55 protein-coding genes (2 of these 55 only partly in view) are annotated in these 57,671 nt (G+C 41.6%); 31 read left to right on the forward strand and 24 right to left on the reverse strand.

The genetic code is table 11. The annotated features are described in order from the left end of the window. On the forward strand, positions 1–460 hold the final stretch of the coding sequence (locus OCU87_RS21635) for a lipid A deacylase LpxR family protein (protein ID WP_261858459.1). 581 nt of this gene lie to the left of the window's left edge; only the last 460 of its 1,041 coding nucleotides appear in the window; its start codon lies off the left edge, out of view; the stop codon is at positions 458–460. Between the two features lie 111 nt (positions 461–571). Here the strand turns inward: OCU87_RS21635 and OCU87_RS21640 are convergent, their stop codons facing one another. Continuing rightward, positions 572–1,396, reverse strand: a complete 825-nt coding sequence (locus tag OCU87_RS21640; protein WP_261858460.1) for a DUF5718 family protein — start codon at positions 1,394–1,396, stop codon at positions 572–574. Between the two features lie 246 nt (positions 1,397–1,642). Here OCU87_RS21640 and OCU87_RS21645 point away from each other — a divergent pair, with 246 nt between their 5' ends. Then, a complete protein-coding gene (locus OCU87_RS21645; protein WP_261858461.1) occupies positions 1,643–2,782 on the forward strand; it encodes a S1 family peptidase in 1,140 nt (379 codons plus the stop codon). Positions 2,783–2,850: 68 nt separating this feature from the next. On the opposite strand, the gene OCU87_RS21650 is transcribed toward OCU87_RS21645, so the two are convergent. The 6 genes from OCU87_RS21650 to OCU87_RS21675 all read right to left on the reverse strand — a co-directional run bounded on the left by OCU87_RS21650 (position 2,851) and on the right by OCU87_RS21675 (position 7,846). Beyond that, complete coding sequence (locus tag OCU87_RS21650; RefSeq protein ID WP_062687671.1) at positions 2,851–4,203, reverse strand: sigma-54-dependent transcriptional regulator; 1,353 nt, start codon at positions 4,201–4,203, stop codon at positions 2,851–2,853. A 291-nt stretch (positions 4,204–4,494) separates the two neighbouring features. After that, positions 4,495–5,019 (reverse strand): hypothetical protein, encoded by a 525-nt coding sequence (locus OCU87_RS21655; RefSeq protein ID WP_261858462.1) that lies wholly within the window; start codon positions 5,017–5,019, stop codon positions 4,495–4,497. Positions 5,020–5,027: 8 nt separating this feature from the next. Then, entirely contained in the window at positions 5,028–5,702 is a 675-nt protein-coding gene (locus OCU87_RS21660) for a C39 family peptidase (RefSeq protein ID WP_062687670.1), read from the reverse strand. An 86-nt stretch (positions 5,703–5,788) separates the two neighbouring features. Next, positions 5,789–6,463 (reverse strand): hypothetical protein, encoded by a 675-nt coding sequence (locus tag OCU87_RS21665; protein WP_062687669.1) that lies wholly within the window; start codon positions 6,461–6,463, stop codon positions 5,789–5,791. A 198-nt stretch (positions 6,464–6,661) separates the two neighbouring features. Beyond that, on the reverse strand, positions 6,662–6,994 hold the full coding sequence (locus OCU87_RS21670) for a carbon storage regulator (RefSeq protein WP_261858463.1): 333 nt from the start codon (positions 6,992–6,994) through the stop codon (positions 6,662–6,664). A 75-nt stretch (positions 6,995–7,069) separates the two neighbouring features. Next, on the reverse strand, positions 7,070–7,846 hold the full coding sequence (locus OCU87_RS21675; protein ID WP_062687667.1) for a hypothetical protein: 777 nt from the start codon (positions 7,844–7,846) through the stop codon (positions 7,070–7,072). Between the two features lie 372 nt (positions 7,847–8,218). On the opposite strand from OCU87_RS21675, the gene OCU87_RS21680 reads away from it, so the two are divergent. After that, positions 8,219–9,238: a transporter gene (locus OCU87_RS21680; protein WP_261858464.1), complete on the forward strand. Its 1,020-nt coding sequence runs from the start codon at positions 8,219–8,221 to the stop codon at positions 9,236–9,238. Between the two features lie 156 nt (positions 9,239–9,394). After that, a complete protein-coding gene (locus OCU87_RS21685) occupies positions 9,395–9,787 on the forward strand; it encodes a DUF2750 domain-containing protein (RefSeq protein WP_062687666.1) in 393 nt (130 codons plus the stop codon). 50 nt (positions 9,788–9,837) lie between these two features. Here the strand turns inward: OCU87_RS21685 and OCU87_RS21690 are convergent, their stop codons facing one another. Continuing rightward, positions 9,838–10,170 (reverse strand): hypothetical protein, encoded by a 333-nt coding sequence (locus tag OCU87_RS21690; RefSeq protein ID WP_062687665.1) that lies wholly within the window; start codon positions 10,168–10,170, stop codon positions 9,838–9,840. A gap of 563 nt (positions 10,171–10,733) precedes the next feature. Between OCU87_RS21690 and OCU87_RS21695 the strand changes: the two genes are divergently transcribed. Beyond that, positions 10,734–11,516: a nucleotidyltransferase family protein gene (locus tag OCU87_RS21695; RefSeq protein WP_261858465.1), complete on the forward strand. Its 783-nt coding sequence runs from the start codon at positions 10,734–10,736 to the stop codon at positions 11,514–11,516. 257 nt (positions 11,517–11,773) lie between these two features. Further along, the gene (locus tag OCU87_RS21700) at positions 11,774–12,034 is read left to right on the forward strand and encodes a Rho-binding antiterminator (protein WP_048897676.1); all 261 of its coding nucleotides are present in this window, start codon (positions 11,774–11,776) and stop codon (positions 12,032–12,034) included. Between the two features lie 399 nt (positions 12,035–12,433). Here OCU87_RS21700 and OCU87_RS21705 read toward each other — a convergent pair whose 3' ends face one another. Next, positions 12,434–13,261 carry a LysR family transcriptional regulator gene (locus OCU87_RS21705; RefSeq protein ID WP_062687663.1) on the reverse strand — a complete coding sequence of 276 codons (828 nt, stop codon included), beginning with the start codon at positions 13,259–13,261 and terminating at the stop codon, positions 12,434–12,436. A 230-nt stretch (positions 13,262–13,491) separates the two neighbouring features. On the opposite strand from OCU87_RS21705, the gene OCU87_RS21710 reads away from it, so the two are divergent. Next, complete coding sequence (locus tag OCU87_RS21710) at positions 13,492–14,214, forward strand: SDR family oxidoreductase (RefSeq protein WP_094958391.1); 723 nt, start codon at positions 13,492–13,494, stop codon at positions 14,212–14,214. A 244-nt stretch (positions 14,215–14,458) separates the two neighbouring features. Further along, entirely contained in the window at positions 14,459–15,304 is an 846-nt protein-coding gene (locus OCU87_RS21715; protein WP_261858466.1) for an enoyl-CoA hydratase/isomerase family protein, read from the forward strand. A 27-nt stretch (positions 15,305–15,331) separates the two neighbouring features. On the opposite strand, the gene OCU87_RS21720 is transcribed toward OCU87_RS21715, so the two are convergent. Continuing rightward, the gene (locus OCU87_RS21720; RefSeq protein WP_261858467.1) at positions 15,332–16,804 is read right to left on the reverse strand and encodes an META domain-containing protein; all 1,473 of its coding nucleotides are present in this window, start codon (positions 16,802–16,804) and stop codon (positions 15,332–15,334) included. Between the two features lie 286 nt (positions 16,805–17,090). Here OCU87_RS21720 and OCU87_RS21725 point away from each other — a divergent pair, with 286 nt between their 5' ends. Beyond that, on the forward strand, positions 17,091–17,402 hold the full coding sequence (locus OCU87_RS21725; RefSeq protein WP_062687659.1) for a hypothetical protein: 312 nt from the start codon (positions 17,091–17,093) through the stop codon (positions 17,400–17,402). Between the two features lie 677 nt (positions 17,403–18,079). Next, complete coding sequence (locus tag OCU87_RS21730; RefSeq protein WP_164488538.1) at positions 18,080–18,241, forward strand: hypothetical protein; 162 nt, start codon at positions 18,080–18,082, stop codon at positions 18,239–18,241. 188 nt (positions 18,242–18,429) lie between these two features. Here the strand turns inward: OCU87_RS21730 and gcvT are convergent, their stop codons facing one another. Together gcvT and OCU87_RS21740 are read right to left on the reverse strand one after the other, a co-directional pair. After that, entirely contained in the window at positions 18,430–19,548 is a 1,119-nt protein-coding gene (gene gcvT / locus OCU87_RS21735; RefSeq protein WP_062687657.1) for a glycine cleavage system aminomethyltransferase GcvT, read from the reverse strand. Between the two features lie 559 nt (positions 19,549–20,107). Beyond that, entirely contained in the window at positions 20,108–20,734 is a 627-nt protein-coding gene (locus tag OCU87_RS21740) for a helix-turn-helix domain-containing protein (protein ID WP_094958616.1), read from the reverse strand. Between the two features lie 535 nt (positions 20,735–21,269). Between OCU87_RS21740 and gcvH the strand changes: the two genes are divergently transcribed. The 5 genes from gcvH to pflB all read left to right on the forward strand — a co-directional run bounded on the left by gcvH (position 21,270) and on the right by pflB (position 31,095). Beyond that, positions 21,270–21,647, forward strand: a complete 378-nt coding sequence (gcvH, locus tag OCU87_RS21745; protein ID WP_062687656.1) for a glycine cleavage system protein GcvH — start codon at positions 21,270–21,272, stop codon at positions 21,645–21,647. 169 nt (positions 21,648–21,816) lie between these two features. Further along, positions 21,817–24,696, forward strand: coding sequence for an aminomethyl-transferring glycine dehydrogenase (gene gcvP / locus OCU87_RS21750; protein WP_261858468.1), 2,880 nt, complete (start codon positions 21,817–21,819; stop codon positions 24,694–24,696). Positions 24,697–25,014: 318 nt separating this feature from the next. Further along, a complete protein-coding gene (locus OCU87_RS21755) occupies positions 25,015–25,920 on the forward strand; it encodes a hypothetical protein (protein WP_261858469.1) in 906 nt (301 codons plus the stop codon). 149 nt (positions 25,921–26,069) lie between these two features. Next, positions 26,070–28,361, forward strand: a complete 2,292-nt coding sequence (locus tag OCU87_RS21760; protein WP_261858470.1) for a bifunctional diguanylate cyclase/phosphodiesterase — start codon at positions 26,070–26,072, stop codon at positions 28,359–28,361. Between the two features lie 436 nt (positions 28,362–28,797). Further along, positions 28,798–31,095 (forward strand): formate C-acetyltransferase, encoded by a 2,298-nt coding sequence (gene pflB / locus OCU87_RS21765; RefSeq protein ID WP_261858471.1) that lies wholly within the window; start codon positions 28,798–28,800, stop codon positions 31,093–31,095. A gap of 220 nt (positions 31,096–31,315) precedes the next feature. Here pflB and OCU87_RS21770 read toward each other — a convergent pair whose 3' ends face one another. Continuing rightward, positions 31,316–32,026 carry an SDR family oxidoreductase gene (locus tag OCU87_RS21770; RefSeq protein WP_261858472.1) on the reverse strand — a complete coding sequence of 237 codons (711 nt, stop codon included), beginning with the start codon at positions 32,024–32,026 and terminating at the stop codon, positions 31,316–31,318. Between the two features lie 234 nt (positions 32,027–32,260). Here OCU87_RS21770 and OCU87_RS21775 point away from each other — a divergent pair, with 234 nt between their 5' ends. From OCU87_RS21775 to OCU87_RS21785, 3 genes are read left to right on the forward strand one after another with little or no spacing between them, the layout of a single operon-like run. Next, complete coding sequence (locus OCU87_RS21775) at positions 32,261–33,376, forward strand: HlyD family secretion protein (RefSeq protein WP_261858473.1); 1,116 nt, start codon at positions 32,261–32,263, stop codon at positions 33,374–33,376. 17 nt (positions 33,377–33,393) lie between these two features. Continuing rightward, complete coding sequence (locus OCU87_RS21780; protein WP_261858474.1) at positions 33,394–34,416, forward strand: DUF2955 domain-containing protein; 1,023 nt, start codon at positions 33,394–33,396, stop codon at positions 34,414–34,416. Beyond that, a complete protein-coding gene (locus OCU87_RS21785) occupies positions 34,388–34,849 on the forward strand; it encodes a MarR family winged helix-turn-helix transcriptional regulator (protein ID WP_261858475.1) in 462 nt (153 codons plus the stop codon). The genes OCU87_RS21780 and OCU87_RS21785 overlap by 29 nt, the downstream gene beginning before the upstream one ends. Before the next feature lie 189 nt (positions 34,850–35,038). Here OCU87_RS21785 and OCU87_RS21790 read toward each other — a convergent pair whose 3' ends face one another. Next, positions 35,039–35,350 carry a DUF3861 domain-containing protein gene (locus tag OCU87_RS21790; RefSeq protein ID WP_261858476.1) on the reverse strand — a complete coding sequence of 104 codons (312 nt, stop codon included), beginning with the start codon at positions 35,348–35,350 and terminating at the stop codon, positions 35,039–35,041. A gap of 38 nt (positions 35,351–35,388) precedes the next feature. Then, on the reverse strand, positions 35,389–35,883 hold the full coding sequence (locus tag OCU87_RS21795) for a DUF2798 domain-containing protein (protein WP_261858477.1): 495 nt from the start codon (positions 35,881–35,883) through the stop codon (positions 35,389–35,391). A 100-nt stretch (positions 35,884–35,983) separates the two neighbouring features. Between OCU87_RS21795 and OCU87_RS21800 the strand changes: the two genes are divergently transcribed. Further along, positions 35,984–36,409: a MarR family winged helix-turn-helix transcriptional regulator gene (locus OCU87_RS21800; RefSeq protein WP_261858478.1), complete on the forward strand. Its 426-nt coding sequence runs from the start codon at positions 35,984–35,986 to the stop codon at positions 36,407–36,409. 113 nt (positions 36,410–36,522) lie between these two features. On the opposite strand, the gene OCU87_RS21805 is transcribed toward OCU87_RS21800, so the two are convergent. The 5 genes from OCU87_RS21805 to OCU87_RS21825 all read right to left on the reverse strand — a co-directional run bounded on the left by OCU87_RS21805 (position 36,523) and on the right by OCU87_RS21825 (position 40,068). After that, the gene (locus tag OCU87_RS21805; protein ID WP_062687642.1) at positions 36,523–37,626 is read right to left on the reverse strand and encodes a GGDEF domain-containing protein; all 1,104 of its coding nucleotides are present in this window, start codon (positions 37,624–37,626) and stop codon (positions 36,523–36,525) included. Between the two features lie 7 nt (positions 37,627–37,633). Beyond that, positions 37,634–38,035, reverse strand: coding sequence for a hypothetical protein (locus tag OCU87_RS21810; protein ID WP_157072499.1), 402 nt, complete (start codon positions 38,033–38,035; stop codon positions 37,634–37,636). Between the two features lie 178 nt (positions 38,036–38,213). Next, a complete protein-coding gene (locus OCU87_RS21815) occupies positions 38,214–38,558 on the reverse strand; it encodes a DUF1840 domain-containing protein (protein ID WP_261858479.1) in 345 nt (114 codons plus the stop codon). A gap of 1 nt (position 38,559) precedes the next feature. Further along, positions 38,560–39,135, reverse strand: coding sequence for a rhomboid family intramembrane serine protease (locus tag OCU87_RS21820; protein WP_062687639.1), 576 nt, complete (start codon positions 39,133–39,135; stop codon positions 38,560–38,562). Positions 39,136–39,243: 108 nt separating this feature from the next. Then, positions 39,244–40,068 carry a crotonase/enoyl-CoA hydratase family protein gene (locus OCU87_RS21825; protein ID WP_062687638.1) on the reverse strand — a complete coding sequence of 275 codons (825 nt, stop codon included), beginning with the start codon at positions 40,066–40,068 and terminating at the stop codon, positions 39,244–39,246. Between the two features lie 261 nt (positions 40,069–40,329). On the opposite strand from OCU87_RS21825, the gene OCU87_RS21830 reads away from it, so the two are divergent. The 3 genes from OCU87_RS21830 to OCU87_RS21840 all read left to right on the forward strand — a co-directional run bounded on the left by OCU87_RS21830 (position 40,330) and on the right by OCU87_RS21840 (position 42,678). Beyond that, a complete protein-coding gene (locus OCU87_RS21830; protein ID WP_157072498.1) occupies positions 40,330–41,763 on the forward strand; it encodes a hypothetical protein in 1,434 nt (477 codons plus the stop codon). A 103-nt stretch (positions 41,764–41,866) separates the two neighbouring features. Continuing rightward, positions 41,867–42,064 carry a hypothetical protein gene (locus OCU87_RS21835; protein ID WP_062687636.1) on the forward strand — a complete coding sequence of 66 codons (198 nt, stop codon included), beginning with the start codon at positions 41,867–41,869 and terminating at the stop codon, positions 42,062–42,064. Positions 42,065–42,147: 83 nt separating this feature from the next. Then, a complete protein-coding gene (locus OCU87_RS21840; protein ID WP_062687635.1) occupies positions 42,148–42,678 on the forward strand; it encodes a DUF4136 domain-containing protein in 531 nt (176 codons plus the stop codon). A gap of 109 nt (positions 42,679–42,787) precedes the next feature. Here OCU87_RS21840 and aroG read toward each other — a convergent pair whose 3' ends face one another. Beyond that, positions 42,788–43,840 (reverse strand): 3-deoxy-7-phosphoheptulonate synthase AroG, encoded by a 1,053-nt coding sequence (aroG, locus tag OCU87_RS21845; protein ID WP_062687789.1) that lies wholly within the window; start codon positions 43,838–43,840, stop codon positions 42,788–42,790. A gap of 287 nt (positions 43,841–44,127) precedes the next feature. Here aroG and OCU87_RS21850 point away from each other — a divergent pair, with 287 nt between their 5' ends. The 7 genes from OCU87_RS21850 to OCU87_RS21880 all read left to right on the forward strand — a co-directional run bounded on the left by OCU87_RS21850 (position 44,128) and on the right by OCU87_RS21880 (position 51,629). Next, positions 44,128–44,865: an amino acid ABC transporter ATP-binding protein gene (locus OCU87_RS21850; protein ID WP_062687634.1), complete on the forward strand. Its 738-nt coding sequence runs from the start codon at positions 44,128–44,130 to the stop codon at positions 44,863–44,865. A gap of 7 nt (positions 44,866–44,872) precedes the next feature. Further along, positions 44,873–45,682, forward strand: a complete 810-nt coding sequence (locus OCU87_RS21855) for an amino acid ABC transporter permease (RefSeq protein ID WP_261858480.1) — start codon at positions 44,873–44,875, stop codon at positions 45,680–45,682. 114 nt (positions 45,683–45,796) lie between these two features. Further along, entirely contained in the window at positions 45,797–46,606 is an 810-nt protein-coding gene (locus OCU87_RS21860) for a transporter substrate-binding domain-containing protein (protein WP_062687632.1), read from the forward strand. A gap of 11 nt (positions 46,607–46,617) precedes the next feature. Next, a complete protein-coding gene (locus OCU87_RS21865; protein WP_261859350.1) occupies positions 46,618–47,523 on the forward strand; it encodes an amino acid ABC transporter permease in 906 nt (301 codons plus the stop codon). 213 nt (positions 47,524–47,736) lie between these two features. Beyond that, entirely contained in the window at positions 47,737–48,609 is an 873-nt protein-coding gene (locus OCU87_RS21870) for a patatin-like phospholipase family protein (protein WP_062687630.1), read from the forward strand. Between the two features lie 144 nt (positions 48,610–48,753). After that, a complete protein-coding gene (locus tag OCU87_RS21875; RefSeq protein WP_261858481.1) occupies positions 48,754–50,208 on the forward strand; it encodes a catalase in 1,455 nt (484 codons plus the stop codon). Positions 50,209–50,537: 329 nt separating this feature from the next. Further along, positions 50,538–51,629: an ElyC/SanA/YdcF family protein gene (locus OCU87_RS21880; RefSeq protein ID WP_062687629.1), complete on the forward strand. Its 1,092-nt coding sequence runs from the start codon at positions 50,538–50,540 to the stop codon at positions 51,627–51,629. A 101-nt stretch (positions 51,630–51,730) separates the two neighbouring features. On the opposite strand, the gene OCU87_RS21885 is transcribed toward OCU87_RS21880, so the two are convergent. From OCU87_RS21885 to cobU, 3 genes are all read right to left on the reverse strand, one after another. Next, positions 51,731–53,227, reverse strand: a complete 1,497-nt coding sequence (locus tag OCU87_RS21885; RefSeq protein ID WP_261858482.1) for a cobyric acid synthase — start codon at positions 53,225–53,227, stop codon at positions 51,731–51,733. A 116-nt stretch (positions 53,228–53,343) separates the two neighbouring features. Then, complete coding sequence (locus OCU87_RS21890; protein WP_261858483.1) at positions 53,344–53,988, reverse strand: histidine phosphatase family protein; 645 nt, start codon at positions 53,986–53,988, stop codon at positions 53,344–53,346. Positions 53,989–54,010: 22 nt separating this feature from the next. Further along, positions 54,011–54,559 carry a bifunctional adenosylcobinamide kinase/adenosylcobinamide-phosphate guanylyltransferase gene (gene cobU / locus OCU87_RS21895; RefSeq protein WP_062687627.1) on the reverse strand — a complete coding sequence of 183 codons (549 nt, stop codon included), beginning with the start codon at positions 54,557–54,559 and terminating at the stop codon, positions 54,011–54,013. 210 nt (positions 54,560–54,769) lie between these two features. Here cobU and OCU87_RS21900 point away from each other — a divergent pair, with 210 nt between their 5' ends. Beyond that, positions 54,770–55,159: a YgiW/YdeI family stress tolerance OB fold protein gene (locus OCU87_RS21900; RefSeq protein ID WP_261858484.1), complete on the forward strand. Its 390-nt coding sequence runs from the start codon at positions 54,770–54,772 to the stop codon at positions 55,157–55,159. 815 nt (positions 55,160–55,974) lie between these two features. After that, positions 55,975–57,671, forward strand: the 5' portion of a protein-coding gene (gene prsK, locus OCU87_RS21905; RefSeq protein ID WP_261858485.1) for an XrtA/PEP-CTERM system histidine kinase PrsK. The gene runs 376 nt beyond the window's last position; the window shows 1,697 of its 2,073 coding nt (coding positions 1–1,697); its start codon is at positions 55,975–55,977; its stop codon lies off the right edge, out of view.

The following is a 57,671-nucleotide window of genomic DNA, read 5'->3' on the forward strand; positions in this document are numbered from 1 at the left end:
AGGCCATCGCTTACTTAGCCGTAACCCATCAATAAACGATAAAGCTTGGGAATGGAGTGCTATTGGTCGGATCGATGCTGGTAACTATCGCAGTGAAGCGGCAATTGGCAGTATATTGCGCTGGGGAAACCAACTTTCCGAGTCTTTTGGTTCAGCAGGATTCACACCCAATCAAATTACAGATATTAGCTTGTTGTCTGCTAGCCGTTCAGGCTATTTCTTGTATACCGGTATCGAGGGACGTTACCGCTTTAACGACATTACGATTGAAGGTGATAAACCAGCAGAGGTGTACGATGTTAGCTTACAGCCTTGGCAAGCAACGGCTGTTGCAGGGGCTGTATTATACCGTTCTAATTGGGGGTTCACTTTAAGTATGGCCGCTAAAACGAAAAACTATAAAGAAGATACTCTCGACGTTAATGCGTATGGTGCCTTTAAAGTCTTTTACCGTTATTGATTGTCCCCCAAGCCCCGTACACTTCTTGTGGTCCTATTCATAAATCAAAGCTCTGTCTATTTACAATAGGTAACTATCCTCATTAGACAGAGCTTCGCTTTACACCAAGAACTACGCTACGTTCTGAACGAGTGCTGATATACCTTCGCTGGCAAAGTTATTATCTTTCGCCATATCTGCAATCTCGTCTTCATGATATTTTTTACCATCATATACTACGACAATACTGGTATCACCCGACTGTAAGAAGTGTGTTTCACCATATTCGGTATAACGAGTAGCACCAATACTGATCAATGCTTGTGTTGGGTATTCAGCATACGCTAGCAATTGTGCAATATTTTCTGTAGGACCAACATCTTGCTGATTATTCATGCGGTCAACAATCCAATCAAGCAGGCGTTGATGGAAATAGCTGTAACCAATGACAGGGCTGTCTTCTCCATAGCGGGCAGTTATACCGTCACGCTGATGAAAACTCGCAATACGGTAATCATCTAGCACACCGCCCTCGGTTAAATGGTCAAGATCAAATAACTCAGTAGCGATACCTTTGGTGTCCGCGCCCCAGTTTTTCTTTTCACTGATCTTCTTGGCGTTAGGCTTACGAATAGAGCAGTCGTTATATGCAGCGAACTTTACTGGCTTCAAACCAGTAACTTGTGCTCCGTTATATTCAATATCACACAAAAGAACGACTTCAGGTTCAATTTGTAAATTATCCGCATCATTCGGTGGCACTATCGTATCTGACGACAAAGGATACGCAGCAAGAAAGCCCGCCTTCGCTGAAGGTACATAAAAGGGAAAAATAGCTTTAGGTTGAATAGCTTCTTGTACTTCAACAGCCAAAAAATCCTTCGCTTCACCTGCTTGCTCTAAATGCCCAGCAAAGTTACCTGCTACACCAAACCCAATTACATTTCTAAATGCCATAACTTCAAACCTAACTTCATAATAAGAAATACCTCCCTATAGTAACGAGCAACACAGCCAGATTCGATAGCTAGTCATCGCTAATTTGTTTTCGATCAGTTAACAGCCGCAAGCAACTTATATTCTAATTGGTAATCATTACTATTGGTGATAATCGTCACATTTACTTAACGCCCCATATCTACAGCACAAAAATGCCTGTATATTGCACCCATAGTATAAAAACACCGTACATTAAGGTGACAAATGAAAAAGACAAAAACCATTATCGCAACACTATGTTTGCTGGGTTCCACAGCTACTTTTGCCGGCCAACAAACAGCAGTAAACATTGAACCAGACTCGTCATTACCATCAGTACAACCGCGAGTTATGAATGGCGAAGCAGCCGCTCATGATCTACTACCGTGGCAAGTTATGGTATTTGGCCAAACAACCGGCACCATGTGTGGCGGTTCAATCATCTCAGAGCATTGGATTGTCACAGCAGCACACTGCACATTTAAAATGGATGCTGGTAATAAAGTTATTATGCTGCAAAAAGGTGATTATATCTTTGCAGGCACCACTAACCCGCATCTTTTCGGTGGCTACCTTGATAAAAATAAAGGTACATTGATTGAAGAAGTCATCACTCACCAAGGTTACAACCCCGAAATTCAAGCAACACGGTTTGATAACGACATTGCATTAATTCGTGTAAATGAATCGCTATACGCACGTGGTGGTAAATCAATTCGAATTGCTACCTACAATCAGCCCAATCTTGCAACAGCAGAGCAAACACAAGCCGATCAGCAATTTGCCAATACATACGTCAATGGTCAAGATTCGCAAGCAACGCTTATTGCATCAGGTTGGGGTCACTTAGGTACACAAAACAAAACATCGGATACCCTTCAAGTTGTAAAACTTGCTGGTATTCCTGATAGCCAATGTAATAGCCCTCAATTTAAAACCGATTATTTTGTATGTGCCGATTCTAACCGAGCTTCTGTAAAAAAAGATGTGTGCCGTGGTGATTCAGGTGGCCCTTTGATTTGGCAGAACCCAGCCAATGTCAATGACCCCGATAAAGGTTTACGCCTCGTTGGTGCAACAAGTAATGGTCCATTATGTAGTGCCAAAAATAGTGGGCTAACAGATGGTGATGGCTTATATACTCAAGTGTCTTACTACCGCCAGTGGATTGAAGGAAAAACCGGCCTAGATTTAGACGCGATTCCTATGGCTAACTATAAGTATGACCCTTTCAAGGTGGTGAAAGATGTACCACCGAAGCAACCTAAACAGCCGGATTCAGACTCTAGCGGTGGTGGTGGTTCTGTACCGCTATTGGGCCTAGTTGCCTTAGGCTTATTCGGTTGGTTACGCCGAAATAAATAGCACCTAGCATCGAAAAAAATCCAGCCACTAGGCTGGATTTTTACTTATTCAACTAATTAACAGCAAATTTACTCACGCATAAAACTGCTATTGTAGTGCCTTACATCTGGAACTATGTTGTGTTTGTTGAGCAAGCGATACATAGTCGCACGTGATACGCCTAAGTCCTTCGCTGCTGATGCCACTTGACCACGGTGCGTTTCCAGTACAGCCACCAAAACATCTTTTTCAGCTTCGTCTTTAATATTGCGTAAACTCTGCTTTAGGTTTGCTTTACTCGGTAGATCAAAGTGCTCTGCTCTTACTTCATTACCTTCTGCCAGTAATGCTGCTCGTTTCACTTGATTTATCAGCTCACGCACATTGCCCGGCCAGCTATAACGTAGTAATAGCTGTTTTGAGTCTTCTGAAAAAGTTGATGCCATGGTGCTATATTCTGTAGCAAACTTGGCTAAGAACTTTTCTGCCAACATAAAAATATCCGAACCACGCTCACGCAACGTTGGTACTTTTATATGGAATACATTAAGGCGATAAAACAACTCCTTACTAAACTCACCATTTAACACCGCATTTTCAAGATCAGAACTTGATGAAGCAACAATGCGAATATCGCAGTGGGAATCATCCTCAAGGGTATCGTTCGCGGGTGCTTGTAGGTAGTTCAACAGTTCGTCTTGAAGTTCTTTCGATAACTCTTCAACGTTATCAAGCAAAATGGTACCCGTCGCCCTCAGCTCACCATCATCTTGTAGCTCGGATGTTGAGCTTCTTAAAAATGCCACTTTCTCATCATCCTTTGATAAAGAACCGCAGTTAACGGTAACAAAAGAAGCATTTTTACGTTTAGATAGATCATGAATAGATTTAGCAATCAGCTCTTTACCCGTTCCATTTTCACCTGTTAAAAAGACATTTACATCAGTTGAAGCAACTCTGCGTACCATATCTCTTAACTGTTTAATGGATTTAGATTCACCAAATAAGCCCATATCATGTTGCGATGTAATTTCCACCCAAGAGCTGGCTTCTATCTCCAGCATCCCAAGTTGATGTCCTACTGTTTCAAGTAAGTGGTTACTCGGAATTGGCACTGAAAAATAGTCGACGCAAAAGTTATTAATAAATTGGCATATAGCGTCTGTTTGCAGCTGCTCTTTTTTAATAACAGCGATCCATTTTACATGCTTGGTTTTATTTGCCCTCAAAGCAATGCTATTCAAGCTAAAATCATTATTGCTTAAATCAACAATACAAATACATGGGCTGTACTCATCCAAGATTGAGTCAGCCGTGCGTAGGTCGTAACAACAGTGTGTTTTCCAGCCTGATTGTTCTAAAAGCGCAATCCAAGGTTCATAGTTACATCCAATTGCAACTAAGCGACCATTAAAAGATTTATTTTGACATTGAGCCACCATCGAAGTCACCTTCTATTTCAATGTGCATTTTTTATAATGTATTAAAAATATAGGTGAGAAATGATAAGTTTGCAGGGTATCAGATATAAGAAAGGTCTCAAAGAGTTCAAAAATAACAGATACATAAAATCATTTAAGATAAGTTCATTTCTTTTTCAAGAACTTAATAACATTTATATTATTTAAACAAAGTTCAAAAAGTAATCACAACCAACACCAAATGACAAAAAAACACAACAAAAAAGGTATAGTACCGAGTACTATACCTTCATTTACGATTGAAAGGATTATCTAATAACTATGACTTAATATCGCGTTTTCTAAACGATTTATATTCCCTTGCTCACGTAAGAACCCTTCTACATCTGCTTCAATATTAAGCTCGGTTTGAATGCGAATATTCGCACCATCTACCGTGTTTTGAATAATGTTAGCAATACTTCCATCTTGTAGACTTAACGCTGGACTAACCGTATTTTCACCGGACCCAGAGTTATCATTTTGTACCACTTTTATAGGGTCGGTAATTTGGTCGACGCCAACTGTGGTTAGCACCCCATTATCAATGGTTAAATTTGCAATTTGGGAAGTATAAACCTTGCTGCCATTTAATGCCGTAGAGATGGTTAACCCTATGTTTATCAATGTATTGTTGATTGATATAAAGCCACCTCTGACCGTTGCCATCTCTTGTTCACTCATGCTAACAAGATTATGCTTTTTCTCATCTAAGGATAGGAATCCGATGGAGGCATGGGCCACAAAAGCCACACCACCAATCGCAGATATTATGGATAATCGGGATAACTTTTTCATACTAGCCTCTAATAATCGTTTGCTCCTGGCAACGTAATGCTGAAGGTTGCAAGCGAATCGCGCGATACCGCCTCTGCTGTTGGCGATGCCGCATAAACACTATAATTTTCTTTTTTTATAAAACCATTTCTAGCTACATCAATATGACTCTTAACCAGTAAAACTAACCCTTTGTAATATTCTTCAAACTCTGCAATATCCATAACTACAGTACCTCTTGATGGGTCACCAAGAATAACTTGTTTAGTATTAATGCCTTTTATTACCACAAAGTGCATATATCCATCAAAGTTTATTATTGTAATTGCGGGAATACCGAGTTTCTTTATTTTTTCCAGAGGTAGCTTATAACCGTTAGCTTCTAAGCCTATTGAATTGATATACTTTTTCATGTCTAGCAAAGAAAAACCTTGTTTCTCTATTTTTGCTTTATCGCCATGTTTGAACATAAAATCAAACACTTCACTTTCATTAATTTCAATGTCGTAATGAAATGTCATTAATGAAGCAACTGCAGCTGAACCACAGCTAAAATCATATTGCTGGCGGTGTACATCACCAAACAACTGCTCTTGGTAGCTTTTCACTTTAACGTTATATCCACCTCTACTAGGAAAGTAGTCTAACGCTAAAACAGAAAAACTGGTGGTTATGCCTAATAATATCGCTATCGATTTATTCATAACAACAACACCCAAGATTTACAATACACCGATTGTGCCAATTAAATAATGAAAAGAAGGGCCTATTCCTAGGCCCTTTCTCGATCTTATTGTGAGCCAACCAACGCTGCATTGGTACTTGTTGTTTGTTGTACTAATGAATTATTACCAACGTTTTGACCAGCGATGTTAATACCTGATGCGCCGCCGAACGAATCATTCATTGAGTTCATTTGCTCAACTTTTACGACTGAATCACTACCTTCGCTACTACCACCACGACCACGGTAACCTTTATCACCATGTTCACTACAGCAGGCACCGCCATAAGTTACAGATGCGCCCATCACGTCACCTTCTAACTTACTTTCAGCTAAGTAATGATCAATATCTATATCAATATCAACTGCTTTTGATGCATCCCACTGACTATTGTCATAGTACATATGAGAATTATCACTGTTGTCAGTTTTTACCACGCTCTCATCGTTACCAATATCTGACATATAAAGCAGGTCATTATCTTGGTTTCCACTGTAATTAATTTCTTTTGATTTGCTATATTCTGATGTGTAGGATTTATCTACATCTACATTGCCTGAACCATCAATATCTGCATATTCTGATTTAGATTTGTCGAAATCATAGGTCGCATCTTTATTAAAAGAATCTTGAACTAATACATCAACATTATTTGCATTTTGGGTATTATCTTCATCTGCCAAAGCAAATGGAGATGCCATTACTACTGCTACTACTAGTGCGATATTAGTTTTACGCATGATATTACTCCAAATATGTTGTGTGCATTGTTTTTATTATTTACATCACATCTAAGCGCTGAGTTATTTCAGCTTATTATCTGTAGTCATTAATAAATGACGAAGTAATGTTGTTAGTCCCTGCGAAAGGCGCAACTCAATAAGTGTTGAGAAACGGGCTGGCATAGTCACATACCAGCACATAGATAAACTAACAGGTTACTTCAATGTCAGGTTTACTACGGTAGCATTTTGAATCAATACATTATTGCCCGTATTTTGCACTACACTAAAAATCCCTGACGAATCGGCAAATGAGCCAGAATCAATAACATTATCGCCAGTGGTATTATGGTATGCACTATTACCTGCAACATCGCCGTCCATCTCTGAGTGAGCCTGCATATTGTCAATTTGAATCTCGTAATTAGTTCCGCGAGATTGACCCATTAAGTCATCAGAAATCATGTCAGAGCTTGTTAGAATATCCAACTCATCTGCAACTGCCCCACTTGATAATAAAACAGCAGCAATCAGCGTTAAATATTTCATAACATCCTCCTGAGAGTTACTCTTGTTTACCAGCAACTCTCAGCTTGTTTGTTACCGGCCGAAGTTAAAAATTAACTAGTATAAAATGGCATTTGTACTAGCACTTTGTTGAACCAACGAGTTATTACCCGCATTTTGACCCGCCATGTTAATACCCGATGCGCCAGCAAATGAGTTGTTCATTTCATTTGATTGCGTCACCATAACTTCACTCATACCGCCACCGCCACTACCACCACTGCCATAACGACCACCGCGCTCACCGTAACCACTGTCACAACAACCACCGCCGTACTTCACAGAACTTTGCGCGACAGAACCATCAAGCTCTGCTTTAGAAACAAAGTGATTGGTATCCATATCGATATGCCAATCTTGGCTGTAATCATGGGTACTATTATCTTCCCAGTGCTTACTATTATCGCTGTTATCGGTATAACGATGACTACGATCGTTATCAATGTTGTGCATTAATAGCGCATCGTTGTCTTGGTTATAGCTGTCTTTTACTGTGTAAGAATGATCGACAGTATGTTTCGCATCATAATGTGCGTCATAATTAAATGAATCTTGCACCGACAGATCTTTATCATGTGAAGATGTGTACGTTACTGTTTTATCGTAGTTACCACTGTTATCGACAGTGTAAATTTCATTACCTACATCATTTTTATTTGTGACATCACCAGCTGCTACTGGGCCGCCACCATAACCATCATCATAATCACCACCGCCGCCTTGGTAACCACCATCACTACCACTGTCGTCATATCCACCTTGGTGACCATCCGCTAGAGCTAACGGCGAACTAACAAGTACTGCTACTAATAGTGCGAGATTTGTTTTACGCATGGTATTACTCCAAATATGTTGTCTTGTTATTTTTCTAGTAACTCGCAATGTTTTCTGCGAGATACATTAAATCTAGTCATCACCAAGTTTTGAACTGTATTAATTTTAATAAGTTTATTTTCCTTTAAATAAACAGAAGGTTAACTTCAACTTTATTTTAATAAATTTATTTGAGTTCCACTTTAGTAAATTAATATTAATAGCGAAGCAAATTATTAATTATGAGAGGGTCTTATAAGCATCTCAGGATTAAGACATTAAATGAGACGTCTCAATAGACGTTATGTTTCGTTCTACTACTCTTTTTTTATGGTCAAAGACGTATAACTCTCCGACCTTTTTGGGATTAATTTGCGTTAAAGTGAGGAAGTTTTGAATACATTCAAATATAAAAGCTTAGTAGCGCTACTAACTATTTGTTCTAGTGCTGTTTTTGCCGAGGAACCCTCTGCAGATCAAACCGACGATAAAAAGGAAAAGCCAAAAAGAGTCCAAACCGTTGCAGATATTTTTGAGCAACCAGGTGTACTAACACCACGAGGTTCTTTTGTCTTAGACACATCATTTTCCTACACGCAGAATTCTTCAAATTCTGTCTCTGTTGTAGGTTACACCGTTTTACCTTCATTGATTGTGGGATTAATCGAAGCCAGCGATGTTGATAGAACAACATTGACTGTCGGGTTTACTGGACGATATGGGATAACAAATCGCTTCGAGGTAGAAACGCGTATACCTCTTGTTTATCGAGCAGATTCTATTTCAAAGCGTAAAGCCCAAACTGGTGCAAATAATAACGAGCTTATTGATTTAGATGGTAGTGGTTTAGGCGACATTGAAGCTGCATTTAAGTATCAATTTAATATGAATACTGCACCTTATTGGATCGGTAGCTTACGTTTTAAAAGTACGACAGGTAAATCACCGTACGATGTCAGTATCGATCCAAAAACCAATGAATTTGAGAGCTTACCAACAGGTTCTGGATTTGCCAGTATAGAGCCCGGGATCACGATGATCTTACCGATCGACCCCGCCGTAATATATGCAAGCACCAGTTATATCTGGAATATTGAAGATGATGTTGAAACTGAGTCAGGTAACCAGACCATAGATTTAGGTGACACTATTTCGTTCAGTGCTGGGATGGGGTTTGCGGTTAATCCGAAATTTTCATTTAGCATGGGGCTTAGCCACAAAACCATTTTAAAATCTAAAATCAATGGCGTAACACCAGACAATGCAAAATTACTTCAACTCGACTCACTGTCTTTTGGTGCGAATTATGCCATCAGTCGTGATACGACAATCAACATTGGCGCCACTGCAGGATTAACAGCTGATGCCCCCGATTTTCAATTGTCGGTACGTGTTCCAATTACTCTAAAATAGCTCCAAAGTATGCCTGTAGCTGTTGCAGGCATGCTATATTTCCCCCATTACGCTATCTGTATGATCCAATGCCTCTTCTTACGCTGAGTTTCACTTAACTCTGTTACAAAATTGCACTATCCTATAGCGAATTTACTGTTCGTATCAGGAATACCCATGGCAACCCCATTAGATCAAACTCAAATCGACAACATCAACCAATATGATGCAGAGAAGCGCTACCAGTATCTAATCAAAGAAGTCGTTGCAAACCGTGAAATTTGGATCCTAACCGATGAACACGGTTGTGTGATGCTAAATAGCGAAGATGAAGATTGTGTACCTGTATGGCCAAATAAAGAATTTGCAGAGTCATGGGCAACAGGCGATTGGGATCACTGTAAAGCAGAAGCGATCTCTTTAAACAAGTGGCACAGCCGCTGGAGCCATGGCCTTGAAGATGATGAACTTGCTGTTGCTATCTTCCCTAACCAAAATGAAGAAGGCTTGGTGATCTTCCCTGATGAATTTGATTTTGAGCTAAAGCAGCAAGCTCGTAAATCGAAGTAATCAAAGCAAGGGGCTATCAAGCCCCTTTTTCTCGCCACTTATTTCTGAATTTATTTCAGCGGCTTCTTACAGTGACTACATGCAGTAGGCGGCTTCATGAAAAATGGGGAGCGGCTGGCATTACCACATGCATCACAGAACTTAGTCGAACGAATAGTCAGTAGCGTTAATGGCACCATAAAAATCAGTAAGCCAATCATCATAGCCAAAGGCGGCTGCATATACACAATAAAGCTAGCCAATACCGCATTACTAAAAATTGTGTACTTCGGCCACAATTTACGCTTACGCTCTGCATCTTTACCTCGTTGAAATAGCAGCATGCTACCTACCGACAAGCCTAACCAAATCACGACCAAAATAATCAATAACTCTTGCTGCAAAATACTCTACCTTATGACGTAAGCGCTTGATAAGCAGTGTAACTGATTTTAAACCAATTTTATGAAGTAATTGAACTGATAATCACTGCGAGTAAAACCCTCTGGTCAATACATAAATAGCATTAAAGAGCGGTTCACCTTGCAAAGCGGATAGCAAAAGGTACGTGCTCTTAGTCAAAGGTAATGGGTAAATACACTTATACCAGCATTAGCTATTGTCTTAGTTTGGCTGTAATCGGACGCCCTTATGGCGACTTTGTAGAGCAGGTCACACTTTCTGCTTAATTATTAAATAAATGGCCTCAATCCCCCTTGTAAAGGCCCAAATACACCATATATATGCTGTATAGGCGGCAAATATTCATTTTGAGTTCAGCTAACCTTGGTAAGATAGCAACCGTAAACAAAAGATACGAAGAAGAAGAAAAACAACCGAACAACATACGACACTTTTTGTCCCTCATCGTTATTAAGATGATGTAGGTAACACCGTTTTATGTAAGTTGTAGATTGTTTACGTGACAGTTAGCTGCTGTCACCTAAGCTATCACTGGAGTTGTTGAATGGATCTTAAATCTGTTATTCGTGCTTGTTGTGTTCTTTTATGTGTTGTTGGCCGTGGCTCTGTTGCTGCACCACTGCCTCAATTTACAGACACAGACTTCGAGCCTTCTTCCAAAGAAACGGTTCAGAGTAAAAAATCGTTTCAGCGCAGCCTGAGTGGTCTTTACAGCATTGAAAGTTGGCAAGAGCCAGCAATCACTCAACCTTATTCTGAGTTTGGCATGCTTTACACTGCTGCTACCCATGCTCAAACTGAACTAGACGCTCTGATTAAAGAAATCAGTTTAGTCACTCACACTCAGGCGATTATTCCTGGTGTTAAATCAAAAGCGCGTGCACAGCAGAAAGTTGCAACAGAGCTTCAAGGTGACGCTAGCCGTATTACCGACCTAGCCCGTGGCTCTATTGTTGCTGACGATATTCCAAGCTTAGTTCAAGCCTTTGAATTAATGAATAAAGAAGTAACAGTTGTTGCGGTAAAAAACAGGTTTAAGAAACCAACGGCATCTGGCTACCGTGATTTAAAAATGCTAGTACAGTTACCAGAGACAAACATCATTGCTGAAGTACAACTTCACCTAAAAGGTATTTCAGATATTAAAAATGGTGCAGAGCATGAAATATACGAGAAAATTCAGAAGATTGAACGTACAGGTCTAGAACAAGATCGTGAATTATCAGAATTTGAAATAGCACGTATCAGCCAGCTTCGCTCTGAGTCACAAGAACTCTACCAAGATGCATGGCAGCTGTACTTACAGCCTGAAACGATTGCTATCTAACTAACAGTAGCCTCTATGCCAACCACTAAAGGCCGTATCAACGGCCTTTGAATTATCTCACTCCCCCAGCCTATCGAATTCATCCCATTTTTGAGACAACCTTCAATCTATTGACTATCCTATTAATACCATAGTTTCTAGTTATACCAACTCGGGTAAGTAAGTGTTCAGGTGAATTTAATCAGCAAGAACGACCACTTACTTAGTTAGATTGGTATCAGATCATCTAGAAATAGGAAACAGCGTTAGGAAATAATATGTCGCATACTTATAAACCTATCGACTGTGCATTACATGATTGTTTTGAAATTGCTTGTTTATATCACTATCAAGTGACACTTAAGCTGCGCGATCAAAGCATTATCGAAGGTGAATGCATAACAACAGAAACGCATCCTGATAAATCAGAATGGCTAGTATGTAAAACACAGTATCAATACTTAAAAATTAGGTTAGATCAGATACGTAAGATGTACTCGAAGTCTGCCAATGCTATATTTGGTGAAGTAAACCTCTAATTTAGTTACCAAAAGCACGTATTTGCGTGCTTTTGTTTATCGTTCACAAAAGTGTACAATATAAAACCAAATTGATGAGCGAACAGATTTCTATGTCTTCAATTATTACAGTCGGCAGTAACGTCATAATGGCTATTGTGATGTTCTCTTCACAATTCTATCAATACTTTACACCGCATAAGGTTATCGGTTTCCCCTTGAATTACGTTTCTTATTTTGGGAAGACTGACACTTACCAATTTTTCCCAGCACGCCTCATTACCACGGGTGTGTTTTGGCTATTCATTTTTATCCTCTTAAACATATTCATCCTACTGGCTAAAAAAACCATAAAATCAAAATGATAAACCCAAAAAGCAATAATGGTTACTCGCGATTCTCTAAATATTTATAGACCTTTTATCGTAACGCTCTTATCACCGCATTTAATGCTTGGCTGTTGGCCTTACTTGCCGCGTAGGTTAAGCCTAACCGACGGAACATTCTGGGGCCAACCAAAGGCACAGTTACCAATTGGTTCGATTGCTCCAACACGCCAGTGGGTAAAAAAGAAATACCGATCCCAGCCTGAACCAAGTGCATTACCTGCATCTTATGTTCAGCCCTCGCCAGCAAGTTCAATGACAACCCATCGCACGCTAATAGGCTAATTGTTTGTTGGTGTGCTTCACACGGTGGGCATTCAATAAAATCATATTGATGCAAGTCACTCGGTTTTACTTCATCAAGCTGCGCCAATGGGTGCTCAGGCAACATACATAACACATAGTCTTCTTCCCATAATGGTAAGAAGATTTCATCTTCCGCTTTAAGAATATCGAGCGTGATAGCGCAATCTGCGTGCGGATCGTTGGCATCTACCAATTCTAAACGCAGTTCAGGACAGTTTTCACTTAGCCTAGCCATCACCCGAGCCAATTCGGTCTGGCTCAAATCTGGAAAGTTCGCAATTTTGATTGGAGAGGTCTGTCGGCGCTGAGTAAATAAGTCTGGCAAGGCATGAATTTCATTCATCAACTGCACAGCTTTTGGGTACAAGTGATGTGATTCTTCTGTCAGCGTAACCCCTTTCTTATGGCGCTCAAATAAGGTTACCCCTAGCTCTTCTTCCAGCTGCTTTACGGCATTTGAAATGGAAGGTTGCGAAACGTAGCATCGGTTTGCCGCTGCGGTAATGTTCTGCTCCTCATACACAGCAATAAAAAAGCGTAATAACCGTAAATCCATACCAAGTTCCTAATTTTCATTCATCGTTAAAGTTAACAACTATGATAAATAACACTTATGGTTACGGGCTTCAAATTATCTATCCATAGTTTTTACTTATCATAACCCTTAGTAATTGATATTTTTCAATTTCATCCCCTAGGCTTATATTAGTCACCAGAACGCAGCAAGCTATTCCATTTATGTTGCGTAACCTCATGTTATAAAATAATTTTTAGAGAGAGTATCTTATGTCTAAGCCACTAGTTGTTATCACAGGTGCAAGTTCAGGTATTGGTGAAGCAACAGCACGTCACCTTTCAGAGCAAGGATACGCTCTTTTATTATTAGCGCGCCGCGTTGAGCGCTTAGAAGCCTTAAACCTTCCAAACACGCTATGTCGCAAAGTAGACGTTACAGATGTGACTAGCTTTAAAGCAGCGATTGAAGAAGCTGAAGCACAATACGGTAAAGTAGACTGCTTAATCAACAACGCAGGTGTGATGCTACTTGGCCTTGTACATGAGCAAAGCCCGTTAGAATGGCAAAACATGGTTAACGTAAACATTCTAGGCTTAATGAACGGTATTCACTGTGTACTTGCAGATATGAAAGCACGTAAAGGCGGTACTATCATCAACATCAGTTCTGTTGCTGGCCGTAAAACGTTCCCAAGCCACGCTGCATACTGTGGTACTAAATTTGCGGTTCATGCAATGAGTGAGAACATTCGTGAAGAAGTCGCAAGCGAAGATGTACGTGTTATTACGATTGCACCGGGTGCCGTTGAAACTGAGCTTCTGAGCCATACAACAAGCGAAGAAATCAAGGCGGGCTATGAAGATTGGAAACAAGACATGGGCGGCATTCTTGCACCACAAGATATTGCTAACGCGATTAGCTACGCATACAACCAACCACAAAACGTATGTATTCGTGAAATCGTACTAGCAGCGACACGTCAACAGCCTTAAGTTTTTTACTTATTACTTAACTTCTGATTAAGTAATAAACCAAGCCACCTTACGAACACTGAGGTGGCTTTTTCCGTTTAGGATGCTGATGATTGAATCATCAATGAAATAGATATGAATCACACTTCCAACCAAGTAAAAGCATTTTATGTGATCCTCTCTTCGATATAATCATGATTATTAGTGATTATTTAAACCCTGTCGTAATCTTATTTAGTGTGATTTTTCAACAGGAAGTATCATAGTGACTACCCTAACGCTCTCAGATATCGCTACTAATCACCTTCTCACCAGTATAAAAAACGATGTGCTCACCATCACGATGAACCGCCCTCATAAACTAAACGGGTGGACAATGGATATGATGGAATCACTTAAAGAAGCTTTCTCGATTGCCAATACAAACGATAATGTAAAAGCTATTATTCTTACGGGGATAGGTAAATATTACTCTGCGGGTGTAAATTTAGCTGGCACGTTGAAAGTCATGCCGCCTAAAGCACTACATGAATTAATCGTTAAGAATAACCAACGGCTTTTTGAGGTTTTTTTAAACTGCAATAAACCCTTACTCATCGCTATTAATGGTCCAGCCATCGGGGCCAGCGTGACTTCTGCTACTCTAGCAAACCGTATTGTTGCCGCTGACAACGCAACATTTTCAACGCCTTTTTCTGCATTGGGCATTACCCCAGAGGGGTGCTCCAGTTACCATTTTCCTCGCTTATTAGGTGAGGCAAATTGTCAACGTATGCTAGGTAAAGAGGGCTGGAAGCCCAATGCAGAAGAAGCACTAACCGCAGGGTTAGTACAAAGCGTTGTACCGCAACCTCAGTTAATGGAAGAAGCTCATCGTATTGCCCAAAACTGGGTTGTAAATAAAGAAGATCGCCAGTTCTTAGCAGGAAGCTCCCTAAAAGAACTACAAGCAGCCAATGCCAAAGAATCCGTTCAGCTGGCTGATGCTTTTTTTAGTACTGCTTTTTTAAAAAACCAAGCGCATTTTTTCTTCAACAAGAAGAAATACGCACCCTCAATCACTTTCTTCATGCTGTGGGCGTTAAGGCCGTTATGGGCTCGCTTCATGTAAGGAGCCACTAGCTGAGTAGTCCTATATTTAATCTGTGGGCTTAAAAACCATGACTTTTGATTCTGCAGATTCCTCCAAGTACAAATAGAGCTGACCGGCGTAAAAACCATAGCGCTCCACCTTTGCTAACGCTTTTAGGAACTGTTTTTCTTGCTGTCGACTTTCGTCACTTCGGCATGCCTTACGCGTGGTAGCAATGGTGGATAGTTTTATATCGGTTTTACCTTCCGAACTTTGCACCTTGCTAGAGTAACGGTTACAGCCTGTTGAACCGACAAACTGACCCGCATCAAACATCAAAGTGCTCCCTGTTGGAGTCGTTTTAGACGCAGGTAATGGCCCTTTCTCCATCAAATGCCATGTTTTACCCGCTAATACATCGAGACTAATGCGGCTACGTTGCAGCTTACTGTCATCCTGTACTAACTTTCCACCCTGGTATTGCCAAAATTGCGTAACAAGATCACCACCGCAGCACATAGGATCTTGTTTACCCGCCTGAATGGATTTCACAACAATAAATGGTGACTCTACATAGAGGTCGATCACTTGAATACGATCGCCAATAAGTGCTGTTGCGATATTGCTCGCTTCACCATACCCAAAAGAATCTAATTGCTCATCAAATAGCGACAAATATGAAAACCGCCCAGAGCCGCTAGTTTGAAAATCAGTGATCACTGCAGCTTGGGTTTGCTTGTTGTTCATGACATTACCATAAGCGGCAAGATTCCCAGCAAACGTGAGTGAAACCTTGTAATAACCCTCGGTGCCATTAGATGTACTTGTACTCTGCCAATTTTCGCCCCACAGCCCACGCCATAGGCGTTTTGGCTCATTGTCTTCACCTATGCCTAATATTTCTGCCTGCTGTAGACGCGTGACACCAAGTGCAGAAATCATAGGGCTAGGCTTTTCAGCAACCAAATTACAGCTCAAAGAATCTCGCCCGACTTGTACACTTGCAGTTTGTTTATGTGACCAAAAGCTAGCAGTATCACTCGTGTATTTAGCACCACTCGCACTCACTGCCGCATCTAATAACTCACTGTCTGTGCCATATTGAAGTATGGCTTTAGATTGATCGTTAAATTGATAGAAGCGCACCGCAACCGCAGGATGCACTCCTCCACTGCATCGGTAATAGGTCGATTTATCATTAACGAAAAGTCGCCCTATCTGCGCCAAACTTTCAGTCTGTAATGCATAGCTATTTTTAGTGCACTGATAAACATCAACCGATTTCCAACAATCATTGCGTCCTTTGATCCAGCCTCGCTGAGAAGCTTTAAAATTCGCCAGAGCCGATTCAGGCATAGTTGATAATACTTTTTTGTATAGGCCTTCCATTTGAAGGTCGAGCTTTACTAGCGTCTGATCGTGGCAAATTAAGTTCTCAACTTCTCCAGAAGCTTTCGTACATTCAAAGCTCGGCTTCACTTCGCTAGCAAAAGCAATATTCGCCACCAGTACTAATGGTACACAAGTCAAAAACTTCATGCTCATTCCTAAAACAAGATAAATTATCGTAAATTTTTTATTCAAATATCATTCATATGAGATATGTGAAAACAGCGTAATAAACCAATATTTACAACCCTGAAAGTCAATTGACACATAAGGGCTCTTCTCGTTAAAACTTTATACCAGAATATCCTTTTAAGCATTACTACAGAGACAAAATTAAGATTAAATATTCTAAAAGTGAATAATTATGACCTGCCATAAGAGGATTTCCCTGCCACAATTACTATGATTCCGTGTACAACGAGAAGACGAGGTAACTATGAAAATAATTAAGACGAGTCTACTTATGGCAGGGTTAGCCATGTCGTTTACCGCAGCTGCTGAGTACCGCATGAACGTTTCATCTGTCAATGATGGCGCGTGGATATCAGTAAGTGAAAACGGTAAAGGAGTCGAAGGAGCGACAGTTACCACTAATATTCATGGCATAAGGAGTGAAAAAACCGATGAGTATGGGCGCGTATTTGTCTCGCTTCCACAAATTCGTTCCCAAACAGTCAAGTTCACCGCTACTGATGACAGTACTGGACAGTCACTCACAAAAGTAACCTATATTCAGCGTGACAAATAATATATAGGTATATAACCGTACCCTGCCACAAAAGGGTACGGTTACTTAAAAAAGTACTTTTCCTCATCGTTTTCTCACCACCCACAGACACCTACACTACTGAACAATAAAAAAAATAAGCCTTCCCCTCATTAAAGGCCACATCATGGATTGACATCAAACGCAGATAGTTTCCCACTGAAGAATAAAAATCCCTTATAGCCATTCATCAAAAGTGAATGCTATCAATAGATAGCTCCTCGATGGTGAGTCGCAATATGAAATAGAAAATAAATTTAAATCATTATTTTACTTGGAGATTAATCACCCTACTGAATAAAAAACGTGAGATGCATAGTGACGCATTTTCACTTTTGAAAGAGGATAGGGATAACAAAATGCAGGGATCAGTAACGCTAAGAAATACCAAGGGAAATAAATTCACATTAAACATGTTTGATATCAACCGACCTTAACTTCTGGTCTTGTCATTCGTATCGAGAAAAACCTGACACTTCGTTGACATTAACATTTCAGTTAATAATTAATCTTAGCTGGTGCTATGTGAGTCTTTTTAGTTTATCTATCCCATTTGTATAAATCGTATGCTCCATTCAGCATACATTCATGGATAAGAGTTAATTATGACCCGTAATGGCAAGTATCAATCATCATCAATAACAAACAGGTATCATCAAATGAACAGAAGACAATTAAAAGCGCAACAACAAGAAGCAACGATAGCCGCATTAGGTGAATGTTATCGCCGATTAAAAGAAGCGGGAATTAGTGCAAAAGATCTTACACAAGAAGGCTTCCAACTTATGTTTAAATCGGCATATAAAAATGTATCACACTAAACAATGGCGATTTCGTGCTTTCTGTAATAAGTGAATACAGTACTTTCCAGTATTGTATTCACTTCTGTTTATACAATTCACACTTTTACGATAATTTAAAAGAAATAACATAGAGAATAAGCAAATAAAAAAGAGGCGAAAAACGCCCCTCCTTCATTTAATCAATCATGGTTAACCACAGATGTGTTTTACCCACGGTAATAACGCTGTGGCACAAATGGCATTTTCTCAACTGTCATTGGAAGCTTCTTACCACGCACTTCAGCAAAAATTTCTGTACCAATCACTGCACTATCAGTTTTCACGTAAGCCATTGCCACAGGCGCACCCTTAGATGGGCCGAATGTACCGCTGGTAACAATACCAATTTCGTTATCAGCCCCATCAAATAGCTTACTACCTTCACGAACAGGTGCTTTAGATTGGCCTAACAAACCAACACGCTTACGAGCAACATCTTTGGTTTTGATTTGCTCAAGTACAAGCTCTGCACCAGGGAAACCACCCGCACGCTCACCGTCAGCACGACGCGCTTTGCTAATACCCCATAATAGGCTTGCTTCTACAGGCGTTGTTGTTGTGTCAATATCGTGGCCATACAAGCACAGACCACACTCAAGACGCAATGAATCACGCGCACCTAAGCCAATCCATTCCACTTCAGTAAATGCTAACAACTCTCGCGCAAATGCATCTGCGTTATCATTCGGCACTGAAATTTCATAACCATCTTCACCAGTATAACCAGAGCGGCTTACGTAGCACTCCACGCCAAGTAGTTCGATTTTAGCGGCATCCATGAACACCATGTCGCTCACTGCTGGATTTAAGCGTGCTAACACATCGGCTGCTTTTGGCCCTTGTAGTGCAAGCAAGGCACGATCGTCAATAATCTCTAATTCAACATCTGCTGGAAGATGCGCTTGGATGTGTGCGATATCTTGTTCCTTGCAAGCTGCATTCACTACAACAAAGAGATGATCACCAAAGTTAGTCACCATCAAATCATCTAAGATACCGCCTTGCTCATTGGTGAAGAAGGCATAGCGTTGTTTACCCGCTGGCAGATCAATAATGTCTACCGGCACTAACGCTTCAATTGCTTTTGCCGCATCTTTACCATGAAGGCGTACTTGCCCCATGTGTGATACATCAAATAGCCCCGCATGCTCACGGCAATGTAAATGCTCTTTGCGTACACCGAGGGCGTACTGTACAGGCATATCATAGCCTGCAAACGGTACCATTTTTGCGCCCATTTCAATATGAAGAGCGTGTAGCGGTGTAACCAGAAGATCTTGAGACATTTTTCTTTCTCCGTAGGCCGTGCGGCCGTGTTATCCATTACATTATGTGAAGTAGTTTCGCCACTTATCACACTAACCGCCTTACGTTATAGCCGTAAGGTCACGTATTACTGAGGCTTCAATCAAAAGCCCCCCCTAAATTCTTGTTGATGTTCTACCCAACACATTACACCCAAACCACATTTAGCAGGCTTTGTCTTTTATAAGCCGCAAATTTTGAGAAACCGTGTTGTGATCTAGAGTCCATAACTCAGCAGTAACACCAAAACAAATACTACAGATACAGCAAATCATTAACATTTGTCATTACAGGATTGTTAATGACAATAATCTCATTTACGTAAGTCACTTTACTATAACGAAGGCTATGAAGAAGGCTTAAACGAGGTAATCAGCAACATTCAGTCCAACAGATTATCGAATAAAAAGCGATCATGACCATAGTGATTAGCTAGATTGCTCACTAAGGAAACACCCTATTTTTCTTATCAGGATTTTAGCCTGACCGACTTGTCAAAAATCACCTTCCATTCAATGCTAATGGCTGCCTGCGCCATCATTATGAAGCTGTCACCCATAAGATATTCGCATCGTTTTCACTCACTGAAATCAGCATGTGGCCCATATTGGCATCGTAATAAACTGAATCACCTTCGTTTAAATTGACGGGTTCATAAAATTCAGAGAAAAACGTAATTTCACCATTCAGTACCAGTAAGAACTCTTCACCATCGTGACGGATCCAGTCTGGGTAATCACTGAAATGCCGCGCACGTATTTGTGACTTAAATGGCATCATTTTTTTATTGGTTAGCTGAGTCGCTAACAATTCGTGCTCATACGTCGACGTCGGATGAGGCTTACCCTGTTCGACAAGCGTAATATCACGTCGACCAGTCGTTCTGGTTTGACGAGGAGGCGCAAAAAGCTGAGGCATATCAACATTTAAACCTCCAGCCAACTTTTGCATCGCTTGAAAAGTCGGTGAAATTTGTTCGTTTTCAATTTTAGAAAGTGTTGAACGCGCTAATCCCGTTCTTTTACTGGCTTCTTCTAATGTCAGGCCATGCGACATTCGAATTTCTTTTAAACGCTTACCCAGTTGTAAAGGCTCAATTTTGGCCGATTCGCGCTCGCGGGCAACTGTCATTGATGGGTAAATGTCTTGCTGAGTATCCTCACTCATTACGCCCCCTCCTTGGCGGTAAACTGGCTTCATTCTGTCATAGTGAGCATAAAACTAAACCACTTTAGGTGATAAAAACCATGACTTCACTAACAGAATTACAACAAAGTTTCCTATTGGAAACTCATCAGCCTCATTTATCTTTACACCACATTCATTTTTGAGCTGCCTACTTTGCCTGCCACCCATTTTCAATGTAATTTTCACCCGTAAAGCCTTGTAATTCAGCCTAGCACATCAATTTGAACTCAAAACATTTCTGGTATCTAGTGTAGATTTTTCGCGTATTAATTAGCCAAAGCATAACCAAACGCCAATATTGACGCAAACGTTTGCTAATTATTTCCAAGATTAAAGTGGGCAATAATACACTATTGGAAATTTTCGTTTGATAAGCTCTCTATAGCGTTGTATGTTACGCACTTGTTAGGTGCTATTAAGCTGTTCTCAACACCCTAAAAAATAGTATGTCAGCATGAATATCATCAAGCTGATACAAACATTGAAAGCGGATAGATTGCGCAAGGAGTTATAAATGGAAAATACACTGAAGTTCACAGAAAGCCATGAGTGGGTACGCGACAACGGCGACGGTACTATCACTATGGGTATTTCTAACCACGCTCAAGGCCTATTAGGCGATGTGGTATTCGTGGATCTTCCTGATGTTGGCGACTCAACAACTGCAGGCGAGACTTTCTCTCTTGTTGAATCTGTAAAAGCGGCCTCTGACATTTACTCACCAGTGACTGGCGAAATCGTTGAAATCAACGAAGAATTAGAAGACAGCCCAGAGCTTGTCAACGAAGAACCGTACGAAGGCGGTTGGATTGCAAAAATCAAAATTGAAGACGTTGAAGAGCTTGCTAAGCTTATCGACGGTGAGAAATACCTAGAGACTATCGAAGATTAATGCGTATCGGCTTTCTTCGGAAAGCCGGTTTTGTACCTACAACACTGTAAATGCATGCTCGTAAATAACGAAATAAGTAGCATTTAGAAGGTGTAACCAAGGTGTTAATTTAAGATTATCCGGCCAGTATCAGCTCACGGTACTGGTAGCAACTGTTCAGGAAAGAACCATGACCGATATGACTCTGCTACATGCCCTCAGTGATGACAACGATTTTGCTGGTCGTCACAATGGCCCAGATTCAGCACAACAAAAAATCATGCTTGAAACCATTGGCGTCGAAAGTGTTGAAAAGCTGATCGAACAAACTGTCCCTGCTGACATTCGTTTACCAGAGCCAATGCAGCTTGACTTGCCACAAAGCGAAGCAGACATGCTTGCTTCACTGAAAAAAATCGCAAGTAAAAACATCATCAACAGGAGTTTTATCGGTCAGGGTTATTACAATACACTTACGCCAAACGTTATTCTGCGTAATGTGCTTGAAAACCCAGGTTGGTATACTGCTTACACACCTTACCAACCAGAGATCTCTCAAGGTCGTCTTGAATCACTGTTGAACTATCAACAAATGATCATGGACTTAACAGGCATGGAACTCGCCAATGCTTCGTTACTTGATGAAGCAACCGCAGCCGCTGAAGCCATGACCCTTTGTCAGCGTGCAGGTAAAAACAAAAGCCAAGCCTTCTTTGTCTCAAATGACATTCACCCACAAACCGTCGACGTTGTTCGTACCCGTGCTGAATTCATTGGCTTTGAAATTATCACAGGCAACCCAGAAGAACTTGATAACCACGATGTATTTGGTGCCCTACTGCAATACCCAGGCACAACAGGTGAAATCACAGATCTTACCGACATCATTGAAAAAGCACACGCGAAGAAAACACTCGTCACTGTAGCTGCTGATTTACTGTCCCTTACCATTTTGAAAGCGCCTGGTGAAATGGGCGCAGATGTAGTCGTAGGTAGTGCGCAACGTTTTGGTGTACCTATGGGCTTTGGCGGCCCACACGCTGGCTTTATGTCGACTAAAGATAAGCACAAGCGTACTATGCCTGGCCGTGTTATTGGCGTATCAAAAGATGCTAAAGGTAACCAATCACTGCGTATGGCGATGCAAACCCGTGAGCAGCATATCCGCCGTGAAAAAGCGACATCAAACATTTGTACTGCGCAGGCACTACTGGCTAACATGGCGGCTTTCTATGCCCTTTACCATGGACCAGAAGGCCTACGTAAAATCGGCCGTCGAGTACACCACTTAACGGCAATTCTTGCTGCTGGTTTACGTAATTCAGGCATCGAACTCGCACACGAAAGCTTCTTCGATACCCTAACGCTAAACACAGGTAAGAAAACCGCAGAGCTTTACCAAAAAGCACTCGATGCAGGCATTAACCTTCGTAAAGCCGATGCTCAGCTAGGTATTAGCCTTGATGAAACCACCAAGGTGGCAGATGTTGAAGAACTGCTTCACATTTTGACGGGCAATGCATTAAAAGCATCTATGTTCACGGCTGATATTGCAGCTGACGAATATGCTGCTATTCCTGAAAGCTGTCGTCGTACCAGCGAATACTTAACGCACCCTGTTTTTAATAGCTACCACAGTGAAACGCAAATGATGCGTTACATGAAAAAGCTAGAAAACAAAGACTACTCGCTAACACACGGTATGATCCCGCTAGGCAGCTGTACCATGAAGCTAAACGCTGCCGCTGAAATGATCCCTGTGACTTGGCCTGAGTTTGGTGCACTACACCCATTCGCACCAGCCGACCAAACCAAAGGTTACGATGAACTAGCGACTAACCTGTCTAAAATGCTATGTGAAGTAACAGGCTACGATGCATTCTCGCTACAGCCTAACTCTGGCGCACAAGGTGAGTACGCAGGTCTTATCGCGATTCAGCGTTACCACCAAGCCAATGGTGATAGCCACCGTAATATCTGTTTAATCCCAAGCTCAGCACACGGTACTAACCCAGCGTCTGCGGCGATGGTTTCAATGAAAATTGTTGTTGTAGGCTGTGATGAGCAAGGCAACATCGATGTTGAAGACTTAAAAGCGAAGATCGAAAAACACCGCGAAAACCTATCTTGTATCATGATCACCTACCCTTCTACGCACGGCGTGTACGAAGAAGCAGTACGTGAAGTGTGTGAACTAGTGCACGAAGCGGGTGGTCAGGTTTACCTTGATGGCGCGAACATGAATGCACAGGTTGGTCTAACGAATCCTGGCTTTATCGGTTCAGATGTATCGCACCTTAACCTACACAAAACCTTCTGTATTCCTCACGGGGGCGGCGGCCCTGGTATGGGTCCTATTGGTGTGAAATCTCACCTAGCACCTTTCATTCCGGGTCACATTGAGCATGCAGAAAATGATCAGCAGCAATATGCAGTTTCTGCGGCAAACATGGGCTCTGCATCCATCCTGCCAATTTCTTACGCATACATTGCAATGATGGGTGAACAAGGACTAACAGAAGCCACTAAGCTGGCTATCCTTAACGCAAACTACGTGATGGAGCGTCTACGCCCACACTACCCTGTTCTGTACCGTGGTACTGAAGGCCGTATTGCGCACGAATGTATTATCGATATTCGCCCAATCAAAGAAGCGTCTGGTATTTCTGAAGAAGATGTGGCGAAACGCCTGATGGACTTTGGCTTCCACGCGCCAACCATGTCGTTCCCTGTCGCGGGTACATTGATGATTGAGCCAACTGAATCAGAAGATTTAGCGGAACTTGATCGCTTCTGTGATGCGATGATAGCCATCCGTCAAGAAATTGCCCGTGTACAAGAAGGCGAATGGCCACTAGAAGATAACCCACTGGTGAATGCACCGCATACCCAAGTGGATCTGCTAGAGCAAGAATGGGCACACCCATACAGCCGTGAAGTGGCTTGTTACCCATCAGCACAAACCAAAGATGCGAAATACTGGCCGACAGTAAACCGTGTTGATAACGTATTTGGTGACCGTAACCTAATTTGCTCTTGCCCAAGTATCGAGAGTTATATTGAGGATTAATAGTCAATATTAAGGTTAAACCTTAGACATTAACTAAACTCAACAATAAAAGGCGAATCGTATGATTCGCCTTTTTCTTTTTGATATCACCATCATCAATATTACCTTCAATCTTTATCAGTCACCCCCCCAATAAACCCACTTAATAGAATTATCAATTACATCGTTACAACTATTTTATTGTTGTCTGCCCTGTTGTCTAAGAAAACGGATGAAAACAACCACAGCACACACTAGCATAGTAGAAATTTATTTAATTATACCAAACAGTAAATTAAAGCGATGATTCGCAAATAAACCCATAAAGCACGATATCAAATGAAGCCAAATTTTTTAAGCTATCAACTCACTGATGAATTTATAGAAACAGTAAAAACTAACCCTACAGTTGATGCAATTGATGAATTATTCGATTCACAATTTAACGAGGTTGCATCCTCAAATAACAACCTCAATTGGGATGCTACCTATCTTGGCCCTTCTAGCTATGTTCGCGAGTATCTAGCAATAGGCATGTTTATAATGATGTACTTCCTTTTTGGATTTTTTAAAGAAGGAGGGGGTAATATGATACCGTCACTTGATTGGATGTACTTCACCTCAATCGTATGTTCGTCGATTATGGCATACGCTACATGGTCTACATTCAGCGGATTTATATTTCACTATCGTTTTAATGATAATTGCATCGCAGTTAAAAGGTATAAGAACGAACCAGAAATTCATTATAAAATTGCACGTATTACAGGCTGGGTAGGCTCTATCACTTGTATTATTTTGGCAATCGCCTTTAGTCCATTAATTTTTATTGGTGCAGGTGGGTTCGCATTAGCTAGCTTTTCATTAATAAATATGAAGCGAGAACCATACTATCAAATAGCTCCATATGACTCAATTTTATACATTCAAAAAATAAATAAGGAGAATGAACTTGAATTAGTAATAAAAGAACAAGTATCAAGGTGTAATAACGAATACATATATGTGTATGAAATGACATCAAGTGTTAACTTATATCTCTATGACCATGAAAAGATGGATGAAGTAATTAACTTAATTAATGAAAAGGTGGGTTATGACGTTGAATACTATGAATCAGAAGATGATGAGTCTAGCGTAAACCTATACCAAAAATCCAGAAAATTAGGCACCCCGCTTAACCGCGTTACCATTAACAAAGAAACCCTAGAAATGACGCATGATGTATTCACCGAAGATGAATAACACACTCTTTCTCATCATCTTCATTACCAACATACCATCTAGCATTCTGTTTAATTGTGTAGGAAACGTCAAAATCCTGACTAAAACATTGTTCATTTTGAGGTATTTCAGTAAAATTATGTCACGACGTCGGTGACCATATAATTCCAATGAAATTAAATACCTCAAGTGAAGAATCAGTAGAGCAGGCATACGCGCAGTTACCTTCGCAGGATCAGCCTATTCTTATGCAGACAGACTGCCCTGAACAGCTGATGCAGAATAACACGCAGTTTATTCGAGCGATGCGCAATGCTAACCCTGAGGTATGGGATTGGAATATAGATACTGATGAGGTTTACTTTTCACCGCAATGGAAGGCGATGCTGGGCTATCAAGAAGAAGAGCTTGAAAACCATCTGAGTACATTGGAATCGCTAACCTCGCCTGAAGAGTGGGCTGCATTAGTAGAAAAAGCCGAGCAATACATTACAAATCGGTCTGGTTGTTTTGAAGTTGAGCTTCGTTTACGTCATAGACAAGGGCATTTTGTATGGGTACGAGGCAGTGCCTTCACTTTGTCTAATTCTGCCCATAGCCCCCCCAGCCATCTTATGGGGTTTCTGGTTGATATAACCGCACAGAAAAAAGCAGAGAGCTTGAACACTTGGACAGCTAAGATCCTTGAAATGATCGCAAAAGGTGCAAGTACAGTGAGCGTTTATACCGAGATTGCCTTAATGTATGAAAGCCGCCACCAAGGTTTACGCTGCTCTATGCTAGAACTTGATGGCGATACATTACTGCATGGTGGCGCACCTAGCCTACCAAAGGCGTATTGCGATGCTGTTCACGGTCTTAAGAATGGTCCTAATATCGGCTCTTGCGGCACCTCAACTTATACTGGGCTTCGCGTACTGGTTGAAGATATTAATACAGACCCTAAATGGGCTGACATCAAGCATGTTGCGCTCCCCTTTGGTATGCGCAGTTGCTGGTCTGAACCAATCAAAAGCTCAACTGGTAAGGTGTTGGGCGCATTTGGTATGTACTACAACCACCCCGCTTTGCCAACTCAAGAAGAGTCTGACGACCTAACGTCTGCCGCCATGCTGGCTGGTATTCTGATGGATCGAGATCACAACCAAAAACGCATCCAAGAACTTGCTTTCAAAGATCCGCTTACTGGCTTCGCTAGTCGAGCAAGCTTATATATCGATCTCGACGCCTTTATCTCGCACTCTGCAGCAAATAATCAGCGCTTTAGCCTGCTTTATCTTGATCTTGATAACTTCAAAGACATTAATGATAGTCTTGGCCATGATATTGGCGATCTTCACCTTCAAACCATTGCTACGCAACTGGAGTCGGTGTGCTTATCAAGTCACTTTATTGCCCGTTTAGGTGGCGATGAATTCTGTATTGTCGCAAAAGAAGCGAGTGACACCGTATTGGCTTCAGAAATAGCAACCCGCTATCTCAATGCAGTCTCAACGCCCTGCTATTTATCAGGACGCAAACATACACAAACAAGCAGTATTGGTATCGCATTTTACCCGCAAGATGGTACCGATTCGCAAAGCTTACTCAAAGCCGCAGATACCGCCCTTTACACTGCTAAAGATCACGGTAAAAACCAATATGCCTTTTACAGTAAAGCATTAACAAAACAGGCCGAATATAGACTAAAAGTAGAGCAATACCTTCGTGAGGCTATTGAGAACCAAAGCCTCTCACTCGCGTATCAGCCACAGATTGAGTTACGTACAGGTCTTTGTGTTGGCGTAGAGGCCTTATCACGCTGGTATCATCCAGAGCTGGGGCAAGTATCACCAATTGACTTTATTTCAACAGCTGAACGTATAGGTATGATTCAACCCTTAACGGAGTTAGTACTTAAAACGGCATGCACCCAAGCAGTGAATTGGCAATTACAAGGGCTTGGCTCAATGCGAGTCGCCATAAATATTTCTCCTAATCACTTTTTAGATCCTGACTTTATTCCTTTAATTAAGCGAGCAATTACAGATACAGGTATTCAAGCGTCGAATCTAGAATTAGAAGTTATCGAAACTGTCGCACAAACTGAGCATAAGAATCTCCCAGTCTTTGCTGAACTCAAAGAACTTGGCGTTCTATTAGCTATTGATGATTTTGGTACTGGCTATTCATCATTCGCATCGCTAAAGCACCTTAAACTTGATTGTATTAAGATCGATAAATATTTCATAGATGACTTATTAACTGACAATAAAACACAACTATTAGTGGGTTCTATAATTGAAATGGCACACAACCTTGGGTGCTCTGTTATCGCTGAAGGCATTGAGGCTCTAGGCCAAGTTGAAATATTAAAAAGATTAGGGTGCGATATAGTACAAGGCTATCTATTCTGTGAGCCAACAAGCCCTGATGGTATTGCAGCATTATTAAGAAATGAATGCGAACATAGTCTGATATAAATACGCCTAATGCATTTCCACGCTATGTCTTAATGTAACACTCGTGCACCGACCACCAAATTGCACATAAAATCAACAAGTTAAAGGCCGCCCACTAATATTTATGCATTTTGTGCATCTAATTGATGAAAACCATTCATTTTAATCATGACCTTATTTGTCATACGATTATCTCAACCAAAAAGGTGGCGAATATATTGGAAGTTATTATAAATATTTCTTCCTGAAAATATTAATTCGTTCTTATCGTAATAAGTCAGCTTTATTTTAAATAATATGTTTAATCATTTTCGCTATTAAGTTTGCATATAAACACATAGCTAATATTAATTAAAATAAGATATCACTGTACGTATTAACTTCAGCTTTGACGAGCAACTTGAAGCTGTTCAAATATTATCAATATATTTAAATAACTCTATCTGGAGTATTAGCAATGACAATTCCAACTACCAAAATGCTTCAAGCATGGCAAGGTTTTACAGCGGGTAATTGGCAAACAGAAGTCAATACACGAGACTTCATCCAAACAAACTATACCCCCTATGAAGGTGATGAATCTTTCCTTGCAGATGCTACACTAGCGACAACAACCCTTTGGAATAGTGTCTTAGAAGGTATTCAAGAAGAAAGCCGCACGCATGCACCTATCGACTTTGATACTGATCTACCATCAACGATTATTTCTCACGATGCAGGCTACATAAATAAAGCCTTAGAAACGATTGTAGGTTTACAAACAGACAAGCCCTTGAAACGTGCCATTATTGCTAATGGTGGTATTCGCATGGTGAAAAACTCTTGTGAAGTTTATGGCCGCGAACTTGATCCAAATATTGAAAAGACTTTCACGCAATACCGTAAAACCCATAACACCGCCTGTTTTGATCTTTACACTAAAGACATTATTGCTTGCCGAAAATCAGGCATCATTACTGGCCTTCCCGATGCGTACGGTCGCGGTCGTATCATCGGTGACTACCGTCGCTTAGCACTTTATGGCATAGACTTCTTAAAAGCAGACAAGATTGAACAATTTAAATCGACTCAAGCTTTCTTAGAGCAAGGCCAAGATCTCGAGAAAACACTTCGTTTACGTGAAGAAATCGCAGACCAAATTCATGCGCTTGAAGACATCCGTACCATGGGTATGATGTATGGTATCGATATGTCAGCACCTGCAAGTTCAGCACAAGAAGCGATCCAATTTACGTACTTTGGCTATCTTGCTGCGGTTAAATCGCAAAACGGCGCGGCAATGTCACTTGGTCGTACATCGACTTTCCTTGATGTCTACATTGAGCGCGATCTTGCAAGCGGTGCACTCAACGAGTCAAAAGCACAAGAACTAGTAGATCACTTCATCATGAAGTTACGTATGGTGCGCTTCTTGCGTACGCCTGACTACGATTCATTGTTCTCTGGCGATCCTATTTGGGCAACCGAGGCGATGGCTGGCATGGGTGTTGATGGCAGAACACTAGTAACTAAAACAACCTTCCGTTACTTGCATACACTAGACAATATGGGGGCAGCTCCAGAGCCTAATATGACCATCCTTTGGTCTGAGCAACTCCCTGAAGACTTCAAAAAATATGCGGCAAAAGTGTCTATCGAAACATCATCAGTTCAATATGAAAACGATGATCTAATGCGCCCTGATTTTAACAACGATGACTACGCTATTGCTTGTTGTGTTAGCCCTCAAATCGTTGGTAAAGACATGCAATTCTTTGGTGCACGTGCCAACTTAGCAAAAGCGCTGTTATACACCATCAATGGTGGTATTGATGAAAAATCAAAAACACAAGTAGGTCCAAAACACGCAGCTATCACTGACGATATACTAGATTTTGATCGTCTGATGCCTCAATTTGATCAAATGCTTAATTGGCTTGCAACGCAATATGTGACGGCATTGAACATTATTCACTACTCACATGACCGCTATAGCTACGAAGCATCATTAATGGCACTGATGGATCGCGATGTCCGACGTACTATGGCGTGCGGTATTGCTGGCTTATCGGTTGTGGCGGATTCATTATCCGCTATAAAATTTGCCAAAGTAACACCCATTCGTGATGAAAACGGTATCGCTGTTGACTTTACTATTGAAGGTGATTACCCACAATTTGGTAACAATGATGCACGTGTTGATGACATTGCTTGTGATCTCGTTGAACGCTTCATGAAGAAGATTCAGAGCATGGTAACTTACCGTGAGTCGCTACCCACACAGTCGATTCTTACTATTACCTCTAATGTGGTTTACGGTAAGAAAACAGGTAACACGCCTGATGGTCGTCGTGCTGGAATGCCTTTTGGACCAGGCGCAAATCCAATGCATGGTCGCGATCAAAACGGTGCTGTCGCATCACTAACATCCGTATCTAAACTGCCATTCGCGTTTGCAAAAGATGGGATTTCATACACTTTCTCTATTGTGCCAAATGCACTAGGCAAAGATATGGATACTCAGAAGCAAAACCTTGCAGCCTTGATGGACGGATACTTCCATCATGAAGCGGGCGTAAATGGCGTACAAGTGGAAGGCGGTCAACACCTTAACGTGAACGTACTAAACCGTGAGATGCTATTGGATGCTGTCGATCATCCAGAGAAATATCCTCAACTCACTATCCGAGTGTCTGGTTACGCAGTGCGTTTTAACTCGTTGACTAAAGAGCAACAACAAGATGTGATTACTCGAACATTTACTGAAAAAATGTAAGTGATAGGGTAACTAAGCAAGACATAACAATTAGAGCTAATAACTACACCTATCTATTTTGGCCTGCACCTCGCAGGCCTTTTTTACTACTAAACAAAGTTCAAGAATAAAATATGAGTTCCCATCGCCAAGCATTTTTCCTTCTGCTAAAACATTTTTTTTATGAAAAAGAGTCAAACCTCACGATGGGTACCAAATTAAAAAATAAGATAAGTAACGATTAATGCATTTTACTGTTTATGGTTATAAGAGAACCGCTCAAATTTGTTTTACTCGGCTGGGTTAACTCAATCATTAATTCAGCCATTTCTGTCGGATTCACCCAAGTAGTCGGATCCACGTCTGGCATTGCTTGTCGGTTAACCTCGGTATCGACTATGGTTGGAAGCACCGCGTTGACACGAATATTATGTTCTGCACCTTCAGCCGCAAGGCTTTCGACTAAACCATTTAGCGCCATTTTCGATGCCATATAAGGACCAAAACCAGCAGGAATATTCCGGATAGTGTCGCGTGCAGATACAAACATCATTGCCCCTCCCCCCTGCTTTTCCATCGCTTTATAGATTTCACGGCCAAAGACTAAGGCTGTCATAAAATTAGCATCAAAAATTTGCTTCACTGTTTCTATCTCAACATCTTGCCAATAACGCCATGTGAAAATGCCAGAACAGTGATAATGCGCCTCAATCTGACCCAGTATTTGTGATGCTTGCGCTACCAACGCCTGACTTTCCTGCTCGTTAGTTAAATCACCGAGCAGAACAGTTAGCATACCTGGATATTGCAGCTCTAGTTGCTTCGCACGAACTTCATCACCTTTTCGTCCAAAGGCGACAACCTGTGTCCCTGAGCTAATCAGTTTATCGATAATTTTCTTAGCGGTTACGGAAAAACAAGCGGCAACAGTTGCGGTTTTAAGTGTATTCATCTTGGTCTTTTATCCAATGCTGTTTTGTTGCGTTAAATACTATCGCTAGCCAAAAAGCAATAAAACCCGCCAATAAACAATACAGCTTTGCCTTATAGGCAAAAATGATCCAATAACGGTCCCTCTCATCTCTCTCTGCTTTGAACATGAGTCTACTTTTGTTTATTTTGTTGCTACAACAACAAAATAAACTTACACTCCACACTTGAGTTTTGTTGTATGGGTAACAAAAAAATGAAAGACACAATTTACAAATACGCTATCTACACAGTACTAACCTGTACAGTCAGCTTTTCAGCTTTCTTGATCAGTTCAGATAATTTTTCACCTTTTACAACACAGGCTACAGTGCACAAAAATGTTGCCAATATTGCCCCACAAGTATCAGGGGTGATCACCCATGTAAACGTACAGAATGGACAAAATGTTAAAGCTGGTGATGTCCTCTTTAGTATAGATACACACAGCTATACTCTCGCAGTACACCAAGCTGAGGCTGAACTGCATCAAGCTCTGGAAGCTAACTTAGCCAAATGGCAAGAGCTTCAATCCGCTGAGCAAGTGCTATCACAGCGCGACGTCGAATGGCATAACACCAACAACAAACTTGTTCGTTATCAAAAGCTTCTAAATAAAGGGCTGATCACTCAACAAGACTTTGATGACGCCCATGCCAGTGCCAATGTTGCAAAAAGTGCGATTGCAGTGGCTCACGCTGACATTCTCCGTATCAAAGCCGAACTCTTTGGTAATGCAACCGCAGAGCCTCAAACTAATAAAACGGGTACGGTTGAAAAGAATACTATTAAGTATCGAGTAAAAAGCGCTGCAATCGCAGTCGCTGAATCAAAACTGGCATCAGCAAAACTCGACTTGGCACGTACCGATGTCATCGCGCAAACAGCAGGTACAGTGAGTAATTTACAGTTACAAACGGGGAGTTATATTAGTGCTGGCGCTATCTCACTCTTTCTTGTCGATGAGGCCACCAGCTGGTTGAGTGCCGATTTCAATGAAAAAGGCATTGTCCATCTTCAAACTGGTAATCCGGTGTGGATATCATTTGACGCTTTTCCCGGCCAAGTATTTGCTGGAACCATTATCAATCAAGATCGCGCCATTTTTGATGCATCAAACCCAACCAATCAACTGTCCACCGTAGTAAATGACAGCCGCTGGATCCGTGAACAGCAGAAAATTCGCACTCGTATTCATGTTGACGACGCAAACACCGCGCTTATTGCAGGCTCTCGTGCCAGCGTAATGGTAGAAAATGGTCAAAGTGGCGTGATGGATAGTATTGGCTATAGCTGGATCAAATTAGTTTCTTTGTTTCGCTACATCTATTAGCGCAGCTAGGGGGCAATATGATAAAAAATATAGATAAAAATGAAGCTCTCAGAGTTACCTTGACCATCACTGTATGCATGTTGGCAGGAAAATTACTCGACTTTAATTCCCCTGTTTACTTGGCCTTGTACCCTACAATTGTGATGACAAAAGGCAAAGACTATTCATGGCAGGGTTTGGTCAAAATGTTATTTCCAACATTCATCGCAGCTTCTTGTGCGCTTGTCATTGCTGAACTATTTCATGATCATCCTTTTATTATTTGGACGATCAGCCTGATCTTCTTTGATCAAATGCGTCGTCGTGCCGATACCCCAGCAAAACTCGGTGGCATGCTGATGCCCACCTTTAACTGGATTTTGATCATTGTGTTTTCACAGCACACCACTGCCGATATGCCAATGCGGATTCATGAGATTCTAATTTCGATGGCCATCACCATCTTGATTACAAAACTCATGATCGCCCTATTGCCAAAGACTGACCGTCCTTTTGTGCCAAATGGAAAACCCCCGGCTTTGAGTCCGCAAACCGTGACCTATCAAAATCGATTTGTTTCTTTAAGCTTAATAGGTTGTGGATTAGCATTTTTGATGATTGTCGATTTAATCTCGGCCACGTTCTGCATGGTGCCCGTTATAGCCGCAGCAACTCAGTTTACCCGAGAACATTTTCGCCAAGTCGTTGGACGAAGATTACTCACCCAAGTTGGAGGCTGTGCAATTGCAGTAATCTTTTCGCTGCTAATGGCTGGTCATCAAAACACCATTGGTTATTATGCATTGGGTTTAGGGGGATTAGTGTTTATGATTGCCAGTGCTATGGCTCAAGCACAAGGCGCCTCGCGAGACCTTCATGCTGACTCTTTATTGGCGACTATGCTGCCGATACAGCTCTATATGACAAGTACTTCACTAGGATTAGAAAGTACTTACCTACGTGCATGGGAACTCACCGTCACTTTAGGTATATTATTCATTCTTCATCAATTAACATCTTCACGAGATAGCGATGACCAAAGACATTACAGCCATTCCTGATCTGGATAACAATACCTCGTTTATTATGGGGCTCGCGTACAAACAATTTCGCACATTGGCTAATCAAAGGCTCGCTGCAGATTTCGATATCACACTAGAGATGCAAGGTGTGCTTCGTGTATTGGCGCATCTAGGTGAAGTACCGCAACAAACCTTAGCAGAGACGTTACACCGAGAACGCTCTGTTACTAAACGTCTGGTCGATAATTGTATTAAACGTGGCCTAGTCGAAGCTCGAAAAAGTGAAACCAACAAAAAAGCACGTTATTTAGCTTTAACAGAAAAAGGGACGAAGACAAAAGAACAGGCGAGTGTATGCATTCAAAAGGTCAATACTGATTACTACACCCCCTTGTCAGCCGACGAACAACAATTACTTCAAACCTTATGCAAAAAGCTAATTCAAGACAATATTATTTTGGGGAGCGATTAGCACCATCATTGCTAATCGATTAATAATCATAGGATTTTTCAAAGTGAGATGCACGGATAGAAAAATGCAGACAGTGGATAATCACGTTTATCTCTTTAATCTAGCCATTTAAAAAACAAGGAAGGTAGAACACCTTCCTGATTGATTTATCCTCAACCATGCTAACGTTTTCTCGCACCACAGGTCTGTTTACTGCTTGACCGTCGCTTTAACGGTACTTTTGAGATGATGCATAAATGGCTTAAAGTGAGGCATAAAATCACTAAACAATGGATGTTTACGGTTTTGCATCATTACTGGGCCTAATAAACGTAATGCCACGCCAACTTTCGTCGCTACGTTTTCATCTAGCCCACTACCGTGTTTTAACTTTTCGACAACGTTAAACACGTCTTCCCTATCCTGATAGGTAAATTGCAATGTTTTAGCGGCTGCTTGATCAGCGCTGATTTCTTCAATCGTAATGCGGTATACGTTATCTTTTCTCATTTTAGAAAGCATATTCAGTACCTTTTATATTAAAAATAGTTTTCAGTTAATTAACTTCTAAGAAAGCGTTCAATTTTCGGCTTTATTGTCATCGAGACAGTGACCATCAATGTGAGTGCGATAGGTAAAGCCGCCAACACCCCATTCAACCATGCCGTAAATAGCTCACTACTATTAGTAGCCATACCTACATTATTCAGTGCTGTTGATAGCGCCATTGCAGACTCCATGATCAAAGCCATCGCAACACCTACCACTAGGTTACGTTTGTTCTCTTCCAGCATTGGCAATAGCTTCTCAGCAGCTTTCGTTAGCAGTGTCATCACGAGAACACCAGCAGGCATGACAGTCACAGCAGTCACCAGAAAGGCACTTAACCAATCACTCAAAAAACTACTGGTATAGCCAAGGTTGATATAAGTCATCACGCCTGTGAGTGAACCGCCCATCAAAGTCATCATTGCGAATACGACAAGCACTTTATAAACAACAGGGGGTTTAGTTTGATCTGTCAACGTAGTGGTTAGAACAGCTTCAGCATTCATAGGCATCTCCAGACTTGAAACAGAGAATAATTAAGTTGATAATATCAACTATAAATAAATATAGTTGATAATGTCAACCAGATTATTGCAGAGGTTTACTGTGTCTGACCGAAAATCATTAGAAAGCTTGTTCCATTTAGCGCATTCACTAAAACGTCAAATGCATGATCATATTGAAGAAATGGAATTAGATATCGCACCAATGCATGTGCGCGTTTTGAAGATAATTAATATCAAAAATCGATGTACTGCTATCGACATCGCCCATTTATTAAATAGAGATAAAGCACAGGTCACTCGCCTGCTTAATACATTGATAAAGCAGGGCTATATAGTCAAAGAGCCAAATCCCGATGACAAAAGAAGCCAATGTTTACGCATCACCGCAGACGGCCTCAAGATCACCAACCAGATAACCAATATTGATAAGAAGATGTTTGAGCTACTGAGCAAAGATATATCGCAGGAGGAACTTGAAACGTTCGATCGCATTGCGTCAAAGATGGCTAGGAATCTAGCAAAGTAAAGCGGAACCGCAGACATTAGGCAGATAAAAGGGATTGATTATCAAATTATTTTTGTAAGTACCCAATTCTACGGCTACTTATTGCAGCATGCTCAGCTCCATGGTTGGTCAACTTAGCCCTCATTGAAGTGAACAAATGCACTATTGTGGTTTTGTTTCGCTTCTTTTGCACTGTACATAGCGGTATCGGCGGCAGACACAAGTGAATCTGTATCCGAGATAGTGCAACTACTAAAAGCGATACCAATAGACAGACCTACTTCTACGATATCACCATCAATTTCAATCGGCTTATGTACCTCATCAATAATTCTTTGGGCAACCTTGGACGCTGTGTCTTTAGTAATATTGTCGATCACAACAAGAAACTCATCACCACCGATGCGGGAACAGATGTCTGTTTTTTTGATATTTTTAGCTATACGCTTTGATACTATTTTCAATAAATGATCGCCAGCATTATGTCCAAACGTATCATTTACGTTTTTAAAGCCATTCATGTCCATAAAGAAGCAACACAATGTCTTATTAGACTTCATGCCCTTTTCTATCAATTCCTCACAATACTTCCTATTCACTAAGCCAGTAAGTGCATCTGTTCTCGAAATATGACGTGTTTTTCTCAAATTAAAGAGTGTTAATGCAAGCACAATAAAAAGGAAGAAAGATACCATCGCGACAATATAGTTAAACAGTATTGTTTTTTCGTCGCCATCTCTGCGTTCATTCAAAAACTCATCAAATTGGCTCCCCTTTAGCTGATAATGAACAACTCGCTCATACCCTCGCTGAATACGAGCTAGTGCATCGAATATCGCGGCAATATCCTCAGGATTACCGGATTCTTGCGCAACTAAATACACGTCATCTAGGTAATTAATCTCATCATCCAGCTCCGCTTTGGCTTTTTCTCTTAATGCCTTAAATACATGCGGACTCGTGGTCAAAAAGTCATACGTAACATAGATGAAATCTGTACCTCCGACTAAGTTCGTTGGATTTTTTTTATGACTAACCAACGCACTTTTTAGCCCAGATTCAACCTTGTAAATTTCTTTAATAAATTGCCACGATGCCCAGTAAGATGCTCTTGTTTCATCAACATAGCCAATAAATTGCGTTTCTTTTACTTGCTCTGCTGTTTGTATGGCTTTGAATACAGAAAATGAAACATACAGAAATGAAATAGTAAGAACCGCAAGTAACAGATTTCGCATACTTTACCTATTTGATGATTTCTATTTTATTGACAAACCAGACAAGATCATAAGTAATATCAAGCAGGTTATTACCTTTCTCTTCATCTGAAAAATCAAGGATAATCGTCAATGGGCCTTTTTGGCGAAGTGGCATTTTTCGCCCATTTTTATAGAATGCAAGGAAGTACGCTTTACTGATTAGCGTTTGCTGTGGGATCTCGATTTCATAATCATTAAGGGCATAAACCCTAATGCTTTGGATATCTCCAACCTGATAGCCAGCCTCGGCGATCAGTTGGTTCAAATAAATACCGTCGTATAAGTCTTTTTGCTTGGTCCAAGGCGTCATGGTCTCGATTTGATCATCGGCCAAACGATCTAAATCTTCGATCGAATACACGGATACATTATCCGATGTATTCGTCACAACACTTAGCACACTGGCAAAAACTGACAGAGGAAAAGACAATATAGCGAAAAGGATGAGAGTTATAGCTTTATTCTTGGACAAAATGCATTCTCTGGCGATAGCTTTTACCATTCTAACAATGATGCATCTAATGTTTCAAAAAAACAGAGATAAAAAACCAGTCCTCTCATAATCGCTATGCGTCCCACATAACATGACACTCAGCATCTTGCGCCGCTTTCAGCATCTCGATAAGAGGTATCGCCCGAATGGCAAGGCTGATTGGCGGTGACTGATCTAGGTCATCATCTTGATCATATTTCAATTTATCATCAGCATCTTGAATCGCTTGTTGTTGCAATTCCTGTTGCTTTAATTTCGCTATGTTTTGCTCTAAATGACGAAGTGCAGTAGGGATATCTTTCGCTTCAATCACACCTGGTACATTTTCACACAGCCCCATATAGTGTAGTAATTTCTGCGCAACATCGCCAAACATGGTGATATCACCGCTTATTTTGCTGTGAAATGTTATCAACATACTATTTCCCCATTTCAAGTTCTTTAGCTTTATCACGCTTAGCAAAACAATAGCCTGCAAGTACGCCAGCTAACGCTCCGAATAAGTGACTTTCAAAACTTATCCATTGATGAACAGGTAAGAATCCCCACACCATGGAACCGTAGAAAAACATGACAATCACACCAATCACTATCGACTTAATACTACGGTACATAAATGCATACATGAGCAAATACGCCCACAGACCATACACAATGCCACTTAAGCCAATATGGTAACTAGTACGACCAAACAACCATACACCTATACTGCTGATAGCCCAACTGATAACAAATACTGCAATTAATCGAGCACTTCCCGAACGACCAACAAGATAAGCTAATACTGCAAATGACAGTAAATTACTAATGAGGTGAGACCATGAACCATGCAGAAAAGGATACGCCACCAGCCCTGTGATATGGGTGATATGCCGCGGTAAAAGCCCATAATCATTCAAAGCACCACCGAGCAAAATATTTACAAGATGAACAACAATACACAATGCGGATACAAAGCCAATAAGCTTAATGGCATCTTTATCTTTCTGATTCAAAGAAGGTTCCTCTACCACTGATAGTACAAAGGCATTTACCTTTCTTTTTTTGCATCAAAAAGTGATAAGAAAGATAAACCGTTCTTATCACTATAGCGCGTTGATTCTTTACCAGAAAGATTGGCGTTCTTGATAATCGTATTGTTTGGAGGCATCACTCTCTAATGACTGACGCTGTCGCTTACCTGCAATAAAGAAATTTTTACCTAATAGTAAGCGGATTTGACTAAGGGTTTCACGTGCTAGCAACATCCGTTCACTGCTTAACCAACTACGGTTAGTCGAATGTTTAATTGCAGCAATCGCATCTGGAGAGGCTTGAGATATTTGTTGGCAAAATGCATGTGCCGCAGCAAGGGGATTATCATGAACAGCGGTGATCAATCCTAATTCTTTCGCAGCCTTTCCCGACACTATGTCGCCAGTCATGGTTAATTGCATGGCAACATCACGACCGACGATCTCACGTAAACTCAGTAAGCCGCCCATATCAGGCACCAATCCCCATCGAACTTCCATTATAGATAGCTCTGTCGTTTCAGTAGCAAAACGCAGATCTGCACCAAGGGCAATTTGTAAGCCACCACCATAGCAACGCCCTTCAAGCACTGCGATAACAGGCACTGGCATCGCTCGCCAATTTCGAGAAACACGCTGCGCTAAGTTGGCATTTCCTGGCAACCACTTCGCAAGCAACTTCAGCGCTTTAGCTTTAGAGGTAGCAACACTCTTAATGTCTAACCCACTGCTGAAATTCCCATTTGCCCCTTTCACAATTACGGCGCGAATATCGCGACGTTTAATCAAGGAGCGGCTCACCGCATCAAGCTCTTGAAACATCTCCATATCTAGCGCATTGAGTTTATCGGGGCGATTTAGCGTCACTGTGACAATGCCATTTACCTCTTCGACGGCTAACTTATTCCATGTCATGTCTATTCCCTTTATCTGGTCTGTCCAGATTAGAGACTAGCACCAATTCTTTAAGCAGGATATGGAGGTTGACCACTGTTTGATATTTAAACAGTTGTAGGCTGGCTCTTCCGCAATCAACAAAAGGCATAAATGCGACAAACGCGCTACGTTTACGTTGATTATTTGCACAGTTAGAATTATTGCCATAGAAAACGTTTGCTTAATGCAACTAACTGCGTAAACTCAGCGCTGAATTCTAATGTAACTAATGTAATAGTCATGCTCAAAACATGTTTACGGCCATTAGGGATTTTAGCGACGGTACTTAGCCTCGTCGCATGTCAGGGAGACAACAAGCTCGATTTAGAGTCACTTAATGTGGCTAATATTAACCAATTCAACGCTTCCTCGCGCGGCTATGTCATTACCGAACATAATGATTTGTTGGCAATACCCGAGTTTATCCAAGAGATCCATCGCTTAAGCGCATCACTTGCTGATCAACATTGGTTAAAAAACCCAAAGTTTATTGCACAAGCGAATAGCCTTAGAGTACATTTTCAAGCCAGTGAATTGCATGAAGCAAAAATTTTTATCGCTGCACTTGATGAAGCTATCTCTCAATACTCATCTAACATTGCCAAAGTCAACGCTCTCGCTAACGTCAAGCAGCGGGAAATTGATGCTGATCTCATTGCCTACCAGGCAACACTCAATGACCTTGAGCATACCTTAGCTATCCTAAAAACACCGATCCATGAATACGAAACACGGTTAGATAAACTCTCTGGCGCTATCGCTGATGAGTCTCGTCATTTCGCTAGGTTGAGAAACGATTTTCAGGCTTCATTCCGAGAACTAGATTCTGATGATCATCCAATGGCCTATGACATACGCTTTAGCTATGTTCAACAACCTCGATCTATGTGCAGTCGTTTTGATGAAATGCGTGAATTAATCACTACCATCGACGAGGGCTGTACCTACGTAAATAGAGAGGAGTTACTCGATGAAATATCAACGACGTCTCACCCTCAAGCTGAGCAACTCATCGACTATTACGCCCCTCTGCTGTGGCTGTCTATGACAAAACTCAGTGGCTTCTTTGATACAAATTACAACACACAGTTCTTTCCACATAATCTTCGCCACCTGCATGCAAAAACTAAAATTGCGCTGAACGAGAAGCGTATATTAATGCAGGGTAATACCCATGAGTTGCTGGAAGACTACGAGTATCGCCTTGCTCAGTTAAAAAACGAACATGCTCGGAATATCCCATATGATTTTGTTGATGAGCAATTTACAGTTGATACTAACAGTGATGCTTTCGTTCATTACTTCGAGCAATATGCCGCTGAGAACAACTACTCGTTATATCAACCCATTGACCGATTTAAAGAGTTGATTAATGATCAGGCAGCCATCAAACAATTCACGTCAGCGTATGCTAAAAAAACACTAAGTAACTACCCAGCCACCTTAACATTTCAAGTAACAGGCCGTGGTTACTACAATGTTCCTTCAAGAGAAAAAGCAATCGGCATTATTTTCGACTTCTACCATAGCGAGCAGCACATGATTTTATGTAATCGCGCACGCGAAGACCTTCCCGTGATTGTGACAGAACACACCGCAGATTTTCATCACATTGAAGGGGTTTCCTTGGTAACAGAATTAGATCGACGTTTACAAGCCTTCATTCTCAGTTAACGACTACACGACTTAAAAGTCTTACGATTGAGACAACAGCCAAGGATTGGCTAATCAATACTTTCTTAGTATCAATTTTATGGATTAATAATGGGAAAGTTTCATGGAACAAAAAGTCTTAATCGCTGACACCCAAGCCATCTTGGATGCCTTTTTAGATAACGGCTTACATCGTGATCATACTATCTACTGTCAATTTCCACATTGTACAAAGAACAACGATGAACAACGTTTATTCGAAGCGCAATACATCGAATTTAATGACGGTTATAGCTGCAGTAAAAATTGGAAAATGCTCTAGCATCTCTTTATTTAAGCCATTGCTATACTCATAACGTATCTACATGACATCCCTTGTCTCTAGTTTCAAAGCGAGGTGCCAGCATGAATAACGTTCTTTCTTGCGTATTTTGTTGTGCGTTACTGGGTAGCCTTATTGCCTGTACTGCTGATGTATCAACAGATTACGATAAGCAAACTAACTACGCACAATTCAAAACATATCAGTTTGCTGTACAGCCTGATGATGACTCAACATCACTAGATGCTGTTCGTGTGGAAAGTGCTATCACTCGTGAATTACAAACCCATGGATTAACATTAAGCAAAGATAAAGCTGCCGATGTCACTATTCGTCATGCGATTCAAAGCCAATCCGACTATCAATCTAGCGGAACATCGTTTGGTTTTGGGTATGGGTTTAATAACGTAGGGATTGGTGTCAGCACGCCAACACAATATAAAGAATACAAATACGGTAAGCTGATTGTGGAGATGGTGGCAACCAATAGTAACCAAGTAGTTTGGCGATCGGTTTCACAACGTAAGTTGAAAGAAACCATGTCGCCAGATGACAGAGAAGCTTTCATTGACGAACAAATTGGTGAAATGTTTAAGAACTACCCGCCACAATAATACTGGCGCTATTGTGTGTTTTTGTATTCACTTTCACCTTACATATACCATATAAAAAACCCAGCAAAATATGCTGGGTTTATAATTTACGGTATACCACTTTAAAGCATTATGCGTTACGACGCTTTTCTACATCGGCAGCTAACTGACGTAACACCGTTTCAGTGTCTTCCCAACCAATGCATGCATCAGTAATACTTTGACCATAAGTGCCCTTCTCGCCTTCAGCCAAATCTTGACGACCTTCAACTAGGTGGCTTTCAATCATCACACCAAAGATAGCTTTGTTACCTTGAGCAACTTGCCCACCAACATCTTCCGAAACAACAAGTTGACGCTTGAATTGTTTCAGACTATTCGCATGACTGAAATCAACCATGACTTTTTGACGGTGACCTGCTTTATCAAGCTGCTCAGTAACAGCATTCACATCCGCTTCACTGTAGTTAGGCTCTTTACCACCACGAAGGATGATATGGCAATCTTCATTACCAGCCGTTGAAACAATTGCAGAATGACCATATTTGGTTACTGATAAAAAGTGGTGTGGCGCACTGGCTGAACCAATCGCGTCTGTAGCAATTTTGATATTACCATCAGTACCATTTTTAAAGCCGACTGGACATGAAAGGCCAGATGACAATTCACGGTGCACTTGCGATTCTGTAGTACGTGCACCAATGGCGCCCCAACTGATCAAATCACCCATGTATTGCGGTGTAATCATATCAAGGAACTCACCCGCCGTTGGCATACCCATGTCAGTCAGATCAAGCAGTAGCTTACGACCAATGCGCAAACCATCATTAAGCTTAAAGCTACCATCCATGTATGGGTCGTTAATAAGGCCTTTCCAACCTACAGTGGTACGTGGTTTTTCGAAGTAAACACGCATCACAATTTCAAGGTTACCCTTCAATTCATCACGCAGCGTTTTGAGTTTCTTGCCATATTCGATAGCCGCTTCGGTATCGTGAATAGAACAGGGACCAACAATAACCAGTAAACGGTCATCGTTGTCATTCAGAATATTGTGGATGGCTTTACGGGCTTCAAACACCGTTTCTGACGCCGTTTCGGTAGCCGGAAACTTCTCTAAGACGGCAACTGGTGGTAATAGTTCTTTTACTTCGCGGATGCGAACATCATCTGTTTTATGCATTATTTTAACTTCCCGTGTAACATCTTCAACAAGTGCTCTCTTGCTGCTTTTTTCATCCAGTCGTTTTAACTTATCGCCTTCATCCGCATTGTGCAATTGCTTATTGAAAGAAAATTACAGTTTATTTCTAACAAAAAGCAGATTATTGCATTACATACTTACGATGTTTTTTATCAATTGGCCCTAAGTTGTATTTTTATCGTCCAAATGTGCCGTCTATCTTTGAAATATCACCATCAAAGCAATAACATGACATAAACAAACTCTAAAAAAATTAGGAACATCGCTTGGCTAAAGAGGCATTAATTGCTTTCGAGCAAGTAGATAAATGGTACGGCAACTTTCATGCTCTCAAGTCGATAGATTTGACTATCAATCATGGTGAGCGCTTAGTTATTTGCGGACCATCCGGCTCAGGTAAATCAACGTTAATCAGGTGTATTAATGGCCTTGAAAAGTATGATTCAGGCCTTATTACCGTTGCTGGGAAAAAACTCGATTCAAAGCACTTGCAAACTATTCGCGGCAAAGTTGGGATGGTTTTCCAACATTTTAACCTTTTCCCTCATCTCACTGTGCTCGAAAATCTGACTCTCGCACCTAAGCGAGTATTAAAGCTTTCCACCCGAGATGCCAACGCACTCGCCAGAGAGTATTTAGAGCGTGTTCATATAGGTCATCAAGCCGATAAATACCCAGCCCAGCTTTCAGGCGGCCAACAACAACGTGTCGCTATTGCTCGCTCACTTTGTATGAAACCTGATATTTTGCTTTTCGATGAACCAACCTCAGCTTTAGACCCTGAAATGATCCGCGAAGTGCTGGACGTTATGAAAGAACTCGCCAATGAAGGGATCACCATGGTGTGTGTCACACATGAAATGGGGTTTGCACGCCAAGTTGCCGATCGCGTTGTTTTTATGGACGAAGGCGAAATTGTTGAAGTCGCACCACCAGCACAACTTTTTGATGCGCCACAGCATGCCCGTACCCAACAATTTCTTGAACAAATTCTGAGTTATTAACGCGCCAATGAAGACTTATTTCGCAACAACTGTGCGTATTCTCAAGCCTGTGGCCTCAGGCGTATTACAGATCGCGGTCATTGGCCTTGCCATCTATTGGCTACTACAAAGCGGTGCTGATGCGATGAATTATCGCTGGCAATGGTATCGTATTCCACAATACTTATGGTTTGTTGAAGATGGCGAATGGTTTCCGGCTGAATTACTGGAAGGTTTACTTGTCACTCTAAAGATTTCAGCCGTTAGCCTTATCTTTACCTTAGTTATAGGTTTAACCACAGCACTACTTAGGCTCTCAGACTCAGTTGTCGGACGCGGCATTGCACGTACCTATATCGAACTGATTCGAAATACCCCACTACTAGTACAAATATACTTACTCTACTTTGTATTTGGACCCGTACTAGGATTAGAGCGATTTACAACAGCAGTATTAGCGCTTTCGCTTTTTCAGGGCGCTTATACCGCAGAGATATTTCGTGCTGGCTTAACAAGCCTTTCTCGTGGTCAATTCGAAGCAAGCCAAAGCCTAGGGCTATCAAACACAGACAGTTATCGCTTTGTCATTTTGCCGCAGGTTATTCGTCGAATTTTGCCCCCACTCACAAATGAAACTGTTTCCTTGGTAAAAAATTCTTCTATTGTCAGCGTTATGGCTATTTTTGATTTAACCACAGAAGGACGGAATATTGTGGCCGATACTGCGATGCCCTTTGAAGTTTGGTTTACCGTCGCAGCCGTTTACCTGTGTATCACCTTAGTGCTGTCTGGTTTTGCAGCATGGCTAGGACATAAGCTTAACGTGCCTAGCCACTAAACTTTTGAACCATTAAATTTTCACTTAGAAACATCTAGTAAAAACAGATAAACCCCTGATAAAAAATTAAAAGCGACACACTATGAAAGTAATTTACTTACGGAGAAAGGATGCATGAAACGATTATTTGCTGCTTTTTTAGCAATGTTTGCGCTCATGATGAGCACTCAATCTCTAGCGGCTGATAAAAGCACGTTAGTGGATATTAAAGAACGCGGTACGTTACGTGTTGGGTTGTCAACTTTTGTCCCCTGGGCAATGCGAGATAAACAAGGCGAACTGATCGGCTTTGAAGTTGATGTTGCGCGTCGCTTAGCGAAAGATGCTGGTTTGAAAGTGGAATTTATTCCTACAGCATGGGATGGCATCATTCCTGCTCTGCTCGCTGGCAAATTTGATGTCATTATTGGCGGCTTATCGATTACGCCTCAACGTAATATGAGTGTGTTGTTTACAGCACCTTATGCACACTCTGGTGTACAGCTTGCTGCAAACAAAACCATGGCTGATGGTAAATCCGCTATTGCAGATTTCAACAAGCGCAGTGTGACATTAGCAGTACGTCGTGGTGCATTCACGGTACAAACCGCGAAAAAATACTTCCCTAAAGCCAAGCTTCGCCAGTTTGATGATGACGCTCAAGCATTCCAAGAAGTCTTAAACGGTAATGCCCATGCCGTACTCGCGTCTTCACCAAAACCCGAGCAAATGTCCATTCAATACAACGAGAAGCTTTATATCCCATTAACCGATCGTCTTGATCGTGGTTCAGAAGCATTTGCGATTCGTCACGGTGAATTCGATCTGCTGAACTTCTTTAATAACTGGATCCTACTTCGTACTGAAGATGGCTGGCTCAAAGAACGTCACGACTACTGGTTCACTACTCTGGACTGGCAAAACGCGGTTGCTGAAGGACAATAACATTGGCAATAATGCAATCCAATAACATACAGGCACCACGTGTGCCTGTATGGAAAAAACTCAACAAGCTCGACTTTGCACTGCTAACAATGCTAGCGGTGTTCGCGACTTGGCTTGCTTACCGTTCGGCTATTGGCGTCCATTACCAATGGAATTGGTCACGCGCTTTTGACCTCATTTTTACCTCAGGAAAAAGTGGTGAGCTGCCGTATTTTTTTCAAGGCTTTATAGCAACGTTGCGCTTAAGCTTATGGGGGATCTTGTTTGCTGGTATCTTGGGGCTATTACTCGGCTTAGCCAGACGTTCTTCATTCACGTTATTGCGTTTACCTGCTCAAGCTTATATTCAATTAGTGAGAAACATTCCACCCTTGGTTTTTGTTTTCATCTTCTACTTTTTTATCTCCAGCCAGCTCGTACCTGCCATTGGCCTTGCCGATGTATTACGTCATCACGATGGTGATATTAATGCCTTCCAAGCTTTTCTTTTTGGCCCTACCGCCCTATGGGAAAATGTCTTTTCAGGGGTGCTGTGTGTGGGCTTAATTTCAGCGGCCTACATTGCGGAAATTGTACGTTCAGGCATTGATAATATAGCCAAAGGGCAATGGGAAGCGGCAAATTCACTGGGATTAACTGGGTGGGATCGCTTTCGTTATGTGATTTTCCCACAAGCACTAACAGGAATAGTACCGCCTCTTGCTGGCCAATTTATTTCTCTTGTTAAAGACTCATCGATTATTTCATTAATCTCAATTCAAGAGCTCACTTTTGTGGGTAGTGAAATAGCAAATTCCTCTGGGCTTATCTTTGAAATTTGGCTACTCGTTGGCGCAGGGTATCTCATTTTGTGTCTTGGCTTATCTCTCATGTTTTCTCACCTAGAAACACGTAGCCAACGCCACCTTCAACGATAAGAAAGCCATAACATTCGGCGTTAATTTCCTTCTAGCAGCGTAAGCTCAAATATCTTGCGCTGCTTACCCACTCTCCCCCTTCATCTCCTATCCTTGCCTTGCCTTGCCTTGCCTTTGATAACTTTTATCTATCAAAACCATAAATTAATACGAATATCTTTATTAACGCATCCCTTCTATTCTAAAACCATAGATTTTCAATGGAACAAAGCAATGAGCAAGAGTGCGTTAATAGTGGAAGGTGGTGCTATGCGAGGTATCTTCGCCAGTGGTGTGTTAGACGCCTTCATGGAAGAAGATTTTTTACCTTACGATTTTGCTATCGGTGTATCCGCAGGTGCTTCAAACCTCGTTGGCTACTTATCTCACGCACCGCTGCGCAGTTTTAATGTCATTACTACCATGGCCACGGACAGAGCCTTTTTTAATCCTGCTCGATTTGCCAAAGGTGGCAACCTAGTTGATGTGAAGTGGCTTTGGGAAGAATCTAACAATCGATACCCTTTTGATAGCGACAAGCTTTTCTCAACAATCCCACTTTATGCAGCCGTTACCAATATCGACACAGGCAATGCTGATTATTATCAGGTAAAGCCAAATACACTATCGAAAATAATTGAAGCAACAACCGCACTACCAATCGCCTACCGTGAAACTCCTTGCTTTTCAGGTGGCTGTTATACCGATGGCGGTGTCGCTGATTCTATTCCAGTGAAAGAAGCATACCGACAAGGTGCTAGAGATATTACGGTGATCTTGTCACACCCTCTGAGCTATGAAATGAAGCCAGCAAAATACCCTTGGTTACTGAAAAAATTACTCTCTCGCTACCCTAACATTGCTGAATCTATGGCAGTGAGAGCGAGTAACTATAATCAATCACTGAACTTCATTCGCAACCCTCCCAGTGATGCGCAAATCCGAGTGATCGCACCGCCTGAAGATTTTGCCATTAAGCGGCTGACAATGGATAAGGCATTACTTAACACAGGATATGAGATGGGTAAAAAGGCAGGCGAAGAACACCTTGCGATTCAAAGGGGCAGCTATGGCTTACATGATGAAAATTGCCATTTCTGTTTCTAACGAAACATTGTTTATACGCTGAAAAGATTACGTGTCATTTTTCATAAGAAATAACAATTACATTCATTACCAAAATGTACAGTCGTTAGCATCATCAATCCGATATAACGTCAAAGTACACCCTACAAGTAGAAGGAATTAGCCATGAGTAAGAAATTAACAACAGCGGCGGGTTGCCCTGTCGCCCACAACCAAAACGTGCAAACAGCAGGAAAGAGAGGCCCTCAACTGTTACAAGATGTGTGGTTTCTAGAAAAGCTCGCTCACTTTGATCGTGAAGTGATCCCAGAGCGCCGCATGCACGCAAAAGGCTCAGGTGCCTATGGTACGTTTACGGTAACTCACGATATTACTCAATATACCAAAGCCAAAATTTTCTCTGACATTGGGAAAAAAACTGACCTTTTCGCTCGCTTTACCACAGTAGCTGGTGAACGCGGCGCAGCAGATGCTGAGCGTGATATCCGCGGGTTTGCCCTCAAGTTTTACACCGAGGAAGGTAACTGGGATCTAGTGGGCAATAATACGCCTGTGTTCTTTTTACGTGATCCACTGAAGTTTCCAGATCTAAACCACGCTGTTAAACGCGACCCACGCACCAATATGCGCAGTGCAAAAAACAACTGGGATTTTTGGACATCGTTGCCTGAAGCGTTACACCAAATCACCATTGTAATGAGTGACCGTGGTATTCCAGCCACTTACCGCCATATGCATGGTTTTGGTAGTCATACCTTTAGCTTCATCAATAGTGACAACGAACGTTTCTGGGTTAAATTCCACTTTAAGTCTCAGCAAGGTATTAAAAACTTGTCTGACGCTGAAGCCGAGAAAATCATTGGGCAAGATCGTGAAAGCCATCACCGTGATCTGCTTGAAAGCATCGATAATCAAGATTTCCCTAAATGGACATTGCACATTCAGATCATGCCAGAAGATGATGCCTCTAAGGTGTCATATAACCCATTTGATCTTACAAAAATATGGCCACATAAAGACTACCCATTAATTGAAGTGGGTGAACTAGAGCTAAACCGTAATCCAGAAAACTTCTTTGCTGAAGTCGAACAATCCGCGTTCAACCCAGCAAGTGTGGTTCCAGGAATCAGCTTCTCACCAGACAAAATGCTACAAGGGCGTTTGTTCTCATACGGTGATGCACAACGTTATCGTTTAGGTGTTAACCACCACAGTATCCCAGTGAATGCTCCTCGCTGCCCTGTTCATAGCTACCACCGTGACGGTGCGATGCGTGTCGATGGCAACCATGGCGGGACATTAGGCTACGAGCCAAATGATCAAGGTGAATGGGCAGAACAACCAGACTTCTCTGAGCCGCCGCTAAGTTTAGACGGCGCAGCTGCACACTGGGATCACCGAGAAGATGATGATTACTTTAGCCAACCGGGTGATTTGTTCCGCTTAATGACGCCAGAGAAACAAGCGATTCTGTTCGATAACACGGCGCGTAATCTGCAAGGTGTACCCGAAGAGATTCAAATCCGCCACTTAACACACTGTTATAAAGCCGATCCAGCTTATGGCGATGGCATCGCGAAATTACTAGGAATTGGTGCAAGTAAATACCAAGATAAGTAACAGGCATTATTCTTCATAACGTCTCGGTATAACGCAATATTGGCAACCAAAGTGGTTGCCAATATTATTTCGACCACGGATTCTTTCCCTGTTATTTCACTCTTGAACCGCGTTATCTTTCTTGCCGTCAACCATTCCAAAGCAGCATAATTATCCGTACCAGGACTCATAAAAATGAGACCCTCCCCTCAGAATAAGAACCGTCGTATAAAAACCATACTGCATTGTCATACAAACTTAGCTAGCCATCACAATTTTCGCCCTGCAAATTATCTATATTGCATTTCGCATTAGACCTAAATAAAAACCAAACCAGATTGGTGCTTAAAATGAATAAAACACTTCTTGCCTTAGCCTTGGGTGGCTTACTTAGCTTTTCCTCTACGACTGTTATTGCATCTTCTCAAGAAAGTATTCAATCAAATGTTGAATACAGCCAATTCACTTCTAAACGTCAAGTTGTTGATCAACTCTTAAGTGACGCTGTCACGGCCTTTAAATCACCAGCACGTATTTCTCATGCTGGCTTTACTGCAAAAATGCCAAGTAATATGGAGGTGGTAACAAACCGCCTACTCGAGGCCTATCAGCTTGAACCTTATCGCACTGATCTCTTGATCTCTGCTGCTAATGCTCAGATCTATAACAAAAATGCTGATCGTGCTATTGCCCTATTTGAACAAGTGTTAGATGTGGCACCGCAAGATGTCGATGCGCACAGTTACCTTGCGGTATGGCAACACTTTAATGGTAACGAAGCTGAATCACAAAAACACATGAACACATTAAAAGACCTGAATGAAGGCCGAGCGGCTGATATTCAACGTATTTTTGATACAGTGAATCGTATTGTTGCTACACCGCTAAAAGAGACCTTAGGCAAAGAGCATAAGGGCAATACCGCCATCATCACATTAGGTTATGCGCTTAATCCTGATGGCAGCATGCATGAGATTTTGATTCAGCGTTTAGAAAAGACGTTAGAGTTTGCAAAAAAACAGCCTAATTCAATGATAGTGCTTACCGGTGGCGTACCGAAAAACCACAAGACCGAAGGCAAGTTAATGGCTGACTGGTTGGTTAAGCACGGCATTGCGCGAGACCGTATTATTGAAGATAACTATGCTCGCAGCACAGTAGAAAATGCACTGTATAGTAGCTATGCACTGGCTCGCCATGACATAGACCACGCCACAATCATCAGTTCAGCGAGCCATGTCCGTCGTGGTCAAACATTGTTTGAAATTGCAAGCTGGCAGACAGGCCCGAAAGACATTACGTTCGATACAGTGTCCGCTGCAGATAAGCCATTAGATGATTTGAAAGTGCCAAGCAAAGGTGAATTGCTAGGTATTTATCGCGACGCATTACGCACATATGGTATGTGGAGTTACCGCTCGTACCCATTAGAGCAACGATAAGTATCGGATTATACCAATAAACAAAAAAGCCTCGCATCAATCACTTGAGCGAGGCTTTCTGCTATTTAGATAGCGCTATCATTAATTCATAATTGATGCGGTTAGTAATTTTTGCTTAATGTAGCATCAAATTTATCCGCCCATTCGGGCCATAATTTCCCAAGATCCATGTACTGCTCTAGCGTGTCAGCCACACGATCAATGCCTTGTTCGCGCATTACATCAAAATCAGGCGTTTGCGTCGCTTCTAACCCCGCCCACGACAAAATAGCGTCACAAGCTTCTTGCTGTTCAAAAATACCGTGAAGGTAAGTACCAAACACTTGGTTCTCAACACCAAACTGCCCATCTGGACCATCAATTAACTGTACAGGCGCATCGTCAGTGATCCCCGAGGTAACACCCGCATGGATCTCATAGCCACGCACGGGTACTGTTAACTGATTCGGCATGGTTAACGTACCTGTCGTTTGCTTCAACTGTTTGTTTTTGGCCAATACCGTCTGTGTGGCTAAGTAACCCAGTCCATTACTCTCTCCCGCAGGACCTTCAATGCCTTCAGGATCGGCAACCTGCTGACCAAGCATCTGGTAGCCGCCACAAATTCCCATTACTTTGCCGCCTAAGCGCAAGTGACGCTCAATATTTTTATCCCAACCTTGCTCACATAAAAACGCCAGATCGCTACGCACACTTTTAGTACCGGGGATAATAATTAAATCAGCAGCAGGAAACGGTTGGCCTTTACCGACAAACTGTAAATTGACTTGTGGGTGCATGCGAAGCGGATCAAAGTCAGTATGGTTACTCACGCGGGTTAACACAGGCACAACCACATTAAGCTGTTGCTCTGCGGCTTCAACTTGTTGGCTGTTAATCGCATCTTCTGCTTCAAGCATTAAGCCATGAAGATAAGGCAATACGCCCAAGACAGGCTTGCCCGTTTTCTCTTCTAACCAGTCTAAACCCGACTCTAATAGTTTTACATCACCGCGAAAACGGTTGATCACGAAGCCTTTTACTCTTGCCTGCTCCGATTCCGACAGTAGCGCTAATGTGCCATATAAATGGGCAAATACACCACCGCGATCGATATCTGCAATGATAATCACAGGGATATCCGCTTCTTCTGCAAATCCCATATTTGCGATATCATTTTCACGCAGATTAATTTCTGCTGGGCTACCCGCCCCTTCAATCACAACGGTTTCATGTTCTTTTTGCAAAATAGCAAAAGATTCCATCACAGAGCCCATTACCACTTTTTTATAACCGTGGTAGCTCACAGCGTCCATATCGGTGATAGCTTTTCCCTGAACGATAATTTGCGCACCAATATCAGTATTAGGTTTGAGTAATACAGGGTTCATGTGAACCGTTGGCTCAATGCGGCATGCCTGCGCTTGTACCGCTTGCGCACGTCCAATTTCGCCACCATCTTTGGTTACAGCACTGTTTAAGGCCATGTTCTGCGATTTGAATGGCGCGACATTGATTCCTTTCCGTGCCAATACACGGCAGAGGCCAGCGGTTAAGACACTTTTACCTGCATCAGACGTTGTGCCTTGCACCATTACCGCTTTGATTGTGGGTTGCATTGTTAATCCTTGTTTTGCGCCTGATTTATCACTCAAGCACAGGAGCTACTGTTTATGTGCAGCAATTAATCATTTCAGTCTAGAGACTGAGGCGTACATTCTTTTCGTTCACGCATTCACGATGAGGCAAACTGCTGACTAACGGGCCAGTGTAATTGCGGCCAATCTTCATTGTGTTCATCGTGAAAAATAGTAATTCGATAACGCGCGGCATAAGGCAATTGCAAACGTTGTAAATACCGAGCCGTTTGCGGCATTTCTAAAATATGGCGTAACAGTTGTCTCATGACCCCAGCATGGGTAATCAGCAACACTTTCTTCCCTTTATGATCAGTCAATAAGCGCTGCCATGCTTGAATAATCCTCAAATCAAATTCAGGCAACGTTTCTCCTTGATGGGGCGTATTATGCCAAGGATCTCGCCAAAACATATCCAGTTCTTGCTGATATGTTTGCCACAGTGTTTTATGCAGCTGACCATCCCAAACCCCGAAATCCAGCTCTTGCCACTGTTTATCAAGGTCCAATGGCGCAGATGTTAATGATGAAAATATATGGGCAAAATCGCTACAACGTTGCAATGGCGAACTTACAATTTGATCAACCTTTGTGATATCCGTAATAGCTTGGTGCATCTGATTCAAACCTGTTGGCGTAATCGCAAAATCGGTATGACCTCGCAGACAACCATCACCTTCAGGTAGGCCATGACGTAATACATCCACTTGTGTCATCATGGTTTTGGCTTTAGTCGCTGACATTATTATCTCTTTATCTTATGGCTTAAACTGTACTGTCTTTTAGCACTTGCGGTAAGCCTGCAATCACAAATACCACTTTACCTGCCACTGCCGCTATTTCTTGATGTAGCCATCCACTTTCATCAACAAACTGACGAGAGACTTCCCCCATAGGAACAATACCTTGTCCGACTTCGTTGCTGACCATAATAATACGCCCCGGCGCTTCAGCTATAGCCATCATTAAGTCTGACTTTCGATTTTTCCAAGGCACCTGATTCTTGGGATCAAATAAACAATTTGTTAACCAAAGCGTTAAACAATCCACCAGCAAACAATTGTCTGGCTGGCTATATTGGCGAATAACAGCGGCAAGATCTAATGGCTCTTCAACTGTCATCCATTCAGAAGGTCGCTCTTGTTGATGACGTGCAATGCGCTCAGACATTTCATTATCGCCCGCCCCTGCTGTCGCGATATAGATAACGTCTTTACCTGTCGCCAGCGATTGGGCTTCCGCATATCGGCTCTTGCCAGAACGCGCACCACCCAATACAAGCTCTATTCCATGAAGGATCTTTACCTTACTCACTGTTCGCCAACACTACTTATTTCAAATCATGTGATTATTGTATTGATTTAACGACGAATGAGAAGCTAGCCGCTATTAATGCCGTTAAAAAAAGTGAAAAAAGTGAAAAAAGTGAAAAAAGTCTTATATGAACGAAATCTGAATACCTATCTCATCATTAATTCAGTTTGAGTGTTGTTTAATAGACACATCAACCAAGGAGAATAAATAATGAAAATAACAAAACGTACCCTACAAAAAACAGTTATCGCTATCAGCGCTGCACTTATCCTAGCGCCAACAGCCGCTCTAGCGGATAGCCATGACAAAAATGCCACAATCAATTACACCGGCCCTGTCGATACAGTGACAGTTTCAGAGCTACTCAACGACACCAGCATGTTTGCCGAGCGTAAAGCAGTAGTTGAAGGCGTATTGCTTCGCCAAGTCAATGCAGATACTTACATTTTTAGTGACGGCACTAAAGAAATCCAAGTTGAACTTGATGATGACATCCATATGCCACAAGCGATAAATGCAGAAACAAAGCTACGTTTATACGGTGAGTACGAAGGGGGAAATACACCTGAAATCGAAGTTGACCGCATTCAAGTTATTTAACTTCATAGTTCTAAATATTGCGAATAGCGACAGCCTCTGAGATAGATCTTAATTTTGCCACCTTGCTGTAAGGTGGCAAAATCATGAGGTTAAAATATGGTCTGAAAGTAAGACATTTACTGTCAGTTTTCTTTACAACAAAGCCTACAATATCATCCCCCCGAATCCCTCTACGGTTTAACCCTTTGATTTTATATTACTATTTTTATGGCACTGAGCTTGCAGTAACTATTTGTACTTCAGAGGAAGTGACTCAATAACGAAACGGTATCGCGCCCAAAAGGTGCATTGATGCTTTTATCACCATTCTTAACTATAAGTCAGCGGGGATAGGATTAAAGGTTACACTTAAATCAGAATAACAAAGCATACAGCGGCAGGAGCTCTACTTTCATGGAATTACAGCTGTAAACTAGGTAACAAACTGTTTTATCGGGGGATTAATGCTCAAACTATTGTTCATATTAGCGCTTAATAGCCTCCCTATCTTATTGTTTATAACTAGTTTACTGCCGATTGAATGCAGTTCATCTATAAACAGCTTACTTAATACTTTTTCTGATCAAGAAGTCAGTTGGTTTTGCGAAAATAGCGCCCACCAAAGCACGCAACAACGTACATTTGATAATCCATTCAAAAACACCCAATAGTCCCAACCATAGTTATTCCGCATCGACAGAATCAAATAAATAGTTTGGTTATGTTCTACGTGCATAAGTCTTTATTTGTCTATGATGAATAAAGAGTGCCATCCATCACGCTCAGCTCAAACTGCCTAGTTTCACTCTAGTATCACCAATGCAAGGACGCGTATTGTGAATATTCTCGTTAGCAATTTAGGCTTTGCCTTTTCAGGTATTGGTTTTGTTTTCCTTTTCCTTTTGTTGCTCACAACCAAAAAGCAGAGTTTGCAAAAAAAACTTCTCTACCTGATCTGCTTTTTCGGCGTTGTTTGGAGCCTCACCTCTTATAGCCAATTTACTGCGCAATGGGGGATAGCCCCTGTCTTACTCGCCGAATCTTGTCTGAACATCGCATTGTTTTTACTACTAACTTCAAGTCTATCGAACCATCAAACACTGAACAAAGCCATTACTTCCTCCATACAGAGAGGTCTCTTAGCTGCGTTACTCATCATGGCTTCATTAGCAGCAATACGTATGTTTTCACCGATTTTAAACCTAAAGCTGTTTCTGTTATTTCATCTTGGTCAGGCAATTATTGGATTATGGGCAACTGAACAGCTCTACCGCCGAACACACCGCAGTGAAACATGGGCGATCAAACCTCTCTGTTTAGGATTGGGCGTTTTCTTCGCCTATCATTTTGCCCTTTACTCAGATGCGCTACTAACAAGTTCAATTGAACGAGGCTTTTGGGTAGGTCGTGGTTGGATCGCGGTATTAGCAATTCCTCTCATTTTATTAACGGCTAGACGTGTATCAAATTGGGGGAGCCGCGTTTATGTATCGCGTGAGGTCATTTATCACAGCACCTTACTTTTGGTTGCTGGTGGGTATTTGTTAATCATGGCAATCGCAGGGTACTACCTGAAAATACAAGGGCAAGCATGGGGGTCCCTAGCCCAGAGCTTATTTTTCGCGTTAAGCGGAATTGTCTTTGCGAGCCTTTTCTTATCAGAATCTTTTCGCAATAACCTTAAGGTATTCATCACTAAACACTTCTTTGCTAATAAATATGAATACCGTGTTGAATGGATGAAAGTGGCTGAATTACTCGATAATCAAGACAACTCCCCCTATGACAGCGCACTTCAAGCTATGGTTAGGCCATTCGGTTGTGAGCAAGCGTTATTAGCCATTCAGGAAAATAATAAATTTAAAATAAAAGCGGATTATCAAACAGCAGATAACCACAGTGAAGCACAACAGTTACTCTCACACTTAGCGAACCCTGCCGTTGAGCATCAGTGGATTATTGATATACCGCAGCTAAAAAGTGGTGGTGAGAAAACGCCTTTTGAAATTAATACGCTAGAGCTTCCTACCCATCACCCTTTTTATTATGTTGTCCCACTAACCTGCTCTACTGGTGTGAAAGGCGTTTACCTACTGTCTAGGCCAACCTCCACTGACAGATTGAATTGGGAAGACCGTGATTTAATGCGAGCAATCAGCATGCAGCTTTCGGTGTATCTCAATGTTTACCATACCAACCAAAAACTGGCAGAAAGTCGTCAATTCGATACGTTCAACCGCATGTCTGCTTTTTTAGTGCATGATTTGAAAAATGTTGTTGCCCAGCTTCAACTCATTAACAAAAATGCCATTAAGCATAGACACAACCCCGAGTTTGTTGATGATGCCTTCGAGACAGTAGAGTCTGCTGTTGGTCGTTTAAACAAAGTGCTTCATCAACTCAATAATAAACGGCTAGAGAAACAACAAACCCAGTCAGTCAATATCATTGACACATTACAGACCGTTTGTGAGCACCGCGCGGTTTCCTTGCCCAAGCCAACACTGCAGTTCAATTCAACATCCAATGAGTC

It is taken from the genome of Photobacterium sanguinicancri, from assembly GCF_024346675.1.
GTDB lineage: Bacteria > Pseudomonadota > Gammaproteobacteria > Enterobacterales > Vibrionaceae > Photobacterium > Photobacterium sanguinicancri.

Bases quoted from the DNA above. Each gene is read 5' to 3' on its own strand.
- OCU87_RS21785 (WP_261858475.1), top strand. From the start codon at position 34,388: ATGACCAAAGACATTACAGCCATTCCTGATCTGGATAACAATACCTCG.
- OCU87_RS21855 (WP_261858480.1), top strand. From the start codon at position 44,873: ATGAAGACTTATTTCGCAACAACTGTGCGTATTCTCAAGCCTGTGGCC.
- OCU87_RS21740 (WP_094958616.1), bottom strand. From the start codon at position 20,734: ATGAGTGAGGATACTCAGCAAGACATTTACCCATCAATGACAGTTGCC.
- OCU87_RS21760 (WP_261858470.1), top strand. From the start codon at position 26,070: ATGAAATTAAATACCTCAAGTGAAGAATCAGTAGAGCAGGCATACGCG.
- OCU87_RS21705 (WP_062687663.1), bottom strand. From the start codon at position 13,261: ATGGATTTACGGTTATTACGCTTTTTTATTGCTGTGTATGAGGAGCAG.
- OCU87_RS21900 (WP_261858484.1), top strand. From the start codon at position 54,770: ATGAAAATAACAAAACGTACCCTACAAAAAACAGTTATCGCTATCAGC.
- OCU87_RS21670 (WP_261858463.1), bottom strand. From the start codon at position 6,994: ATGAAATATTTAACGCTGATTGCTGCTGTTTTATTATCAAGTGGGGCA.
- OCU87_RS21665 (WP_062687669.1), bottom strand. From the start codon at position 6,463: ATGCGTAAAACTAATATCGCACTAGTAGTAGCAGTAGTAATGGCATCT.
- OCU87_RS21875 (WP_261858481.1), top strand. From the start codon at position 48,754: ATGAGTAAGAAATTAACAACAGCGGCGGGTTGCCCTGTCGCCCACAAC.
- OCU87_RS21645 (WP_261858461.1), top strand. From the start codon at position 1,643: ATGAAAAAGACAAAAACCATTATCGCAACACTATGTTTGCTGGGTTCC.
- OCU87_RS21730 (WP_164488538.1), top strand. From the start codon at position 18,080: ATGAACAGAAGACAATTAAAAGCGCAACAACAAGAAGCAACGATAGCC.
- OCU87_RS21795 (WP_261858477.1), bottom strand. From the start codon at position 35,883: ATGAATGCTGAAGCTGTTCTAACCACTACGTTGACAGATCAAACTAAA.
- OCU87_RS21655 (WP_261858462.1), bottom strand. From the start codon at position 5,019: ATGAAAAAGTTATCCCGATTATCCATAATATCTGCGATTGGTGGTGTG.
- OCU87_RS21780 (WP_261858474.1), top strand. From the start codon at position 33,394: ATGATAAAAAATATAGATAAAAATGAAGCTCTCAGAGTTACCTTGACC.
- OCU87_RS21860 (WP_062687632.1), top strand. From the start codon at position 45,797: ATGAAACGATTATTTGCTGCTTTTTTAGCAATGTTTGCGCTCATGATG.
- OCU87_RS21805 (WP_062687642.1), bottom strand. From the start codon at position 37,626: ATGCGAAATCTGTTACTTGCGGTTCTTACTATTTCATTTCTGTATGTT.
- OCU87_RS21815 (WP_261858479.1), bottom strand. From the start codon at position 38,558: ATGTTGATAACATTTCACAGCAAAATAAGCGGTGATATCACCATGTTT.
- OCU87_RS21675 (WP_062687667.1), bottom strand. From the start codon at position 7,846: ATGCGTAAAACAAATCTCGCACTATTAGTAGCAGTACTTGTTAGTTCG.
- OCU87_RS21865 (WP_261859350.1), top strand. From the start codon at position 46,618: ATGCAATCCAATAACATACAGGCACCACGTGTGCCTGTATGGAAAAAA.
- OCU87_RS21840 (WP_062687635.1), top strand. From the start codon at position 42,148: ATGAATAACGTTCTTTCTTGCGTATTTTGTTGTGCGTTACTGGGTAGC.
- OCU87_RS21710 (WP_094958391.1), top strand. From the start codon at position 13,492: ATGTCTAAGCCACTAGTTGTTATCACAGGTGCAAGTTCAGGTATTGGT.
- OCU87_RS21650 (WP_062687671.1), bottom strand. From the start codon at position 4,203: ATGGTGGCTCAATGTCAAAATAAATCTTTTAATGGTCGCTTAGTTGCA.
- aroG (WP_062687789.1), bottom strand. From the start codon at position 43,840: ATGCATAAAACAGATGATGTTCGCATCCGCGAAGTAAAAGAACTATTA.
- OCU87_RS21790 (WP_261858476.1), bottom strand. From the start codon at position 35,350: ATGCTTTCTAAAATGAGAAAAGATAACGTATACCGCATTACGATTGAA.
- OCU87_RS21890 (WP_261858483.1), bottom strand. From the start codon at position 53,988: ATGTCAGCGACTAAAGCCAAAACCATGATGACACAAGTGGATGTATTA.
- OCU87_RS21660 (WP_062687670.1), bottom strand. From the start codon at position 5,702: ATGAATAAATCGATAGCGATATTATTAGGCATAACCACCAGTTTTTCT.
- OCU87_RS21770 (WP_261858472.1), bottom strand. From the start codon at position 32,026: ATGAATACACTTAAAACCGCAACTGTTGCCGCTTGTTTTTCCGTAACC.
- OCU87_RS21885 (WP_261858482.1), bottom strand. From the start codon at position 53,227: ATGCAACCCACAATCAAAGCGGTAATGGTGCAAGGCACAACGTCTGAT.
- OCU87_RS21640 (WP_261858460.1), bottom strand. From the start codon at position 1,396: ATGGCATTTAGAAATGTAATTGGGTTTGGTGTAGCAGGTAACTTTGCT.
- OCU87_RS21825 (WP_062687638.1), bottom strand. From the start codon at position 40,068: ATGACATGGAATAAGTTAGCCGTCGAAGAGGTAAATGGCATTGTCACA.
- gcvP (WP_261858468.1), top strand. From the start codon at position 21,817: ATGACCGATATGACTCTGCTACATGCCCTCAGTGATGACAACGATTTT.
- gcvT (WP_062687657.1), bottom strand. From the start codon at position 19,548: ATGTCTCAAGATCTTCTGGTTACACCGCTACACGCTCTTCATATTGAA.
- OCU87_RS21700 (WP_048897676.1), top strand. From the start codon at position 11,774: ATGTCGCATACTTATAAACCTATCGACTGTGCATTACATGATTGTTTT.
- pflB (WP_261858471.1), top strand. From the start codon at position 28,798: ATGACAATTCCAACTACCAAAATGCTTCAAGCATGGCAAGGTTTTACA.
- OCU87_RS21720 (WP_261858467.1), bottom strand. From the start codon at position 16,804: ATGAAGTTTTTGACTTGTGTACCATTAGTACTGGTGGCGAATATTGCT.
- OCU87_RS21685 (WP_062687666.1), top strand. From the start codon at position 9,395: ATGGCAACCCCATTAGATCAAACTCAAATCGACAACATCAACCAATAT.
- OCU87_RS21830 (WP_157072498.1), top strand. From the start codon at position 40,330: ATGCTCAAAACATGTTTACGGCCATTAGGGATTTTAGCGACGGTACTT.
- OCU87_RS21880 (WP_062687629.1), top strand. From the start codon at position 50,538: ATGAATAAAACACTTCTTGCCTTAGCCTTGGGTGGCTTACTTAGCTTT.
- OCU87_RS21725 (WP_062687659.1), top strand. From the start codon at position 17,091: ATGAAAATAATTAAGACGAGTCTACTTATGGCAGGGTTAGCCATGTCG.
- OCU87_RS21755 (WP_261858469.1), top strand. From the start codon at position 25,015: ATGAAGCCAAATTTTTTAAGCTATCAACTCACTGATGAATTTATAGAA.
- OCU87_RS21870 (WP_062687630.1), top strand. From the start codon at position 47,737: ATGAGCAAGAGTGCGTTAATAGTGGAAGGTGGTGCTATGCGAGGTATC.
- gcvH (WP_062687656.1), top strand. From the start codon at position 21,270: ATGGAAAATACACTGAAGTTCACAGAAAGCCATGAGTGGGTACGCGAC.
- OCU87_RS21775 (WP_261858473.1), top strand. From the start codon at position 32,261: ATGAAAGACACAATTTACAAATACGCTATCTACACAGTACTAACCTGT.
- OCU87_RS21695 (WP_261858465.1), top strand. From the start codon at position 10,734: ATGGATCTTAAATCTGTTATTCGTGCTTGTTGTGTTCTTTTATGTGTT.
- OCU87_RS21835 (WP_062687636.1), top strand. From the start codon at position 41,867: ATGGAACAAAAAGTCTTAATCGCTGACACCCAAGCCATCTTGGATGCC.